The 56,451-nt window shown below is 69.7% G+C and carries 56 protein-coding genes and 2 tRNA genes (1 of these 58 cut by a window edge); 39 read left to right on the top strand and 19 right to left on the bottom strand.

Going from position 1 to position 56,451, the window contains the following annotated elements; translation table 11 throughout:
- The first annotated feature begins 42 nt into the window (after positions 1-42).
- Complete coding sequence (locus HH310_RS03550; RefSeq protein ID WP_169173931.1) at positions 43-633, top strand: hypothetical protein; 591 nt, start codon at positions 43-45, stop codon at positions 631-633.
- A gap of 184 nt (positions 634-817) precedes the next feature.
- Complete coding sequence (locus HH310_RS03555) at positions 818-1,615, top strand: SDR family NAD(P)-dependent oxidoreductase (protein ID WP_169173932.1); 798 nt, start codon at positions 818-820, stop codon at positions 1,613-1,615.
- 45 nt (positions 1,616-1,660) lie between these two features.
- Here HH310_RS03555 and HH310_RS45220 read toward each other — a convergent pair whose 3' ends face one another.
- The 4 genes from HH310_RS45220 to trxA form a co-directional block, all read right to left on the bottom strand.
- Entirely contained in the window at positions 1,661-2,365 is a 705-nt protein-coding gene (locus HH310_RS45220) for a DUF4190 domain-containing protein (protein ID WP_312033808.1), read from the bottom strand.
- 327 nt (positions 2,366-2,692) lie between these two features.
- Positions 2,693-3,100 (bottom strand): CoA-binding protein, encoded by a 408-nt coding sequence (locus HH310_RS03565; protein ID WP_169173933.1) that lies wholly within the window; start codon positions 3,098-3,100, stop codon positions 2,693-2,695.
- Positions 3,101-3,147: 47 nt separating this feature from the next.
- The gene (locus tag HH310_RS03570; RefSeq protein WP_396027487.1) at positions 3,148-5,121 is read right to left on the bottom strand and encodes an intein-containing Rv2578c family radical SAM protein; all 1,974 of its coding nucleotides are present in this window, start codon (positions 5,119-5,121) and stop codon (positions 3,148-3,150) included.
- A gap of 138 nt (positions 5,122-5,259) precedes the next feature.
- Complete coding sequence (gene trxA, locus HH310_RS03575) at positions 5,260-5,622, bottom strand: thioredoxin (protein WP_169173934.1); 363 nt, start codon at positions 5,620-5,622, stop codon at positions 5,260-5,262.
- 434 nt (positions 5,623-6,056) lie between these two features.
- Between trxA and HH310_RS03580 the strand changes: the two genes are divergently transcribed.
- The 7 genes from HH310_RS03580 (at position 6,057) to HH310_RS03610 (ending at position 11,119) form a co-directional block, all read left to right on the top strand.
- Entirely contained in the window at positions 6,057-6,689 is a 633-nt protein-coding gene (locus HH310_RS03580) for an RNA methyltransferase (protein ID WP_169173935.1), read from the top strand.
- A gap of 83 nt (positions 6,690-6,772) precedes the next feature.
- Positions 6,773-7,453, top strand: a complete 681-nt coding sequence (locus HH310_RS03585; RefSeq protein ID WP_312033809.1) for a DUF6758 family protein — start codon at positions 6,773-6,775, stop codon at positions 7,451-7,453.
- Positions 7,440-7,742, top strand: coding sequence for a hypothetical protein (locus HH310_RS03590; RefSeq protein WP_169173830.1), 303 nt, complete (start codon positions 7,440-7,442; stop codon positions 7,740-7,742). Before HH310_RS03585 ends, HH310_RS03590 begins: the two co-directional genes overlap by 14 nt.
- A gap of 9 nt (positions 7,743-7,751) precedes the next feature.
- Positions 7,752-8,582: a PH domain-containing protein gene (locus HH310_RS03595; protein ID WP_169173936.1), complete on the top strand. Its 831-nt coding sequence runs from the start codon at positions 7,752-7,754 to the stop codon at positions 8,580-8,582.
- Positions 8,583-8,667: 85 nt separating this feature from the next.
- The gene (locus tag HH310_RS03600; RefSeq protein ID WP_169173937.1) at positions 8,668-9,522 is read left to right on the top strand and encodes a PHP domain-containing protein; all 855 of its coding nucleotides are present in this window, start codon (positions 8,668-8,670) and stop codon (positions 9,520-9,522) included.
- Between the two features lie 51 nt (positions 9,523-9,573).
- Positions 9,574-10,185, top strand: a complete 612-nt coding sequence (locus HH310_RS03605; RefSeq protein WP_169173938.1) for a MarC family protein — start codon at positions 9,574-9,576, stop codon at positions 10,183-10,185.
- Positions 10,186-10,294: 109 nt separating this feature from the next.
- Entirely contained in the window at positions 10,295-11,119 is an 825-nt protein-coding gene (locus HH310_RS03610; RefSeq protein WP_169174324.1) for a PD-(D/E)XK nuclease family protein, read from the top strand.
- Positions 11,120-11,251: 132 nt separating this feature from the next.
- Here the strand turns inward: HH310_RS03610 and HH310_RS03615 are convergent, their stop codons facing one another.
- Both HH310_RS03615 and HH310_RS03620 read right to left on the bottom strand, forming a co-directional pair.
- The gene (locus tag HH310_RS03615) at positions 11,252-12,103 is read right to left on the bottom strand and encodes an oxygenase MpaB family protein (protein ID WP_169173939.1); all 852 of its coding nucleotides are present in this window, start codon (positions 12,101-12,103) and stop codon (positions 11,252-11,254) included.
- 129 nt (positions 12,104-12,232) lie between these two features.
- The gene (locus HH310_RS03620; RefSeq protein WP_169173940.1) at positions 12,233-12,667 is read right to left on the bottom strand and encodes a Fur family transcriptional regulator; all 435 of its coding nucleotides are present in this window, start codon (positions 12,665-12,667) and stop codon (positions 12,233-12,235) included.
- A gap of 189 nt (positions 12,668-12,856) precedes the next feature.
- On the opposite strand from HH310_RS03620, the gene HH310_RS03625 reads away from it, so the two are divergent.
- Complete coding sequence (locus tag HH310_RS03625) at positions 12,857-13,423, top strand: DUF2231 domain-containing protein (RefSeq protein WP_169173941.1); 567 nt, start codon at positions 12,857-12,859, stop codon at positions 13,421-13,423.
- A gap of 116 nt (positions 13,424-13,539) precedes the next feature.
- Here HH310_RS03625 and HH310_RS03630 read toward each other — a convergent pair whose 3' ends face one another.
- Positions 13,540-13,872: a translation initiation factor 2 gene (locus tag HH310_RS03630; RefSeq protein WP_169173942.1), complete on the bottom strand. Its 333-nt coding sequence runs from the start codon at positions 13,870-13,872 to the stop codon at positions 13,540-13,542.
- 64 nt (positions 13,873-13,936) lie between these two features.
- On the opposite strand from HH310_RS03630, the gene HH310_RS03635 reads away from it, so the two are divergent.
- Complete coding sequence (locus tag HH310_RS03635) at positions 13,937-14,116, top strand: hypothetical protein (protein ID WP_169173943.1); 180 nt, start codon at positions 13,937-13,939, stop codon at positions 14,114-14,116.
- Between the two features lie 66 nt (positions 14,117-14,182).
- Here the strand turns inward: HH310_RS03635 and HH310_RS43540 are convergent, their stop codons facing one another.
- From HH310_RS43540 to HH310_RS03650, 3 genes are all read right to left on the bottom strand, one after another.
- Positions 14,183-14,449 (bottom strand): hypothetical protein, encoded by a 267-nt coding sequence (locus HH310_RS43540; RefSeq protein ID WP_248293661.1) that lies wholly within the window; start codon positions 14,447-14,449, stop codon positions 14,183-14,185.
- Positions 14,450-15,109: 660 nt separating this feature from the next.
- Entirely contained in the window at positions 15,110-15,460 is a 351-nt protein-coding gene (locus HH310_RS03645) for an FmdB family zinc ribbon protein (protein WP_169173945.1), read from the bottom strand.
- A gap of 80 nt (positions 15,461-15,540) precedes the next feature.
- Positions 15,541-16,200 carry a 5-formyltetrahydrofolate cyclo-ligase gene (locus HH310_RS03650; protein ID WP_169173946.1) on the bottom strand — a complete coding sequence of 220 codons (660 nt, stop codon included), beginning with the start codon at positions 16,198-16,200 and terminating at the stop codon, positions 15,541-15,543.
- 209 nt (positions 16,201-16,409) lie between these two features.
- On the opposite strand from HH310_RS03650, the gene HH310_RS03655 reads away from it, so the two are divergent.
- From HH310_RS03655 to HH310_RS03685, 7 genes are all read left to right on the top strand, one after another.
- Positions 16,410-18,254, top strand: coding sequence for a diguanylate cyclase (locus tag HH310_RS03655; RefSeq protein ID WP_248293695.1), 1,845 nt, complete (start codon positions 16,410-16,412; stop codon positions 18,252-18,254).
- Positions 18,255-18,305: 51 nt separating this feature from the next.
- Positions 18,306-19,220 (top strand): UTP--glucose-1-phosphate uridylyltransferase, encoded by a 915-nt coding sequence (locus HH310_RS03660; protein WP_169174325.1) that lies wholly within the window; start codon positions 18,306-18,308, stop codon positions 19,218-19,220.
- Entirely contained in the window at positions 19,217-20,527 is a 1,311-nt protein-coding gene (gene glp / locus HH310_RS03665) for a gephyrin-like molybdotransferase Glp (RefSeq protein ID WP_169173948.1), read from the top strand. The genes HH310_RS03660 and glp overlap by 4 nt, the downstream gene beginning before the upstream one ends.
- Before the next feature lie 3 nt (positions 20,528-20,530).
- Complete coding sequence (locus HH310_RS03670) at positions 20,531-21,160, top strand: GNAT family N-acetyltransferase (RefSeq protein WP_169173949.1); 630 nt, start codon at positions 20,531-20,533, stop codon at positions 21,158-21,160.
- 188 nt (positions 21,161-21,348) lie between these two features.
- Positions 21,349-22,098, top strand: coding sequence for a hypothetical protein (locus HH310_RS03675; RefSeq protein WP_169173950.1), 750 nt, complete (start codon positions 21,349-21,351; stop codon positions 22,096-22,098).
- A 72-nt stretch (positions 22,099-22,170) separates the two neighbouring features.
- Positions 22,171-22,244 (top strand) — tRNA-Ala (locus HH310_RS03680).
- A gap of 526 nt (positions 22,245-22,770) precedes the next feature.
- Positions 22,771-23,928, top strand: a complete 1,158-nt coding sequence (locus HH310_RS03685) for an NAD(P)/FAD-dependent oxidoreductase (RefSeq protein WP_169173951.1) — start codon at positions 22,771-22,773, stop codon at positions 23,926-23,928.
- Between the two features lie 71 nt (positions 23,929-23,999).
- Here HH310_RS03685 and HH310_RS03690 read toward each other — a convergent pair whose 3' ends face one another.
- A complete protein-coding gene (locus HH310_RS03690) occupies positions 24,000-24,332 on the bottom strand; it encodes a nuclear transport factor 2 family protein (RefSeq protein WP_169173952.1) in 333 nt (110 codons plus the stop codon).
- Positions 24,333-24,458: 126 nt separating this feature from the next.
- Between HH310_RS03690 and HH310_RS03695 the strand changes: the two genes are divergently transcribed.
- On the top strand, positions 24,459-25,691 hold the full coding sequence (locus HH310_RS03695; RefSeq protein ID WP_312033810.1) for a GAF domain-containing sensor histidine kinase: 1,233 nt from the start codon (positions 24,459-24,461) through the stop codon (positions 25,689-25,691).
- A gap of 46 nt (positions 25,692-25,737) precedes the next feature.
- On the opposite strand, the gene HH310_RS03700 is transcribed toward HH310_RS03695, so the two are convergent.
- Positions 25,738-28,125 (bottom strand): bifunctional polysaccharide deacetylase/glycosyltransferase family 2 protein, encoded by a 2,388-nt coding sequence (locus HH310_RS03700; protein ID WP_169173954.1) that lies wholly within the window; start codon positions 28,123-28,125, stop codon positions 25,738-25,740.
- 57 nt (positions 28,126-28,182) lie between these two features.
- On the opposite strand from HH310_RS03700, the gene HH310_RS03705 reads away from it, so the two are divergent.
- Both HH310_RS03705 and HH310_RS43075 read left to right on the top strand, forming a co-directional pair.
- Positions 28,183-29,106 carry a hypothetical protein gene (locus HH310_RS03705; protein ID WP_169173955.1) on the top strand — a complete coding sequence of 308 codons (924 nt, stop codon included), beginning with the start codon at positions 28,183-28,185 and terminating at the stop codon, positions 29,104-29,106.
- 718 nt (positions 29,107-29,824) lie between these two features.
- Positions 29,825-30,076 carry a hypothetical protein gene (locus HH310_RS43075; protein WP_211191699.1) on the top strand — a complete coding sequence of 84 codons (252 nt, stop codon included), beginning with the start codon at positions 29,825-29,827 and terminating at the stop codon, positions 30,074-30,076.
- 958 nt (positions 30,077-31,034) lie between these two features.
- Here HH310_RS43075 and HH310_RS03715 read toward each other — a convergent pair.
- Positions 31,035-32,612: a phospholipid carrier-dependent glycosyltransferase gene (locus tag HH310_RS03715; RefSeq protein WP_169173957.1), complete on the bottom strand. Its 1,578-nt coding sequence runs from the start codon at positions 32,610-32,612 to the stop codon at positions 31,035-31,037.
- Between the two features lie 75 nt (positions 32,613-32,687).
- On the opposite strand from HH310_RS03715, the gene rsmI reads away from it, so the two are divergent.
- Positions 32,688-33,572 carry a 16S rRNA (cytidine(1402)-2'-O)-methyltransferase gene (gene rsmI / locus HH310_RS03720; RefSeq protein WP_169173958.1) on the top strand — a complete coding sequence of 295 codons (885 nt, stop codon included), beginning with the start codon at positions 32,688-32,690 and terminating at the stop codon, positions 33,570-33,572.
- Here the strand turns inward: rsmI and HH310_RS03725 are convergent.
- Positions 33,517-34,569, bottom strand: coding sequence for a hypothetical protein (locus HH310_RS03725; protein ID WP_169173959.1), 1,053 nt, complete (start codon positions 34,567-34,569; stop codon positions 33,517-33,519). The genes rsmI and HH310_RS03725 overlap by 56 nt on opposite strands.
- 132 nt (positions 34,570-34,701) lie before the next feature.
- Here HH310_RS03725 and metG point away from each other — a divergent pair, with 132 nt between their 5' ends.
- Positions 34,702-36,498 carry a methionine--tRNA ligase gene (gene metG, locus HH310_RS03730; protein WP_169173960.1) on the top strand — a complete coding sequence of 599 codons (1,797 nt, stop codon included), beginning with the start codon at positions 34,702-34,704 and terminating at the stop codon, positions 36,496-36,498.
- A gap of 3 nt (positions 36,499-36,501) precedes the next feature.
- Here the strand turns inward: metG and HH310_RS03735 are convergent, their stop codons facing one another.
- The gene (locus HH310_RS03735; RefSeq protein WP_169173961.1) at positions 36,502-37,536 is read right to left on the bottom strand and encodes a hypothetical protein; all 1,035 of its coding nucleotides are present in this window, start codon (positions 37,534-37,536) and stop codon (positions 36,502-36,504) included.
- Between the two features lie 69 nt (positions 37,537-37,605).
- Between HH310_RS03735 and HH310_RS03740 the strand changes: the two genes are divergently transcribed.
- The gene (locus HH310_RS03740) at positions 37,606-38,499 is read left to right on the top strand and encodes a TatD family hydrolase (protein WP_169173962.1); all 894 of its coding nucleotides are present in this window, start codon (positions 37,606-37,608) and stop codon (positions 38,497-38,499) included.
- On the opposite strand, the gene HH310_RS03745 is transcribed toward HH310_RS03740, so the two are convergent.
- Entirely contained in the window at positions 38,496-38,918 is a 423-nt protein-coding gene (locus tag HH310_RS03745; RefSeq protein WP_169173963.1) for a hypothetical protein, read from the bottom strand. The two genes, HH310_RS03740 and HH310_RS03745, sit on opposite strands and share 4 nt — an antisense overlap.
- A gap of 47 nt (positions 38,919-38,965) precedes the next feature.
- Here HH310_RS03745 and rsmA point away from each other — a divergent pair, with 47 nt between their 5' ends.
- The 5 genes from rsmA (at position 38,966) to HH310_RS03770 (ending at position 43,711) form a co-directional block, all read left to right on the top strand.
- A complete protein-coding gene (gene rsmA / locus HH310_RS03750) occupies positions 38,966-39,853 on the top strand; it encodes a 16S rRNA (adenine(1518)-N(6)/adenine(1519)-N(6))-dimethyltransferase RsmA (protein WP_169173964.1) in 888 nt (295 codons plus the stop codon).
- Entirely contained in the window at positions 39,850-40,425 is a 576-nt protein-coding gene (locus HH310_RS03755) for a Uma2 family endonuclease (RefSeq protein WP_211191700.1), read from the top strand. The genes rsmA and HH310_RS03755 overlap by 4 nt, the downstream gene beginning before the upstream one ends.
- Positions 40,422-41,369, top strand: coding sequence for a 4-(cytidine 5'-diphospho)-2-C-methyl-D-erythritol kinase (locus HH310_RS43545; RefSeq protein ID WP_169173965.1), 948 nt, complete (start codon positions 40,422-40,424; stop codon positions 41,367-41,369). Before HH310_RS03755 ends, HH310_RS43545 begins: the two co-directional genes overlap by 4 nt.
- An 8-nt stretch (positions 41,370-41,377) precedes the next feature.
- Complete coding sequence (locus HH310_RS03765) at positions 41,378-43,174, top strand: ABC-F family ATP-binding cassette domain-containing protein (protein ID WP_169173966.1); 1,797 nt, start codon at positions 41,378-41,380, stop codon at positions 43,172-43,174.
- A 78-nt stretch (positions 43,175-43,252) separates the two neighbouring features.
- Positions 43,253-43,711 carry a DUF4383 domain-containing protein gene (locus HH310_RS03770; protein WP_169173967.1) on the top strand — a complete coding sequence of 153 codons (459 nt, stop codon included), beginning with the start codon at positions 43,253-43,255 and terminating at the stop codon, positions 43,709-43,711.
- Positions 43,712-43,807: 96 nt separating this feature from the next.
- On the opposite strand, the gene HH310_RS03775 is transcribed toward HH310_RS03770, so the two are convergent.
- Together HH310_RS03775 and HH310_RS03780 are read right to left on the bottom strand one after the other, a co-directional pair.
- A complete protein-coding gene (locus HH310_RS03775) occupies positions 43,808-44,410 on the bottom strand; it encodes a TetR/AcrR family transcriptional regulator (protein WP_211191762.1) in 603 nt (200 codons plus the stop codon).
- A 123-nt stretch (positions 44,411-44,533) separates the two neighbouring features.
- Positions 44,534-45,475, bottom strand: a complete 942-nt coding sequence (locus HH310_RS03780; RefSeq protein ID WP_169173969.1) for an acyl-CoA desaturase — start codon at positions 45,473-45,475, stop codon at positions 44,534-44,536.
- 255 nt (positions 45,476-45,730) lie between these two features.
- On the opposite strand from HH310_RS03780, the gene HH310_RS03785 reads away from it, so the two are divergent.
- The 10 genes from HH310_RS03785 to HH310_RS03830 all read left to right on the top strand — a co-directional run bounded on the left by HH310_RS03785 (position 45,731) and on the right by HH310_RS03830 (position 56,200).
- Positions 45,731-46,510, top strand: coding sequence for a helix-turn-helix domain-containing protein (locus tag HH310_RS03785; protein WP_248293662.1), 780 nt, complete (start codon positions 45,731-45,733; stop codon positions 46,508-46,510).
- Between the two features lie 48 nt (positions 46,511-46,558).
- Positions 46,559-46,629, top strand: a tRNA-Gln gene (locus HH310_RS03790).
- An 82-nt stretch (positions 46,630-46,711) separates the two neighbouring features.
- A complete protein-coding gene (gene glmU / locus HH310_RS03795) occupies positions 46,712-48,169 on the top strand; it encodes a bifunctional UDP-N-acetylglucosamine diphosphorylase/glucosamine-1-phosphate N-acetyltransferase GlmU (protein ID WP_169173970.1) in 1,458 nt (485 codons plus the stop codon).
- Between the two features lie 176 nt (positions 48,170-48,345).
- The gene (locus HH310_RS03800; protein WP_169173971.1) at positions 48,346-49,326 is read left to right on the top strand and encodes a ribose-phosphate diphosphokinase; all 981 of its coding nucleotides are present in this window, start codon (positions 48,346-48,348) and stop codon (positions 49,324-49,326) included.
- Positions 49,327-49,656: 330 nt separating this feature from the next.
- Positions 49,657-50,283, top strand: coding sequence for a 50S ribosomal protein L25/general stress protein Ctc (locus HH310_RS03805; RefSeq protein ID WP_169173972.1), 627 nt, complete (start codon positions 49,657-49,659; stop codon positions 50,281-50,283).
- 89 nt (positions 50,284-50,372) lie between these two features.
- Positions 50,373-50,960 carry an aminoacyl-tRNA hydrolase gene (gene pth, locus HH310_RS03810; RefSeq protein ID WP_169173973.1) on the top strand — a complete coding sequence of 196 codons (588 nt, stop codon included), beginning with the start codon at positions 50,373-50,375 and terminating at the stop codon, positions 50,958-50,960.
- A gap of 126 nt (positions 50,961-51,086) precedes the next feature.
- Entirely contained in the window at positions 51,087-53,045 is a 1,959-nt protein-coding gene (locus HH310_RS03815; protein WP_396027488.1) for a sugar transferase, read from the top strand.
- 19 nt (positions 53,046-53,064) lie between these two features.
- A complete protein-coding gene (locus tag HH310_RS03820; RefSeq protein WP_211191701.1) occupies positions 53,065-53,949 on the top strand; it encodes a 3'(2'),5'-bisphosphate nucleotidase CysQ in 885 nt (294 codons plus the stop codon).
- A gap of 41 nt (positions 53,950-53,990) precedes the next feature.
- Entirely contained in the window at positions 53,991-54,902 is a 912-nt protein-coding gene (cysD, locus tag HH310_RS03825) for a sulfate adenylyltransferase subunit CysD (RefSeq protein WP_169173974.1), read from the top strand.
- Entirely contained in the window at positions 54,902-56,200 is a 1,299-nt protein-coding gene (locus tag HH310_RS03830) for a sulfate adenylyltransferase subunit 1 (RefSeq protein ID WP_169173975.1), read from the top strand. Before cysD ends, HH310_RS03830 begins: the two co-directional genes overlap by 1 nt.
- Here HH310_RS03830 and HH310_RS03835 read toward each other — a convergent pair.
- Positions 56,184-56,451, bottom strand: the 3' end of a protein-coding gene (locus tag HH310_RS03835) for an ATP-binding protein (RefSeq protein ID WP_211191702.1). 584 nt of this gene lie beyond the right edge of the window; only the last 268 of its 852 coding nucleotides appear in the window; the start codon falls outside the window, past its right edge; it ends in the stop codon at positions 56,184-56,186. The two genes, HH310_RS03830 and HH310_RS03835, sit on opposite strands and share 17 nt — an antisense overlap.

Consider the following 56,451-nt stretch of genomic DNA (forward strand, 5'->3'; position numbering starts at 1 on the left):
CCTGGCGTGCCGCGTCCGGCTCCGGTAGAGAGGGGGAATGCGATGCGCCGCGGTCGATTCGGGGCAGTCCTTCTGCTGGCGGTTCTCATGACCGGCGGTTGTGCCGACGAGGAGCCGAACTCGATCGACGAGGCCGGTGTGATCGGCGGCTGGGCCACCGCCGGTTGCGGACTCACCCGCCTTCCCGCGTACGCCTCCGGCATGCCGATCACCCCCGCCAAGCTGAACGCCGTGATGACCGAGATCGAGAAGGCCGGGCGCCGTGACTACGCGGACAGCTATGCCGGGCTTTCGGTCGATCAGGAGCACGTACGCGCGTACGTCTACCGGGTTCCGTCGGTGACCTTCGACGATTTCATCCGCCGGACCGCCGAGGATGTGTGCATTCTGGTCCGAGACGCGGCTAACACGGCCGTCGACCTGTCCTACTGGCATGACCGGGTGCTGGCCGACCTCGCGTACTGGACCCACGAAGGCGTCCGCATCGTCTCGGTCGGGGCCCGGCACGACGGCTCGGCTGTGGACATCGGCACCCGCGACGTGGAACGCGCCCGCCGCGAGCTGTCGGCCCGTTACGGAGCGCGAGCGCCGCTGCACTTCCTCGAGGAGGGCCCGGTCCGCCCCTTGGACTGACTTTCCTGTCCACCCCTACCGAACGCGCTTTACGCCACATACCCCGCAATGTTGCTCTGGGTTGCGGGACACGGCAGGATCGCCGCATGGTCTTCGACGCCCGCGTCGCCGGCGCCAGCCGTCCCGCTTCGTCTTCGGGGGCCTCACCTTTGGAGGCTTCGGAAGTCTCACCTGTGGAGGGGAAATGACCGAGACGGAAACAACGGCGGACGAGGCACCCGTCACACTGCGTCTGGACGGCAAGATCGCGTTGGTGACCGGGGCGGGCAGTCCCGACGGCATCGGCTACGCGACCGCACGCCGCCTGCGTGACCTGGGCGCCCGTGTGGCGATCGTGTCCACTACGCGGCGTATTCACGACCGCGCGGCGGAACTGGGCGTCACCGGCTTCGTGGCCGACCTGACCGACGAGGCCGAGGTGGGCGCCCTGGCCGACGCGATCACCGACCAGCTCGGCGACGTCGAGGTGCTGGTCAACAACGCCGGCCTGGCGAGCCGGGCCTCGCCGGAGGTGTTGCGCCCGGTCTCGCAGCTCACCTACGACGAGTGGAAAGCCGAGATCGACCGCAACCTGAGCACGGCGTTCCTGTGCAGCCGGGCGTTCCAGGGCGGCATGGCCGAGCGGGGCTGGGGCCGCATCGTCAACCTGGCGGCCACCGCGGGCCCGGTGAACGCACTGCCCACCGAGGCGGCGTACGCGGCGGCGAAGGCCGGCGTCGTCGGCCTGACCAGGGCGCTGGCGATGGAACTGGTCGCCGACGGCGTGAACGTCAACTGCGTGGCCCCCGGCACGATCTACACGGCGGCCTCCACGGTCACCGAGATCAAACAAGGCCTGGGTACGCCGATAGGCCGCCCCGGAACCCCCGACGAGGTGGCCGCCGCGATCGCGTTCCTGTGCTCCCCGGCCGCCTCGTACATCACCGGCCAGATGCTGGTGGTCGACGGCGGCAACAGCGTCCGGGAGGCGGAGTTCCGCTGACCGTGCCATCCGGGCCGGCCCGCCGTGGGCCGGCCCGCATGCGTGTCAGAAAGTGCCAGTGGCGCCGTCGGTGAAGGCGACCGCGATGAGCACCCCGTAGCCGACGCAGAGCAGTAGCCCGACCGCGGTGAAGGCGTACCCGATCGCGAGCCCCGCGGTGGCCAGCCCGCCACCTTCTTCGCCGCTGTCCCGGATCTGCCGCTTCGCGAGGTGCCCCATGACAACCCCAGCGACCGGAAACACAAACGCGAACACCAGCGAGAGGATCGCCAGGGTGTTCGTGGGTTTGACGGCCCCGTAGGCGGGAGCCCCATAGGCGGGCGGCACCCCGTAGGGCGGTTGCCCGTACGCCTGATTGGCACCCGTCGCGTAGCCCCCACCGGGGGTGTGCGAGTGGGCCGGCGGCGTGTAGGGGTCGGGCGCCCCGGCTGCCGGCGCGTAGGGGTCGGGCGCCTCGGCTGGCGGCGCGTACGGGCTGGGCGCTCCGGCTGCCGGCGTGTAGGGGCTGGGCGCCCCGGCTGGCGGCGCGTAGGGGCTGGCCGCCCCGCCCGGCGGCGTGGACGCGTCGGGTGTCCCGTATGGCTGCCCGAAGCCCCCTGGCGCTTGTCCCGGTTGCCCGTAATACGCGGTCGGATCCGGCTGTCCGGGCGCGGCCTCGCCGGAGAAGGCCCGCGTCGGATCCATCGGCGGCACGGAGGGCTGCGGTGTCTGCGCAGGCTCCGGCGGACCACCGGGCGGCGGATATGTCATAGAAGCTCCTCCTAGTTCCCCGGAACCGTACTAGTCCCACCGAAACCGGAGCACACGTTATTCGATACCCCCGAAAACAAGAGCCATTTTCCCGTTCAGCCCGCAGCGGTCCGCGGCCGCGTCGTCGCGCCGCCCAGCCGGACGGCGCTCGCCATGCGAAGCCGTCCGCTCCGGCGGGTGGCTGAGGCGGAAGCTGCCAGCTCGGAGATGTTCGCTGTGCCGAGGTGGTTGAGCGGCGTTGGAGGCAGGCCCCGGGCGCGAGGTCGTCTGCGCGGGTTGCTGCGGCGCGTGAGTTGGCTTGGCCCCAGGCGGGCGCGGCGCAAGGGGTCAGCGGAGCTTTGTCAGCGCGGCTGCTGCTCGTTCGACCGCTATGCAGCGGTCCTCTACGTAGTCGATGCCGGCCTCCTCAGCCGAGCGGCGGGCCTCGGTGGAGATGATGCCTGTCTGGAGCCACACGGCCGGGGCCTTGATCTCGATGGCCTGGCGTACGACCTCTAAGGCGTCGTGGGATGGGCGGAAGATGTTGACTAAGTCGATGGGCTCGTCGATGTCGGCCAAGGTGGGGACCGTTTTGAGGCCGAAGATCTCGTCGGTGAAGGGGTTCACGGGGATGATTCGCCAGCCGTGGCGGAGGATCTGGCGGGGGACCGAGTGAGCCGACTTTGACGGGTCACGGGACGCGCCGACGACGGCTATGACGTTGGCATCCGCCAGAATCTGTTGTGCAGTTCTCACTCCATCGACATTAGTCTCGCTCCCGTCTCCGCCGTCAGATCAGTTGGTCACAGCAAGGTCATCTGTTCCGGCTCGGCGCCGGAGTCGGTGTCGGGTGTGGTGTTGTCGCCCAGGTCGTCGACCACCACGCGCTCGGAGAAGGGCCGGCCGCGCAACAGGCCGTGGCGGCGAGCGGCCATCCGGACCCGGGCGGCGATCTCCTGCTGGTAGGTCTGCGGCAGGTACGAACCCTTGCGGTAGAGCTCGCGATACGTCGCCGCCAGTTCCGGGTGTGTGCGGGTGAGCCACGCGGCGTACCACTCGCGGGCGCCAGGGCGCAGGTGCAGCGGGATGGGCGTGACACTCGAGGCGCCGGTGGCCGCGATCGCCGCGACGGTCTCGTCGATCGACTCGTCGGTGTCGGTGAGACCGGGCAGGATCGGTGCCATCAGCACGCTCACGTCAAAACCGGCGTCGGTGAGGCGGCGCACCGCGTCCAGGCGGCGGCGTGGGCTCGGCGTGCCCGACTCGACGGCCCGCCACATCGTCTCGTCGACGAAACCGATCGACATCGCGACGCCGACCCGCGTCACCTCGGCGGCCTGTTTCAGCAGATCGAGGTCGCGCAGGATGAGCGTGCCCTTGGTCAGGATCGAGAACGGGTTGGCGTGATCGCGCAGAGCCGTGATGATCTCCGGCATCAGGCGGTACCGGCCCTCGGCGCGTTGGTACGGGTCGACGTTCGTGCCCATCGCGATCGGCTGGCCGGACCAGCGCGGTGCGGCCAGCTCCTTGCGGACCAGCTCGCCCGCGTTCACCTTGACGACGACCTTGGTGTCGAAGTCGTGGCCGGCGTCGAGGTCGAGATAGGTGTGCGTGTTGCGCGCGAAGCAGTTGTGGCTGACCACGCCGTCGGCGATGAAGTCGCCCGTGCCGGTGGAGATGTCGAACAGCGGCAGCGTGAGGCCGAGATCCTCGATGTCGACGACCGCTAGCTCGCGGCTGCCGCGCACGCCTGCCCCGGAGGCGTCCAGCGGGGCGTCGGTCACGCCGGTGAGGTGGCGGAAGCGCAGCGCGGCCCAAAGGTCGCGGTCGATCTCGACGGTGGCCGGGCCGCCGCGGCGGCCACGCACCGGGCTGCGGCTCGGCAGCCCGAGATGGGTCAGCGCGTCGGTCACCCGGCTGAGGAACAGCTGATCGGTGCTGGCGAACGTGACGGCGAGCCGGTCGGCATGCCCGGCGGCGCCGAACGCACCCGCCAGGAAACCGCGGTACCACGCGGAGGTCGGTATCTCCGGCCATCGCAGCGCCTCGTGCAGCGGGATCTCCTGGAGATACGCGTCGGCGCGTGCCCACGCCGCGCCCTGCGGCGCAGGGTGGTCGGCTCGGGAGGCGTCGCCGCGGACCAGGCCGCAGAGGAAGCCGGCCTGGTAGTCCGGGGACTCCTTGGGCGGCTCGGCGAAGCGGCCGACGCCGAGCATCAGGTCGCCGACGGCCAGCGCGGGCTGGTGGGCCTCGGCGGGGCTGACGTGGCGCCAGCCGCGGTCGGTCAGGAACCGGTGATCGCCGCTGGCGACCAGGCGGGTGCCGTCGGCGAGGGTCACACGGAAGGCGGGCTTGGTGGTGGACCAGTGGTCGAGGACCGTGGTCGGCACATACCGCCGGCAGACGCCGGCGCCCATCGTGCCCATCACGGCGTCGCCGGGGCGCAGCTCGGCGAGCGGCCGGGTGGAGCCGTCGGCCATCAGGATCGGGGTGTCGCCGGCCAGGCAGTAGGCGCAGGCGTGGGAACACCCGCGATAGGGGTTTATGGTCCAGTCGAACGGCACGCGGGAAGCTCCGGGAACCCGGTTGATGAGGCTCTTCGCTCGAATCTCGTAGAACGTCATGCCGGCGAAGCCGGGCGTGTCGAACGTGCGGACCGTGGCACCGGGCAGCGCCAGTGGCAGGGGTGTCGCCCCCGGCGCTGCCCTGTCCAGGAGCGAATCGCCGTCGGTGGGAGCCGACAGGTGAGACCATCGCATGACGGAATTCGAACACATGTTCGATCCCGCTGTCCACTCAACCCGGTGTGTCGGTCCGCACGGCGTGTCGATCAAGGCGGGCACGCGTACCGGAGAAAAGAGAAAGGGCCCGCGGACCGAAACCGGTCCGCGGGCCCCTCGCTATATTTACCGAGCTCAGTGGCTGTGCGCGGCGAGCTGCTTGCGCACCTCGTCCATGTCGAGCTTCTCGACCTGGTCGATCAGGTTCTCGAGAGCCGACTCCGGCAGGGCGCCGGGCTGCGCGAACACGATCACGCCGTCGCGGACCGCCATGAGGGTCGGGATCGAGCGAATGTCGAACTTCGCCGCGAGCTCCTGCTGGTCCTCGGTGTCGACCTTGCCGTACGTGATGGTCGGGTGGTTCTCCGAGGAGCGCTCGAAGGTCGGCGCGAACCGGTGGCAGGGTCCGCACCAGTCGGCCCAGAAGTCCACCAGGACGATTCCGTCCTTGGCGGTGACCTCGTCGAAGTTCTCAGCGGTCAGTGCAACCGTCGCCATGATGTCTCCGTCCCGGGAAATTTGGCTTGCGTGCGTTGTAACCCATCATCCCCACTCGCCATTCCCACCACGTGCGCAGCGACACATCTCGCCATCGTGAAAAATGAAACGCGGTGTTGGTCGGGGGCAACTCATCGTAACGATAACGAAGCAACACGCTTGCGTTCTCGAAGCAACTTGTAACGTCTGCTTTGCCGTGCGTAATCCCGACATCGCACGCCGGGCCGGGACACGTGGCAGCTCATGACCGAGATCGATGCGACGCACGGTAACGAATAACAAAGTTAATTGTGAGTTGAGTCACAACTGAGGAACCTTCACATGCATACGCACGGTGAGGCAGACTTGCCCTTCAACAGAGCGTGGGCGGCGGGTGCCGGGGAGGGCCCCGCCGCTCATTGCGTCTTCACCCGGCTGGGTTAGCGTAACCGCCCATGATTGCCGGTGAGGACGAGTCCGCCGAGGTCGGCGTGGGGCCATGGCAGGGCGAGTGGCCGACCGATTCCCGGTACGACCCGGAATTGCTCGCGCACGGTGATCGACGCAACGTGGTCGACCGTTATCGCTATTGGTCGCGCGAAGCCGTCGTCGCCGATCTGGACACCCGCCGGCACGAGTTCCACGTCGCCATCGAGAACTGGCAGCACGATTTCAACATCGGCACCGTGGTGCGCAACGCCAACGCGTTCCTCGCCGCCGAGGTGCACATCGTCGGGCTGCGGCGCTGGAACCGGCGTGGCGCCATGGTCACCGATCGCTACCAGCACGTCCGCCATCACCCCACGATCGAGGACTTCACCGCCTGGGCCGCCGGGCAGGAGCTCCCGGTGATCGGGATCGACAATTTGCCCGGTTCGCGGCCGATGGAGACGACGACGCTCCCGCGCCGATGCGTTCTCCTTTTCGGCCAGGAGGGGCCCGGGCTTTCCGAGCCGGCGCGGGCCGCCTGCTCCCAGCTCTTCTCGATTGCCCAGTACGGGTCGACGCGCTCGATCAACGCCGGAGTCGCCAGCGGTATCGCGATGCACGCGTGGATCCGGGCGCACGCGGGACCGCCCCCGACCTGAGCGGCACCCCCTCGGGGTGAAATCCTCCGATCGGCCCCGGTTCTGGCGATCCGCTTGACGGGGACCCCCGGTGCCATCACGGTATGTGTGTGGGTGTCACCGTCAGTTGCCCCAGGTGCGGAGCGCAGGTCCGGAAGCCGGATCTGATGCATAGCGGCTGGCGTTGCGACACGTGTGGCGAGGTGCCCCCGTTCCACGTGGCCGAGCACATCAACGCGGAGATCGTCGAGAGTGTGCTGCGGCATGACGTTGCGACCGCCGAGCGGGTGCCCTTCTGGTGCCCGTGGCCACTCCCCGCCGGGTGGATGGTGACCGGTGTCGGCTGGGCGGGTGACGATCGTACGGGCGTACGCGCGACCGCCCTGTCCTGCAGTGGCCCGGAACCGCTCGGCGGCGGCCCGGCCGATGTGATGCTGATCGCCGAGATCCCCGGCGTCGGGCTCGGTACGCGTTTTGCCGGGATTCCGGGCACCGACCCGGGCTATTTGATTGCCGAGGCACTCGCCGACCCCAATGGACACGCGGGTCCACATGCCAAGATCAAGGCAGCTGGGCACCCTACTCCACTGTGGTGCGTCAAGTCCCCAGAGGATCGAAGCGCCTACGTGAGTGAGGCCAAAGGAATGTGGCTCTATGCGGTAGCGTGGCCGGCAAGCGCGGGTTACTTCCTAGCGGAGCACGTGGTCCTGCACGATCTTTGCGAGGGGGTGCCACCCGAGCTTGTGTACGGAGCGCCGTCTCCGTACCTGCATGGACGGGTCTGATTCGAGGGTCCTGACCAGCGGGAACGGTATCGGCTTTTCGGGCACATTGTTCACACCGAGCGACGAAGCTGATACCGTCAGTACTGCCGCGGCGCTGACCGTCACCCGCACTAACAGGAGAAGGCCCGCCATGATCAAGAAGGTTCTGACCTGGCTTGGTATCGCGTTCTTGATCTTTTTCATCGCCTTCAACCCGAACTCGGCGGCATCCGTCTTCGAGTCACTCGGGGGCACGATCGCCGACATTGCCCGAGGCTTCGGCACGTTCTTTACGAACCTCGTCGCTTAGCATCTCCACATGGGGAGTCCGGCTGAGCCACACGAGCCTCGAGGTGAGGGTGCTGGTCGCCCTCAGGACGACGACGACTTCACGTACCACGACCCGGCGTTGGATCCGGACGGTGAGTACGCACGTCGCCGCCCCTATTCGGACGGTCCCGGCTTCTCGCCGGATGCGGGTTATGCCGAGGATGCCGGTTATGCGACCGACCCCGGTGAATACGAAGCTCCGGTGTTCACTCAGGAGGAGCTGCAGGGTCTCGGCCCCGAGGGTGGCGGCGGCGGACCGCGCCGGGTGCTGCCGCTCGAGGACGAGCCGACCACACTGGTCGCACGCTATCTCTTCCCGACCGAGCGATACCGCGGCGAGTGGAAACGCCACTGGATCCACCTCTCCGCTCCACTCGCGATCGGCGCCGGCGCGACGCTCGCTCTCGGCTATCTCGCCGGCTTCCTGACCAGGCAGAACATCGATGGTCTCGTCACCGTCGCGGTGCTCATCTGGCTCGCCGTGATCGGCTGGGTGGCCTGGAAGGTCTTCGACTGGTACTTCGACCGGTTCATCCTGACCAACAAGCGAGTGATGGTCGTCAACGGCATCGTCACCCGTAAGGTCGCGATGATGCCGCTGCTGCGGGTCACCGACATGAAGTACGAGCAGTCCGCGCTCGGGCGCATGCTCAGCTACGGCACGTTCGTGCTCGAATCGGCCGGCCAGGATCAGGCGCTGCGCGAGGTCAAGCATCTGCCCAACCCCAACGAGCTTTATCTACGCGTCGTCGAGGAGATGTACGAGCCGCAGGCCGTCGAGGCGCGACTCGGCAAGGACGGCGAAGGGGACGACGCCTGATCGGCAGCCTTTGATGTCTGCCGTGTGATGAAGGGATCTCGTGGCAACACGGTCGCGGGGTGTATCCGGCCGGTAGCGTTTCCGGGTGGCCCGAATCGACCTGCACTGCCATTCGACCGCCAGCGATGGCACGCTGACCCCCGCGCAGCTGGTGCGGGCGGGCGCGGCGGCGGGTCTGACCGTCATGGCGATCACGGACCACGACACCACCGGCGGGTGGGCGCAGGCCGCCGCGGCACGCCCGGAGGGTCTGCGTCTGGTCCGCGGCGCCGAGCTGTCCTGCCGCTGGTACGGCGCCGCGCAGTACCCGATCGCCCTGCACATGCTCGCCTACCTGTTCGACCCGGACGAGCCGCGGCTGGCCGCCGACCTGGCCGAGCTGCGGTCCGATCGTGAGCAGCGCGGTGAGAAGATCGTCGAAAAGTTGCGCGCCGACGGCGTTCCGATCACCTGGGGCGAGGTGCGCGACTACGCCGCGGGTGGCTCGGTGGGGCGCCCGCACATCGCGCAGGCCCTGATCCGGGCCGGGCTGGTCCGCACCACGAACGAGGCGTTCGCCTCCCGGTGGCTGGGCGCACGCTACTTCGTACCCAAGGCCGATCTTGATGTTTTTGAGGCCGTACGCGCTGTTCGGGCGGCCGGCGGAGTTGCCGTGTTCGCGCATCCGCGGGCCACGGTGCGCGGGCGGGTGGTGCCGGATCAGCTGATCGAGGAGCTCGCCGACGCCGGCCTTTTCGGACTCGAGGCGGGCCACGAGGATCACTCGCCCGCCGAGCAGGCCGACGTGCGCGCCCTGGCGGACCGGCTCGGACTGGTCGTCACCGGATCGTCGGACTTCCATGGGACGCACAAGACGGTCGAGCTGGGTGCCTACACGACGGACCCGGAGGCGTACGAGAAAATTGTGTCGGCGGCCACCGGCGTCACCGTCCTCGGGTGAGACCTGCCGCAGGGTCTGCCCGAAACGGCGGTTCGCCCCTAGCTTGATCCGGTGAATCTCAAGTTCCTGGGCGAAGTCTTCGTGACGTTGTTGGTGATCGTCGACCCGCCGGGCATGGTGCCCGTCTTCCTGGCCATGACCAGCGGGCTGACGCATCGGGATCGGATCAAGGCGGGGACGTCGGCAGTTTTGCTCGCGTTAGCCGTGATCGTCGGGTTCGCGGTGGCGGGCCGGCAGCTGCTGGATTACCTCCACGTGCAACTGCCCGCGCTGCAGGGCGCCGGCGGACTGCTGCTCATCCTGGTCGCGTTGGAGCTGCTCACGGGCAAGAGCGACGGGCTGGACGCGGACATCCAGACGACCAACGTCGCGCTGGTTCCCATCGGTACGCCGTTGCTGGCCGGCCCTGGCGCGATCGTGGCCACGATGCTGTTCGTGCGGCGGGCCGAGGGTCCGGCCGACTACGTGCTGATCGGCGTCGGCATCGTGCTGGTGATGTTCGTGGTGTGGCTGGTGCTGCGCTACTCCGGGCTGATCGTCAAGCTGTTGCGACCGGCCGGAATCGAGGTTCTGACCCGCATCGCCGGGCTGCTGCTGGCCGCGATCGCAGTCCAGTTGATCGCGGATTCGGTGTTCGCGTTCGTGCGCCTCTACGGCGGCTGACCGAATTCTTGTCATACGGTGCTGGCAGGATTACCGCGTGCCTTCCACCCGACCCCGCGGTCTTCCCTCCGCCGGTGCTGCGGTCCCCGAGCAGCTCGGCTTCGACGGCATGCCCGAGCGGCTGTTCGTCTGCACGCCGAGCAGGCTGGGGGCGTTCGCCGACTGCCCACGGCGCTATCGCTACACCTATGTTGATCGTCCGGTGCCGCCCAAGGGCCCGCCGTGGGCGCACAACTCGCTGGGTGCGAGTGTGCACACCGCGCTGAAGAACTGGTATGCGCTGCCGGTCGATCGGCGCGGGCGCGACGCGTTGCCGCAGCTTCTCAAGGCCACGTGGGTTCGCGAGGGCTATCGCGACGTCGACCAGGAGCGTGCGACGTATCGGCACGCGCTCAACTGGCTCGACGCGTACGTGGCCGGTCTTGATCCGGACGACGAGCCGCTCGGGGTGGAGCGGGTGGTGGCGACGAAGACGGCGGTGCTGGCCTTCAACGGGCGAGCCGACCGCATCGACTCGCGCCCCGGCGCGGAGGGGCCCGAGGCGGTGATCGTCGACTACAAGACCGGCCGCAGCGGGCTGGCGGCCGACGACGCGCGCGGGTCGCAGGCGCTGGCGCTCTACGCGTACGCCGCGCAGCGCGTGTTCCGGCGCCCGTGCCATCGGGTGGAGCTGCACCACCTGCCCACCGGGACGGTGGCGGCGCATGAGCACACCGAGGAGTCGCTGGCCCGTCACCTGCGGCGGGCCGAGGACACGGCGCGCGACATCATGGCCGCCGAGCGGGCGGTGGCGGAGGGTGCGGATCCGGACGCGGAGTTCCCGACGAATCCGGGCTCGTTGTGTGGCTGGTGCGACTTCCGGAAGTCGTGCCCGGCGGGGGTGGAGGTGACGGCGAAGGAGCCGTGGTCGGCGGTGGAGCATTTGGGCAGCTGAATCCGGCGAGCAGGGCCAGCGCACCGCGCGGAGGTGAGCAGGCGGGCCGCGAGGCGGTGGGCAGGCGGGGTCGGGCCGAATGTTCGGCCGGGTCAGTTCGCGCTGCGGCCGGGTGCCGGCGGCTGCGGTGGGCTAGCGGCCGACTCGTGCCAGGGCCTCCTGGCGTAGCGCGCTCGCGCGGTAACGGGGCGGGAGGGTGGCCAGGGCCGTGGCGATGAGCAGGCGCAGGCTGCGAGCGGACAGGGCGGCGGTCCAGTCGGTCGTCGGCCAGCCCGGGCCGCCGTACAGGCGGCGGGCCCACGGCGGGAGCAGGCCCATCGCGGTGGCGGCGACGCCGAAGTATGCCCAGCGGGTCGGGCCCAGCGTCAGGCCCAGGCGTAACGCCGGGCTGCCCCAGCTCTCCGGGACCGGGGGGACGGTCAGGAACAGGGCGGTTTCCGCGCTGTCGCGGGTGAGGGCCAGGTCGGGGCGCATCTTCTCGTAGTAGGCGTCGACCTCGGCGGCCGTGGCGGGGACGGTGGCCGGGTCGAGGCCGACCAGTTCGGCGGCGCGGACCTGCTCGGTGTAGTAGGCGTCCACCTCGTCGGGAGTCAGTTTGACGCCGGCGCGGATCCCGGTGGTCAGGAACGACTCGACCTCGGCGACGTGCACCCAGCGCAGCAGGTCGGGTTCGTCGACGCGGAAGCGCTCGCCGGTGCGCGAGTCGACCGCGGACAGCCTCGAATGCAGGCGGCGCAGGCGGCCCGAAGCCCGCTCGACGTCGGACATGGTGCCGTAGACGACCGTCCCCACGTAGTCGGACGTGCGCATCAGGCGACCCCACGGGTCGCTGCGGTAGGCGGAGTTCTGGGCGATCGCGGCGACCGCGCGCGGGTGCAGCGCCTGCAGGTAGAGCGAGCGCAGCCCGCCGAGCAAGAGGATCGGCTCGCTGTGGAGCTTCCAGGTGATGGAATCCGGGCCGAACAAGCCGACGTCGCCACTCATGCTGTCAAGACTGCCACGCCCAGTTGAACTCGTTCAAGTTGTGCGACAGAGCATGGGTGGCAGGGGCCGGAAGCCGGGTGGCGTGCGTTCGCGCGACGGTGAGCAGCCGTAAAACCTAGGGGACTTTTCCTACGCCGTACCGTCTAGGGCTCGTTGGGTTTGGCAGGTGGGGCAGAGGCCCCAGAAGGTCACCTCGGCCTCGTCGACCTCGAAGCCGTGACCGCCGGTCGGGGTGAGGCAGGGGCGTTCGCCGACCACGCAGTCGACGTCGGCGATCTCGCCGCAGCCGCGGCAGACGATGTGGTGGTGATTGTCGCCGACGCGGGCCTCGAAGCGGGCGGGGCTGCCGGCCGGTTCGAGACGGCGGGCCAGTCCGGCGCGGGACAGGGCGCCGAGCACGTCGTAGACCGCCTGGGTGGAGACCGAGTCGAGGCGGGCGCGGGCGCGGCGGGCGATGTCGTCGACCTCGAGGTGGCCGCCCTCGGTGAGGACGTCCAGCACGGCGAGGCGCGGCCGGGTGACCCGGAGGCCGTGCGCGCGCAGCAGGTCTTCGCCGGTGGACATCCGTCCATGACAGCACGCTTTTGTGGAAACCCCAACTTCGTGTTTGCGAAGTCGGTCTTATCCGGCAGGATTTCATCAAGATCGGTTGAAGGCTGAACCGGATCGGCAGGCGGGGCGTACACGAACGTGGGGCGATTGTGGCGTAGGACACCCCTATGCTGTCGATTCGTCCCACAACGAGGAGGCGTCGTGTTCGACCAGATAAACGGCCTGCCTGTGCACGTTCTCGTGCTGCACGCGGCCGTCATCTTTGTGCCACTGCTCGCACTGGGCGCACTCGTCTACGCGGTCGTGCCGCGCTGGAGATCAAAGATCGGCTGGGCGGTCGCGCTGCTCGCGGTGATCGCGCCGTTATCGACGCTGGTGGCGAAGCTTTCCGGGACCAAGCTTTACAACCGGCTGATCGACCAGGGCCTCAGCGGCCGCGGCAAGGAGATCCTCGACGACCACATGAGCTTCGGGACGACGACCTGGTGGCTGTCGCTTGCCCTGGGGCTGGTCACGCTCGTGATGGTCGGCCTGACGGTCCGCAGCCGCACGCCGGACCGGACGATGGTGAACGCCGGGGCCGGCGCCGGCGGGTCCGGGGGTGCGACGCTCGCTCGCGAGTCGGCGGCCGAGACGCGGACCGCCGGGGTGCCGCGGATCGTGGAGATCGTGCTGGCCATCGCGATGGTGGTGCTGGCGGCGTTGGCGGGTTATTACGTGTTCCGGACGGGGGATGCGGGGGCCACCGCCGTTTGGGGCCAGTACTGAGGTTTGCTCCTGGTTGGGGGACGTTTCCGGGACGCGCCCGGCTTTGTCCTGTTGGGGATGGGCCGGGCGCGTTGCTGTGCCGGATTCGCCGGTGTCGGTTTAGGGCCGCTGGCGGGTTAGAAGAGCACCCGGCCGCAGAGCAGGCAAATGAGGATCAATGCGATCGCGCCCGCCACGAGACCGACGCCGTACGTGACGGTGCGCGCGGAACCCTCGGCGTCGTCCAAGGCGGTGGCGTCCTGGGCCGGCATCGACCGCGCCGGGGGTGGCGTCGAGATGGTCGGCGGACGCCATTGCGGCGACGGTGGGGCCGGGCGCGGCGGGCCCTGGTAGCGCGGTGCCGGGTCGGGCTCCTCGGCGGGCTGGTGTGCCGGGCCGGGGGTGGCGGCGCCGGGGTCGGGCCGTTGCCAGTACGCGTCGTCGTCCGGAACGCCGGTGGGGGAGCTCACGTTCACCGACGGTACAGCCGGAGGGGGAAGACTTCCGAAACGGCGCGGGCCTACCCTCTTAGTCGTGAGCATCCTGGATGAGCCCGATCGCGATCACGACGCTGAGCGTGAGGTCGACTTCGACTCGGAAGAGGCGCCTGTCCTGCCCGAGCAGACCCGTGATGACACTGCGCGTGGGTGGGGAGAGCGCGGCTACGAGAACGATGACCGACTCCTGGAGGACCGGCCGCCGCACTGGGGTTGAGACGGCGCTCCCGGTGGCCGTCGCGCCCGGGTTGATCGGACCGGCCGCGCAATTACCGTCGTGGCGTCAGCCGGGGCGGATCACCACCGCGAAACCCTCGTCGGAACCGGTTACGGCCTGTTGCGCCTCCGCGGGTGTCAAGGCCAGGAGGAGTCCGCCGGTCGTCACGTCGCTGGTGCCGGTGGCGTTCAGGACCAGGGCGGCTGTCGCGACCGTGGTCGGCTGACGGCGGGCGTCGATCCGGAGCAGATCGACCCGGTTGCCGGGGCGGACCAGAGACAAGGCTGTGGGGTCGGCCAGCCGGACCGGGACGCCGACACTGCCCTTTGGCACGGTTGGCGGCCCCGCGCCGGACGGCTGCCCGGCATTTGCCGCGCCGACCGCTCCTGCCGCGCCGACTGCCCCTGCCGTGCCGGGCGGTGGCCCGATGCCGGCGGCTGCCGCCGACGCGGGTGGCGCCGCGGCCGCGGGTGCGAATGGTGAGGGATCGGCCGCGGCGCCTGCCGGTTGAGTGCACTCACTCGGCGGTGACCACGACACCACGGCGGCGGTTGCCAGCAGGACCGCGACCGCTATGAGGCGGACAAGCGTGCCGCGGCCCGGCCGGCGCCAGCGCACCGGGTCCAGGCGCCCGTCGCCGCTGTCGCGGCGGGTGGACCCGCGTGTCTGGGGCTGGGCTGCGGCCCCGCGTGGGGCCGTGCCGGGTCTGCCCATCGTCCTGCCCTTCCGTCCGCCGTGGCGCCGTGGTCCGGGCGCCGGGGAGAAGGTACGGCGGATGGAAGATCGCTCGCTGCGGGCCTGTGGACAGGCCGGCGATGTGGATAACGCCGACCCACACGGCGACTTTGATAAGCAAAATGCGGCTTCCGGCGGGGGCCGCGCGGCTCGAAACCGCGGAGGCCGCGCGGCTGGAAACGCCACCGCGCCAGACCGCAGTCGCGGTCTGGCGCGGTGATAGATCGCCCGATTGGGCCCCGGCGGCCGAAGCCGCCGTCAGGACGCCGCGGCAGCCTTTGCCGTAGTTGAGGAGCTCGACGACGACGTCGACGTAGAAGACGTCGACGTCGTAGCGGAAGAAGACGTCGACGACGATGAGTCGCTCGAGGAAGACGTCGAGGACGTCTCCGCCTTCGTGTCGCTGGTCGCCGGCGCCGTCCCGTTCCCGGCCGAGCGCGAGTCGTTGCGGTAGAAGCCGGAACCCTTGAAGACGATTCCGACCGAGTTGAAGACCTTGCGGAGCTTGCCGCTGCAGTTCGGGCACTCGGTCAGCGCCGGGTCGGAGAACGACTGCACTGCCTCGAGCTGGTGACCGCACTCGGTGCAGGCGTACTGATAGGTGGGCACGGCTCCTCCGGATCATTCAACTGCTGGCACTCGCCACATCCGAGTGCCAATGTTGCGCCATCGGAGGTCATTTCGTCCACTCAGCCGTCTAGTTGAGGCCGAGTAGACACGACAGGCCGGTTAGCCACGACAGGCCGACTAGACACGGCAAGCGAAACGAAGCCACCCGGCGTCACCACCCCGTGCACCGGGCGATCATGCCCCTCGGCCGGCACCGAAGGCACCAACTCACCGTCGTGCAGCAACGCGACGATCAACGAACCCGCACCAACACGGGCGAGAGCGCGGTCGTACGACCCGCCACCCCGCCCCATCCGCATCCCCTGGCGATCGACCGCCAACGCCGGTACCAGGATCACCTCGGCCGACCGCACCGCCGAGACGCCCAGCCGCGGCCCGGGCGGCTCCAGCAGCCCCCGGGGCCCGGCGACCAGGGCACCCGCGTACGCGGCCCAGTCCAGATCACCCGACGGCAGCAGCACCGGCAGCAGCACCCGCGACACGACCCCGGAAAGCACCGACGGCAACGCGGGACCGCCGGGCTCGGCCCCGACCGGCACATAGGCGGCGATCGTCGAGGGGCGCTCCCGGCGTACGAGGGCAAGAATTTGATCTTGAAGGGCCGCGGCGAAGGAGGCGCGCGCCGAGGGCGACAATGATCGGCGCTGCGTGAGTAACCGACCGCGCAGCGCGATCTTGGCGGCCCGAGATTTTTCCGCATCACCGGTTAAATCGGACATGCAACACCCCCTTTCGAAAAGCGGCAAACGGCACACACTATGTCAGCATCGCTCCAGAGGGGCCATGACGACGGCCACCGAAGGTCACCGAAGACGGCCCCCACCCGGGAGGATGCGTGACGTTGCGCGGCCGGCTCACCACCGCGTTCCTGGTGGTCGTGCTCGGCCCGGTTCTGCTCGGGTCCATCTTTGTCGCCCTCACGGTCGCCATGGTGACCCGTGATCGGGTCACCGAGCGTCTCGATCATGCGGCCACGACGGTACGGACCGGGGTCGGCGCGATCTGCCGGCAGCTACAGGCCGTGGCCGATGCGATAGCGGTGGTTCCCGGGAGTGATCGGCAGGCGGTCGCCGATCAGATGCGCGCGAGGGGGCTGGCGAGCGACATCCGGATCGGTCCGACGGACGCCGGCTGGCAGGACTGCGCGCATCCGGGCACCGGCGCCGCCGACGCCATCGCCGCGACCGCCACCTCGGGAAACTTGACCGTCACGGCGGCCCGGCAGGTGGACGCGGACTTCCTCGGACGCCTCACCGCGGCCAGCGGCGCGCGGATCACGCGGACCGGCCGGCCCACGCCGGAGAGTCGCGAGCTGAGTGCCGGGCCGGGTCAGCCGTTGCGACTCACGCTCACCGTCCGCAAGGGCGACCCCGCTTTCCTGTACGCCGTGTTGCCCGCCCTCGTTCTCGGTGCCGCGCTCGCGTCGGTCGCCGTGGCCCGCTGGCTGGCGCGCACCACCACCCGTCCGCTGGGCGACCTCGCCTGGGCCGCCGATCGGGTCGCCGGCGGGGAGCTCGACACCCGGGTGCCGATCCAGCGGCCGGACGAACTCGGCCGGGTCGCGGCGACCTTCAACCGGATGACGCGTGAGCTGCAGGCCTACGTGCAGGCGCTGACCGCGAGCCGGGACCAGCTGCGCGGACACCTCGCGATCCTGGGCGAGACCCTGTCCAGCACCCACGACGTGCACCGGATACTGCCGGTGATCCTGCGCACCGCCCAGGCCGCGACCGGCGCCCGAGCGGGAGTCGTGCTGCTCATCGACCCCGCGGGCGACCGGCTCGTCGCGCGCTGCGGCGTCGGCCTGACCGGGGACTGGGACGTCCCAGATGACGAATTAACCGAAAAATCGGTGGTAATCGGCGAGGGCGTCCTGGGCACGGTGGCGGCCACCGGTGAACCGCGTCGTGGACAGGGCCGTGTGGGGGACGCCGAACCACCCTGTCGCACCTACCTGGCGGTCCCGATCAACGCTCCGATCACAGCGGACGAACCCGGCGAACCGAACGCCGGGCCGGTGCCGCTCGGCGTCCTGGCCCTCTACGACCGGGTCGGCGGCGACGCCTTCGACGACGGCGACTTGCATACGCTGCGTACGTTCGCCGGGCAGGCCGGGGTGGCGGTGCACAACGTCCGGGTACACGAGGAGGCGCAGCGCCTGTCGTTGACGGATCCGCTCACCGGGCTCTGGAATTACCGATATCTGCGTGAATCGTTGCGCCGGGAGGTTGAGCGAGCCGGCCGGTTCGGGCGGATGCTAGCGGTGCTGGTGCTTGACCTGGACCACTTCAAGGACGTGAACGACACGTACGGGCACGTGGCAGGCGACGCCGTGCTGGCGGAGTTCGCCCGGCGCATCCGGCTCGGATTGCGCGAGGTCGACTTCGCCTTCCGGCACGGCGGGGAGGAGTTCGTGGTGCTGTTGCCGGAGACGGATGCCTACGGCGGCGCGATCGTGGCCGAACGGCTGGGCGCGGCGATCCGGGATCGTCCGGTGTCGATCGAGGGCGCGCAGATCCCGATCAGCGTGTCGATCGGCGTCGCGGTCTTCCCCGAGCACGGCGACACCGCCCAGCGGGTGCTCCGCGCCGCGGACGAGGCGCTCTACGCGGCGAAGAAGGCCGGACGCGACACCTTCCGCCCGGCCGCCACCAGCGCGAACCGCCCTGTGATCAAGTCGGCGGTTTCCCGGAACGAAATTGACGGAAACTTTGATCGGCAGACGGCCGTGGTGAGCGGGCCACGACCGCCGAGGCGTAGCCGTGGCCGATAGTCTCGCGGGACATCCCGGGCACGATCGATCGAAGGTGCGGTGACCCCTGACATGACCACGAGCGCGCACGCCGACGGCCGCCGGGCCGTCAAGGCCGTGATTCCCGCGGCCGGGCTGGCCACGCGGTTCCTTCCGGCCACCAAGGCGGTCCCGAAAGAGCTTCTTCCGGTCGTCGACCGGCCCGTCCTGCAATACATCGTGGAGGAGGCCGCGGCCGCCGGCATCAAGGACGTCCTGCTGGTCACCGGCCGGGGCAAGACGTCGATGGTCGACCACTTCGACCGGCGCCCCGACGTGGAGGCCCGGCTGGAGGAGAAAGGTGACTACGAGCGTCTCGCCGCGGTCCGGCGCACCAGCGAGCTCGCCGACATCTACACCTGCCGTCAGGGCGAGCCGCTCGGGCTCGGCCACGCGGTCGGCACCGCCGCCTCGCACATCGGGGACGCCCCGTTCGCGGTACTGCTCGGCGACGAGTTCGTCGAGGAGGACAAGCCGCTGCTTCCGGCGATGCTGGAGGTGCAGCGGCGTACCGGGGGAATTGTTCTTGCCTTCATGGAGGTCAAGCCCGAGGAGACGGCACGCTACGGCATCGCGTCGGTGCAGCCGTCCGACCTCGGCGAGGACATCGTCGAGGTGACCGGCCTGGTCGAGAAACCGGCCCCGGAGGAGGCGCCGAGCAACCTGGCGGTGCTGGGCCGCTACATTCTGCCGCCGTCGATCTTCGAGGCGATCGAGAAGACCCGGCCGGGCAGCGGCGGCGAGATCCAGCTGACCGACGCGATGGCCCAGCTGCTGGCCGACGGCACCCCGGTGCACGGCATCATCTACCGCGGTCACCGGTACGACACCGGAATGCCGCTCGGATACCTGCAGGCCGTGGTCGAGCTCGCCGCCAAACGCGACGATCTGGGTCCCGAGTTCATGGCCTGGCTGGCCGACTTCGTCGCCGGTGGTGCGCGAGGATGACCGCGACGGCCGATGCCGAGGCGGCCGCCAACGAGCTGATGCCTCTCGCCGAATACCTGGGCAGCGTGCTGCGCAGGCTACGGCCGCTGCCTCCGCTCGACCTCGACCTCACCCAGGCGCACGGCAACGTGCTGGCGAACGACGTGCTGGCGCCGCATCCGTACCCGGCCTTCGACCAGGCGGCGATCGACGGGTACGCGGCACGCTGGGAAGACTTGGCGTCGGCCGGCCGGATCGGCTCGCATCCCTCGTTCGGCAAGTTCGAGGGCGGGCCCCGGCCGGTCCGGCTCAACGTCGTCGGTGACCTCGGCGCGGCGAGCTGGCGGCCGGTCCGCCTCAACCCGGGCACCTGTTTCTCGGTGGCCGCGGGCGCACCGCTGCCGATCGGCGCCGACGTCGTGGTGCCGGTGCACTGGACCGATCAGGGCATGGCGGCCGTGGAGATCCTGCACGCCCCCAAGCGAGGTTCCGGCGTACGTCGGGCCGGAGACGAACTCGCGGTTGGACAGGTGCTGGCCCCGGCCGGGTCCTATGTGACTCCCGCGATGGTGGCGACCTTCGCCGCGTCCGGAATCGGGCACGTCGTCGTCCGGCCCAGCCCGCGCGTCGTCGTGGTCGCCACCGGGGACGAGTTGGTCGACGTGGGCCGGCCCAGCCAGCCCGGTCAAGTCGTCGACGCGAACTCGCACGCCCTGACCGCCGCCGCGGTGGAGGCGGGTGCACTGGCGTACCGGATCGGCATCTGCGACGACGACCCGGAGGGACTGCGCGGCCTCCTCGAGGACCAGACCCTGCGCGCCGACCTGATCATCACGACCGGCGGCACCGGGACCGGGCCGGGCGACATGCTGCGCCGCGTCCTGTCCCGCCGCGACCCCGGCCGGGGCGTCGTCGAGTTCACCGACGTCGCGCTCTCACCCGGCGCCACCCTCGGGTTCGGCACGGTCAGCGCCGAAGAGGTGCCGGTGGTGTGCCTGCCCGGCGAACCCGGCGCCGCACTGATCGGCTTCGAGGTGCTGGCCCGGCCGGTGATCCAGGTGCTCGCCGGCGCCGAACCGGTGTTCCGCACCAGCGTCAAGGCGCACCTGCTGGAAACCGTCTCCTCGCCGGGCGGCCTGCGCGAATTCCGTCCGGCACACGTCGCCGAGCGGCGCGGCGGAGGTCATACGGTGCAACCACTCGCCGGCGGGCCGTACACTCTCTCCGGCCTGGCCGAGGCGAACGGGTTGCTGGTCCTCGGCGAGCGCGTCACCACGGCGACGGCAGGCTCGACCGTGGACGTCTTACTGCTGGACCGGAGGCGATGAACGATGTGGGGCTCGACGCCCGGATGGCCCGCCGTCCTGGCCGAGGGTTCAGTCCTGCTCCGGCCGTACAAGAGAGGTGACGCGCGGGCCTGGTCCGAGGTGCGGATCAGCAACCGCGAATGGCTCGCCCCCTGGGAATCGGCGCCGCCCGGCCCCTGGTCCGAGATGAACTCGACCCGCGCCTACGCGTACGTCTATCAGGACATGAGGCGAGCCGCGCGACGCGGCGACAGCATGCCGTTCGCCGTCTGCCTCCGCGAGGACGGCCAGGAACGGCTCGTCGGACACATCAACCTCGGCAACATCGTGCGGCGAGCGTTCAGTTCCGCGTACGCCGGTTACTGGGTCGACCATCGCGTCGCCGGCCGTGGCGTGATCCCGACGGCGCTGGCCCTCGCCGTGGACCACGCCTTCGGAGCGGGCGGCCTGCATCGCATCGAGGTCAACATCCGCCCGGAGAATCGCGCCAGCCGCCGAGTGGTGGAGAAGCTCGGGTTTCGGGAAGAGGCGTATCACCAGCGCTATATGCACATTGACGGCAGTTGGCGCGATCATCTTGGGTACGCGTTGACCAGCGAGGAGGTCGCGGCCGAAGGTGGGCTGCTGGCCCGGTGGCGCCGCGTCCGCGCGTGATGCTTCTACTCGCTGCGCCGCGTCCGGGCGTGACTCACGATCATCGGTGCGTGACGCGCCCCGGCGCGGCGCGACGATTTCCGCAGCTCGCGCCCGTAGCCTCGGGGAGATTGGGTCTTGCGGTCCGCGGCCGACAGCGTGTAAGGCGTTTTGTGGCGGACCGCCCGTAGCTGACGGGAGGGGTGAGGGTGCCGACCTCGGTGCTCCTCGCCGTCCTCGCCGCGGCCGGGCTGCTCGCACTCGCACCGGCACTCGTACGCCGGTACGACGCCACCGAGCGGCTCGCCGCGGAGCGGGCGTCGTCGACGGCGCGGGTGCTGCTGCGCCGCCGCCGTCGCCGAACCGTGCCCGGACGCCGTCCGATCAACCCCGGACGCACCGTCACGGTTACGCTCCCCGCCCCTTCGGGTGACGGGGGTGGCCCCGCCCGTCCCCAGCGACGCCTTCGCCTGGTCACCGGCAAGCGACAGGTACGCCGCCCGCCACCCCGGCGGCGCCACACCCCGGCCGTGATCCGCCGGCGCCGGGTGTTCGCGGCGCTGGTGTTGCTCAACGTGATCGAGCTGGTCGGGGTGGTGGCGGTCGGGCCAGGATTCTGGATCGGGTTCGCGGTTACCGTGTCGCTGCTGGGGGTTGACCTGGTGCATCTGCGCAACCGGGCGTTGGCCGACCGGCGGCGGCGTCGCATCGAGGCCCGGGAGGCCGCGTGGCTGGCGGCGCGGCAGGCCGAGGTGCGGCGCGAGCAGGCCCGGCGGGCGGCAGCGCGGCGGGAGGCGCAGCGGCGGCTGGCGGCCCAGAAGGAGGCCGTGCGGCGGGCGGCGATGGGGCTGGACCGGGATCCGTCCGATCTGCCTGCTCAGGGGTCGGTGTATTACCGCCGGGCCGGTGGGTTGCGGGGGCGGGCGTACGAGGCCGGGGGGCGGCACAACACGGCGTGAACCCCGGTTCGCGGCGACGGCGCCGGACCTGTTAGCCTTGCTGCGGTTCGCCGGACGATGTCCGAGAGCCAAGGGGCTGTGGCGCAGACTGGTAGCGCACCTCGTTCGCATCGAGGGGGTCAGGGGTTCAAATCCCCTCAGCTCCACCCAAAAACCAGCAGGCAGAAGCGAGTTTCCGGGCCCCCGGAGGCTCGCTTTTCTGTTGGTTGGCCGTGGGATGACGCGTCATAAAGAGGTAAATACACGCTTCGGCAAGGTCGAAGACATCCGAGACCATCCACCCACTCATGACGCGGCATTCCAGGTACTTCGAGGCGTGAGGCCGTCGCGAACGCGCTTATTCATCGGGATTGCACGCGGCGGGGCGCGGTCTACGTTTAGTGGAACGAGGATCACGGGGGTTCAAATCCCCTCAGCTCCACGAGACTAGGGCTGGATAGTGTCCGCGGAAAGCGCGGACCTGCCAGCCTCGTTGGGCCGCATGCGCGATCTTACGTGTCCGTGAAGGATGTCATGCGCGTGAACGAGTCTGCGGGTCGGCCGTTGTGCGTGATCGTGAGTAACGCGATTGTCATCGGCGGCAGTGTGGCTGGGCTTCTAGCGGCGCGTGCGTTAAGTACCTCTTTTCAGCGGGTCACTGTGCTGGAACGAGACGAGCTTCCGGAACGTCCCGTGGCGAGGCGCGGGGTTCCGCAGGGCCGGCACGTGCACGCGTTGACCGCGCGCGGCGGGATCGGTCTGGAGAAGTTGTTCCCCGGCTTCCTCGACGAGCTGACCGCGGCCGGGGTGCCCCACGGCGACGCACAGAACGATGAGGAGTGGTATCTCGACGGGCACAAGATGGCGCGGGCGTCGGCCGGATTGCCGGTGTATTTCATGACCCGGCCGGTGATCGAGCACGTCATCCGGCAACGAGTGCGCGCCCTGCCGAACGTCACCTTCGTGTCCGGTGCCGACGTGACCGGCCTGATCGCGCAGGATGGGCGGATCACCGGCGTACGGGCTGGTGAGGTGTTGCCCGCAGACCTCGTGGTGGACGCCACCGGCCGGGGATCGCGCGCGCCGCATTGGCTCGGCGAGCTCGGTTACCCGGTCCCGGACGAGACCACGCTCCGCACCGACACGGTCTATGTGACGCGGCTCTTCAAGGGTCGGCTGGACGGCCTGATGGCGGCGCTCGCTGCGTCCTATCCAGGGCACCACCGGGCCGGCACGGCCATCCGCCAGGAGAACGATCAGATCGCGGTCATGCTGGTCGGCCTGCTCGGCGAGGAACCCCCGACGGACGATGAGGGCATGCTCGCGTACGCCTCGACGCTGCCGGCGCCGCAGATCGCCGAGGTGCTCCGCACCGCCGAACCCCTGGGCGACGCGGCGAAGATGCGCTACCCGGCGAGTTCCCGCAAGCACTTCGAGAAACTCGACCGCCACCTCGAGGGTTTGATCGTCGTCGGCGATGCGCTGTGCAGCCTGAATCCGATCTACGGGCAGGGGCAGACGATGGCGGTACTGGAGGCCGAGCTGCTGGAGTCCGTTGTGGAGGCTGGTCCCGAGCGGCTGACAGAACGCTTCTATCGTGCGAACGCCGACGTGCTGGACGACGCGTGGCGGCTTGTCGCGGGCGGCGATCTGCGCTTCCCCGAAGTCGAGGGGGAGCGCAGCCCACGAGATGTCGAAGCGGGCAAGTATCTGACGCGATACCGTGCCGCCGCAGCGGTCGACCCCGTGCTCGGTGGCGCCTTCCTGCGCGTCTCGAACATGGTGGCACCGATCGCCTCGCTGTTCGCCCCGGAGATGCAGGAGCGGGTCCGCGCGGCCGATCGGCAGTGAACCACGGCGTTGGCGGGGCCCGGGCTTCTGCGTTTGAAGGAGCGCCCCTCCGGAGAGGGGCGCGCGGTGCGTCAGCCGATCTCGAGGCGGGAGATCAGGTTGTTGCGGAGCGTGATCTGCATCGTGCCGGTGCCGTTGAAGCGGTTGCTCGTCGCCTTGATGGTCAGGGCGTAGCTTTCCGGGCCCGGTCCCGTCGCCTCGCAGCTGATCAGCTCGAACTGCATGTGCACGCCGATGTTGTCGGTGCGGTTCCACGACGCGACGCCCTCGTGGCCGTTGAACTCGCGGCCCCAGTCGCGGACGTAGGCGTTGTCGGTGAAGACGGCGACGAAACCCTCGTTGTCGCCCGCGTTCGTCGCATCGATGAACGTTTGGATCGGTGCCGGGATGGACTGGTCGGTCATGCTGCCGAGCGTAACCAGGGAGATCGGCGGAAGCCTGGCCCCCCGAGGGCCAGCGACGCGCACCACTTTCGGCGATTAGCGGGAATTGCTCCTTTCGAGTGATATCCCGGAGACATGGAAGCTGCCGTGCCCGACAACGAAACCGACCGGCTCGCCGCGCTGTACGGCCTCGACATCCTGGACAGCGCCCCCGAGCAGGACTTCGACGACATCGTGGCGCTCGCGTCGAACGTGTGCGGGACGCCGATGTCGTTGGTGACCCTGGTCGACACCGACCGGCAATGGTTCAAGGCGCGGGTCGGCACCGACCTCACCGAGACGACGCGCGAGCTGTCCTTCTGCGCGCACGCGATTCTGGGGCGGGACCTGCTCGTCGTGCCCGATACGACCAAGGACGCCCGTTTCTCGGACAATCCGCTCGTCGACAGCACCGACGGGATCCGGTTCTACGCCGGGGCGCCGCTGGTCACCACCGACGGGTTCGCGCTCGGCACGCTCTGCGTGGTGGACAACCAGCCGCGCTCGCTCGACATCGAGCAGCTGCAGGCGTTGCGGGCGCTGTCCCGGCAGGTCACGGCCCAGATGGAGTTGCGCCGGCACGCCACCGCGCTGGCCAACACCACGGCCCGGCTGCAGGAGCTGGAGCGGCGCAAGGACGACCTGGCTTCGCTCATCGGCGGCGACCTGCGCGCACCGTTGAAGCTGGTCACCGCGTACCTGGAAAAGCTTGGCACGACCGGCTATCAGGACGCCGAGATGGCCGATCTCGTCGGTCGCGCGGCGGCCGGGCACATCCGCGGCTTCCTCGACCTGATGCACCATCTGACCAGCATGGCGGAGGCGGGCTTCGGCACCGAGCAGCTGCACATGCGCCAGATCGACCTGACCCGGATCACCCAGCGCGCGGTCGAGGCGGTGCGGCCGATCGCGGCGAGCAAGCAGATCTGGATTCTCAACCAGGCGGGCGGTCCGGCGCTGCCGATCATTGCCGATCCCGTACGCCTCGAGCAGGTCATCACGCATCTGCTGTTCGCGGCCGTGAAGTACACCCCGCCCGGTGGCCGCATGCGCGTCGGAACCGAGGTCGAGTCGGGCCCGACCGTACGGGTGGATGACATGGATCTTCCGGACGGGATGCGGCCCGAGCTGTTCCCGCACCTGTATTACGGCGCGATCGCGAACCCGGTGGACGTGCCCGGCCCGGATCGGGGGCTCGCGGTGGCGAAGAAGATCCTGGACGCGCACCACGCCACGGTGGCGCTCTCCGACCGGCCCGGGGATGGGACGTCGGTGCACGTGACGTTCCCGTTCGCCGCGCCCGACCCGTCGGAGCTGCTGCCTGATCTGGTGGCGGTCTGAGACCAGGCCGGCCCGCCCGGCTGCAGTTCGGGCGGACCGGCCGAGCTCACCCGGTGTAGACCGGGCCGGTGCCGCCACCCGGGGGCGAGCCGGCTGACGGAAGATCCTCGGGTCCGAGGTCGTCGGGCCCGATGCCGGTCGGGGACTGCGCGGGCACCGGCGGGGCGACGGCACGCCCGGCCGCGGGATGCTCCGGTTCGGCGTGCCCGCGCGTCGACGGCCACGTGTCCACTTCGGGCGCGACCCGGCCGATCGGCTCCACGTCGCTGGTCCGCGGCACCAGACCAGCTCGGTGCAGCTTGTGCCAGCGCAGCCGGCCGCCGGTCATCGCGGTGGTCGCCGACTGGATCATCACGAGGTACATGAGCTGCCGGTACGCGAACTGCTGCAATGGCATGCGCCACAGCGGCCGCAGCGACTCCCGGTCGAAGCGGAACGCCACGAACGCGGTGAACAGTTGCAGCGCCAGCATCCCGGACCAGGCCACCAGGGTCTCGCGCAACTCCCAGAAGACCAGCCCGTACACGAGCATGATGTCGCAGACCGGCGCGAGCATCGGCAACGCGACCCCGAACAGCGCCAGGAACGGCAGCCCCACCCGCCCGAACCGGCCGGACGGGCCCGAGTCGAACAGCGCGTGACGATGCTTCCACATCGCCTGCATCGTTCCGTAACTCCACCGGTATCGCTGCCGGTACAGCTGCTCCAATGTGGTCGGTGCCTCGGTCCAGGCGCGCGCCCGCTCCTCGTACACGATCTTCCAACCGGCCCGGCACAACGCCATCGTGACGTCGGTGTCCTCCGCGAGCGTCTCGTCGCTGATCCCGCCGACCTGGGTGAGGGCCGCGCGGCGGAACGCCCCGATCGCGCCCGGCACGGTCGGCATGCAACCGAGAACCTCGTACAGGCGTCGGTCCAAATTGAACCCGATCACGTACTCGATGTGCTGCCAGGCGGCGACCATCCGCTGCCGGTTGCCGACCTTCACGTTGCCCGCGACGGCGCCCACCAACGGATCGGCGAACGCCTGCACCAGGTTCCGGATCGAGTCCTTCTCGAAGATCGTGTCACCGTCGACCGTCACGATCAGGTCGTGGCGAGCCAGCGCGATCCCGGTGTTCAGCGCGTTGGCCTTACCGCCGTTGGGGACGCGCACGACGCGTACGTTGGGCAACCGCAAGCGTTCCACCAGGCTGGCCGTGCCGTCGGTGGAGCCGTCGTCGACCACCACCACCTCGATGTCCGGGTAGTCGCCGCAGGCCAGCGACCGCACCGCGGCCTCGATGCCCTCCTTCTCGTTGTAGGCGGGCACGATCACCGACACCGGTGCGACCACCGGCGGACCCCAGCTCCAGGTCTTCTTGCGGCGCTGCCGGGCGTGCCGGGTGGCGAGCAACAACAAGATTCCGGTACGCCCGATGGTCAGCAACCCGACGACGAGAAACAGGCCGGCTATCGACCAGACGAGCCCGTCGGCGAGGCGTACGGTCCAGATCACCGCCGACCCGCGCCACATGTCGCTCCGCGCCGCCGGCGGGTTCACCGGCAGCGCGGGCACGGCACTCTTGCTCAGCGCGATGCTCCCGTTCAGGCCCTCGGTGACCGTGGTGAAGCGGTAGCCGCGGGCCTTCATCATCGGGATGAACCGTTCCAGCGCCGCGATGGTCTGCGAGCGTTCACCGCCGGCGTCGTGGAACAGGATGATCGCCGAGTTGTCACCGGTCGGGGTCGCGTTGCGGATGATCTGGTCGACGCCCGGCCGTTGCCAGTCCTCGCTGTCCAGGTCGTTGACGACGACGAGGTAGCCCTGCCGGCCCGCGTCCTTGACGATCTTCCAGTTGGTGTCGTCAATCGCCAGGGTCTTCGACGAGTACGGGAAGCGGGCCAGGTTGGTGTGCACGCCGGCGGCCCGGGCGATGACGACCTGCGTCTGGGAGAGCTCGAGCGTGCGGCGCCACGGGGCGATGCGCTGCAGGTTCGGGTGGGTGAACGTGTGCAGGCCGAGTTCGCTGCCCTCGGCGGTGATCCGCTTGGTGAGCGCCGGGTGCCGGGCGACCTCGGAGCCGATCACGAAGAAGGTGCCGTGCGCGTCGTGCTTCTTCAGCAGGTCGAGAATCTGCGGCGTCCAGGTCGGGTCCGGCCCGTCGTCGAACGTCAGCGCGATGGTCTTGGGCGGCATGCTGGTGGTGCTTTCCTGGCCGCCCGTGGTGTTGACGATCGGGCCGCCGTGCAGCACCGCGGCGGGGACGTGCGCCTGGTCACCGACCTCGGTCTCGGCGTGATCACCGGTGAATTCCGCATTGATGTACGCCTGAACGACCAGAACGCCTACGAAGAGCACCAGGAGCAGGACTCCGAGCATGACCCGTGGGCGCGGGAGGAGCCGGCGGCGGACTTTGCCGCGGGGGCGGCCGCGCGGGGGTGGGGCCGTCACGGCCGCGCCTTGGAGGGGCCGCTGCCTGGGTTGGCCGAGTTGGTGGTTCCGCCGGTTGTGTCGCCTTTGTTGGTGGTGGTGGTGCTGCCGCCGCTGCTGCTGATCCCTGAGCTGGCGCCCGAGCTGCCGCCGCTGCCGCTGGTTGCCGAGCCGCTGCCCGTGCCGCCGGTTGCCGAGCCGCCGCCCGTGCCGCCGGTTGCCGAGCCGCTGCCCGTGCCGCCTGAACCCGAGCTGGCTCCCGAACCGCTCCCGCTGCTGCTGGTACCTGAGCTCCCGCCACTGCCGCTGGTCCCGGAGCCGCTTCCCGAACCGCTGCCGCTGCCGCTGGTTCCTGAGCCGCCGCCGGTGCCGCCCGTGCCGCCGGTGCCGCTTGCCGGGGGCGCCGGCGGCACGGGGTTCGGCACCGGTGCCGAACTCTCACCCCCACCGTCACCCGGCGTGGTGGGGTCGGTCGTCGGCGGCGTGCTGGTCGACTCCGTCGGGCGGGTCGTGCTCGGCTTCGGTGACGGGGTCTTCGACGGGCTCTTGCTCGCCTTGGGCGCCGGCCGCGAGGTGATCTTGGTGGACTCCAGCCGCGGCGCGAGCGCCCGGGGCACCGGCGGCTTCGTGCCGCGCCGTGGCAGGCCCTCGGTCACCAGCAGCGCCTTGGTGTGGCTGGTGGGCGTGGGCGTCGGTACCGGGGTGGGCAGCGGCTGCGGCGGATGCTTCGGCTCCTTCGGCGGCTCGGCGAGGCCCGGCAGCGGCAGCACGGCGCTGGAGCGGACCGGTCCGCCGGCCAGGCTGACGCTGATCAGGCCGCCGTACATCATCACCAGGACGCCGAACGCGTACGCGAGCCGCCGCAGCAACCGGCTCCGCCGGCCCGTGCTGTCCACGAAGACCGGCGCCGGCGCCGAGACCGAGATCACCTCGGTGTCGGGGATGTCGGCCTCGATGAATTGCGGGCTTCTGTGCTGCTGCGCGTTCACGCGGCGAGCTTAAAAAACATCTGCGTCAACATTCGGCGGTATCCCTCCGAGGGATGACGGATGATCGCGCCCAGGAATCAGCCGAAATGATGATGCTCAACGTTTGACCAGATGGGGGCATGTATGTGCCGCACCGCAAGAGATCGCCCTGAGCTGCGAGTAAGTCGCGCTCGAAAGGAGGTTACGCCAATTCGCCATACTGTTTCCTGTCGCATTTCCGACCAGCCACAGGCGACAAAGACGAGCGTAATTCACGGACCGCAATGCGCGGTAAGCCGAGAGTACACCATTATGTCCGAATTGGCGAGCAGGCTTGATCGAAATTTGAAACTTCGGTCGGCTACCCGTTGTGTGCACCCATCCTGGGTAGTTAAGCTCTGTCTTGCGCGCCCCTATCGCCCGCTTCCCCCGTGGCAGGCGATCGGGGCGCGCTCTATTTGCGTCTTCGGGTGGCCGGCGTCGCTCCTGCCAATGGGCCGGACGCTTTACGATTTCCGCTTTTCCGCGGCACCACTCACAGCATCTTCTCAGCCCTAGCGTGTGCCGCATTAGACCGCCAAACACGTCGATCCCGTACGCCATAACCAGCACGGTCAGCCCCGCCGCTAAGTCCTTTGTGGCCATTCGCCAATCCGCCCCACCGCCCGCGTTGCGAAAAGCGCAAAAACCGAACCCGGCGCTGTAAGAATCCGCAAAGCCCGGGTAAGCCCTTACCTGTGCGCTCGACCCCAATGTTCGTGACGCGGGTGGGCGGCCGCTCCGGCCTTGACGACGGCGGTCACCGCCTTGCGGCCGCCGTCGCTGAACGCCAGCAGGCGTACCGGCCGGATCTGGGGCTGATCGCGGCGCCTGATCGGCGGAGGGTTGCCGTTGGCGCCGGCAAAGGGCGGATCGAACTGGTCGCGCACGGCGGCAAGCAGCGCCCGGCGGACGTCTCAGTATCCGGCATGGGCTGCTTACCTGATGGACTCTTGTCCGAATAGGACGGACGTTTTGTACTAATCTGTACCTGTTTGCTACGGCGGTGATCCGCCCATTTTCGAGACCTTGGAGAGTTACGCCCACATTCGAGCCACAACTCTCCAAGGTCTCGAAAACGCCCTCCGACGCGGCCTAGGCCGGCCAACAATGCGGTCAAAAGTGATGAAACAGGCGCTCAATCTGGCTCGCCCCGGCGTGGCAGGCGGTGCCGGCGCGGCATGAAGTCGAACGAACGTTCGCTTTTTCTGCCTCGCCATGGCATGAGCAGGCGGTGCGGGCGGGGCGCGAAGTACGGCGAACGAACATTCGTTTTCGAGGCTGGGTGGCTGAGGCGGGAGGCGGGAGGCGGGAGGCGGGAGGCGGCGCAGGCTATGGGGGCGCGGCGCGAGGTATGGCGAACGAACGCTCGTTTTCCGCGGCTGGGCGGCTGGGGCGCGGCAGGAGGTGCGGGCGGTGCGGGCGGCGCAGGCGTGGCGCAGGCGTGGCGCGAGGTATGGCGAACGAACGCTCGTTTTCCGCGGCTGGGCGGCTGGGGCGCGGCAGGCGGTGCAGGCGGCGCGGGCGGTGCAGGCGCGGCGCGAGGTATGGCGAACGAACATTCGTTTCCGCGGCTAGGCGGCTAAGCGCTAGGCGGCCGGGAGGGGCGGGAGGCGGCGCAGGCGGGGCAGGCGGGGCTGCGGGAGGTGATGCGTGCGCGAGGCGGCGCAGGCGGGGCAGGCGGGGCTGCGGGAGGTGATGCGTGCGCGAGGGGGCACAGGCGGGGCTGCGGGAGGTGATGCGTGCGCGAGGGGGCGCAGGCGGGGCTGCGGGAAGTAATGCGTGCGCGAGGCAACGCAGGCCGGGCTGCGAGAGGCAATATGTCGCCGGACGCGGCCGGGCCGCCGCGGCAGCCCGGCCGCCCAAGGCGTCCGTGCTGAGGGGCGAGCAAGGCCAGCCCCGGGGGCCTCCGATGCGGCCGGGTCAGATCCAGCGGCCGCCCAGCCACATGCGCGCTGCCCACGCGTTGTACGGGATCAGCTTTCCGACGAAAATCGGGTAGAAGTAGACGAAACACGCGGCCACCAGCACCACGTACGTCGTGGCGATGATGATGCCGACCAGCTGGCGGTCTGTTCGTTTGGCGCCGGGGGCGATGCCCTCGGCCGGGGTCATGATGGCGCCCAGCACGTAGACCACGGCGAGGATCAGGAACGGCAGCGCGGGCAGCACGTAGAACGAGAACATCGTGCGGCCGTCCTTGAGCGCGTAGTAGAACCACGGCAGGAAGCCCGCCGCCACGCCGGTCAGGATCGCGTACGCGCGCCAGTCGCGCCGGGCGACGGCGAACCACAGCAGGGCGGCCAGCGCCGGGATGAACGACCACCACAGCACCGGCGTGCCGAGCAGCAGCACCTCCCGGGCGCAACTGGGCGAGCCGCAGTTCCCGGTGTTGCCCCAGTAGAAGGACACCGGGCGGCCGAGCAGCAGCCACTGCCACGGCCACGACTGGTAGGGATGGCGTTCGGTCAGGCCGCTGTGGAAGTCGTATGCCTGCTGGTGGTAGTGCCACAGGTTGAGCAGCGCGCCCAGGATCGGTGGCTCGCTCAGTCCGTTGTCCGCGCGGTAGTGCCGGAAGTATCCGTCGTTGGTGACGAACCACCCGGTCCAGGTGGCCAGGTAGAAGATCATCGCGAGCGCCACCGAGGTGATGGACCAGCCGATGTCGCCGAACACGCCGGCCAGGAACGGGCCGCGAATGCCGGCGGATCGGCGTGCCTGCACCCGCCACACCAGCACCAGCGCGCCGAAGAACGGCAGGAAGAACAGCGCGCTCCACTTGACCCCGCAGGCGAGCCCGAACAACACCCCGCCCGCCAGCAGCCACCAGGGGATGATGCGCGGGACCGTGGGCGTACGGCTGGGGTCGTAGCCGTTCTCCAGGGCGCGCAGCAGGTTTCTTCGGTAGTGGTCGCGGTCGATGACCAGCGCGGCGAACGACGCCAGCACGAATGTGCCGAGGAAGATGTCGAGCAGCGACGTGCGGGAGAGCACGAGCTGGAAGCCGTCCAGCGACATCAGCAGGCCGGCCATCCCGGCCAGCAGCACCGAGTGGAACAGCCGGTACGCGACCCGGATCAGGATGATGATCATCAGGATGCCGGCGACCGCGGCGGGCACGCGCCAGCCCGTCTCGGTGTTGCCCCAGACCAGCTCGCCGAGGCTGATCAGCCATTTGCCGAGCGGCGGGTGGACGACGTACGCGGGGCCGTTGGTCTTCTCGTCCCACTCGACGCCGTGGGTCAGCATGTCCCAGGCGTCGGTGGGGTAGTACACCTCGTCGAAGATGTGGCCCTTCGGCGAGCTGATGCCGACCAGGCGCAGCACCGCGGCGATGCCGCCGACACTGAACGTGACGAGCCACGAGTACGGGTTGAGCCAGTTGTCGAGCGTGCTGAGCCGGCGCCGGACGATCTCCGGGACGCCGGGCGGACCCGCGGGCTGCGGTTCCGCGGGCGGTTCGGGGATGCGCTCTGCCTCAGCTGTCGCCGCCGTAGTCACCCCGCGATCGTAGGACCTGCCGCCGTGAAGGTGTGTCCGACGTCGGCCTATCTCGGCGTGTGGTGAACTTTCCCGATGGATTCCAACGGCCGTGTGGTGCTCGTCGGGGCGCCGCTGGGCAATGTCGGGGACGCGTCGGCACGGCTTCGTGAGGTGCTCGGATCGGCCGACGTGGTGGCGGCCGAGGACACCCGCCGGCTGGCCCGCCTCGCCCGCGATCTCGGCATCACGGTCACCGGCCGGGTCGTCTCCTATTTCGAGGGCAACGACGAACGCCGTACGCCGGAACTGGTCGCCGCCCTGGCCGAGGGCGCCGTGGTCGCCGTGGTGACCGACGGGGGCATGCCGAGCGTCTCCGACCCGGGCTACCGGCTGGTCCGGGCGGCCCTGGACGCGGGCTACCCGGTCACCGCCGCGCCCGGCCCCAGCGCCGTCACCACCGCCCTGGCCCTGTCCGGCCTGCCCAGTGACCGTTTCGTGTTCGAGGGGTTCCTGCCGCGGACCGGCTCGCATCGGCGCTCACGCCTGCGCGAACTGGCCGCCGAGCCGCGCACGCTGGTGTTCTTCGAGGCCCCGCACCGGATCGCCGGCACGCTCGGCGACATGGCCGACACGTTCGGCGCGGACCGCGCAGCCGCGGTGTGCCGGGAACTGACGAAGACGTACGAGGAAATCCGCCGGGACACCTTGGGTGAGCTGACCGCCTGGGCCGCCGCGAACGAGCCCCGCGGCGAGATCACGCTGGTGGTGGGCGGTGCGCCGGCCCGGCCGCTGGAACGTCCGGCGGACGAGGAGCTGGGCGCGGCCGTCGCCGGGCGGGAGGCCGGCGGGATGTCGCGGCGGGACGCGATCGAGGCCGTCGCCGACGAGTTCGGGCTGCGCAAACGCGAGGTGTACGAGATCGCTAATAGGCAGCGATCAGGAAGCCGGCCAGCAGCGCGACCGGGCCGGCCAGGCTGAGCAGCACGGCCGCGCGGCGGGCCTTGGCGGTCTCCAGGCGACGGGCCCCGGTCACCCCGGCCACGGCGTAGCCGCAGAGCAGGACCAGCACGAAGCCCAGCAGCCAGCGAAGGTGCATCAGCGGTCCGGTGCCGCCCACGTAGACCTGGCGGCTGTCCGGGCTGACCATCCGGGCCGGCGCGGTCTCGCCCGGTGCGCGTTGCGCGGGCGGTACGCCGAGCAGCGTGATCCGGCTGACCGTGAACCGCCCGTCGCGGGTGGTGAACTGGCCGATGCAGCGCTGCGTGACGCCGGTGCCTACGCATTCGGTGACGGTGGCGGTGCCGGTGTCGCCGTGCCCGGTGGCGAGCCAGAACGGTTCCGCGCTGACCCAGCCGAAGAACGCCGCGACCAGGGCGAGCGCGACGAGCGAGACGTGCGCGGAGAGCCGGATGCCGGGTGCCGGGCGGTGGCCTCGATGGGTCCGGATGGCGGCGTGCGAGCCTCCCCCGGCCGGTGGTTGTGCGGGCTGGTCCAGCCAGAACGGCGAGTTCTCGAGTTTCGCGGTGAGCGGGTCGTTGAGCGGGCCGTTGAGGGGGCCGAGGACCGGGGCGCGTTCCAGGGGCACGGTGGGCCGGGTCCGCGGGGCCGGCTCGGGCAGGATCATCACGTCCGGTTCGTCCGGGGGTGCGGTCGTCGAGGCGTACCCGGCCGGGGGTTTGAGCGGGTCGTAGCGATGCGGGTCGGCCTGGTCGTGGTCGCGTTCCACGATCGGTGGCGGGTTCAGCTCGGTGCTCACGTCGCGGGTGCCGGCGGCGTGCGCGGCGGCCGCCGCACCCGTCCGGGGCGGCGCGGTGGGCGGATTGAGCGTGCCGGTGCCGCCCGCCGAAGCGCGCTTGGCGTCGGCGGCGGCGCGTTCGGTCTCACCACGCCACCAGCGCGCGTCGGGATCGCCGAACGACCACGGGTCACCCTCGCTGCGCGGGGATTCCCCAGGTTGCGGCGTGTCTCCGATCACCTTTCCATTGGACACCGCAACCAGTCACCGATCACGTCATTTATCGGGTGTGTCGTAATAAATGGGGATCTCGCGTAGGGCAGAACGAATCCGTTCGCGGCCCGGTATTCAGCATCATTACGCTTAGGCCTCATGAGTCACGTTCTCGCCGCGGTCGCCTGGCCCTACGCCAACGGCCCGCGCCACATCGGTCATGTGTCCGGCTTCGGGGTGCCTTCCGACGTTTTCAGCCGGTACATGCGGATGGCCGGTCACGACGTGCTCATGGTCTCCGGCACGGATGAGCACGGCACCCCGATCCAGGTGCAGGCCGACGCCGACGGGGTGACCCCGCGCGAGCTGGCCGACCGGTACAACAGGGTGATCGTCGAGGACCTCAACGGGCTCGGTCTGACCTACGACCTTTTCACCCGTACGACGACGCGCAACCACTACGCGGTGGTGCAGGAGCTGTTCACGGTGCTGCACCGCAACGGCTACATCGTCGCGCGCACGACGCTGGGCGCGATCTCGCCGTCGACCGGGCGCACCCTGCCGGACCGATACATCGAGGGCACCTGTCCGATCTGCGGGTACCAGAGCGCCCGCGGCGACCAGTGCGACAACTGCGGCAATCAGCTCGACCCGGAGCAGCTGATCAACCCGCGGTCCAAGATCAACGGGGAGACCCCGGAGTTCGTCGAGACCGAGCATTTCTTCCTGGACCTGCCGGCCTTCGCCCAGGCGATCGGGCACTGGCTGGACCAGCGCGAGAACTGGCGGCCCAACGTGCTCAAGTTCTCCCGCAACCTGCTCGACGACCTGCAGCCCCGGGCGATCACCCGCGACCTGGAGTGGGGCGTGCCGATCCCGCTGGACGGCTGGCGCGACCGTGCCGACAAGCGCATCTACGTGTGGTTCGACGCGGTCATCGGCTACCTGTCCGCGTCGATCGAGTGGGCCCGCCGCACCGGCGACCCGGAGGCCTGGCGCAAGTGGTGGTCGGCCGACGGCCTGGGCAAGGACGCCGCCGGGTACTACTTCATGGGCAAGGACAACATCGTCTTCCACTCGGTGATCTGGCCGGCCCTGCTGCTCGGTTACTCGGGCGAGGGTGACAAGGGTGGCGAGGCGGGCGAGTTCGGCCGGCTGAACCTGCCGACCGAGGTGGTCTCCAGCGAATACCTGACGATGGAGGGCAAGAAGTTCTCCTCGTCGCGCCGGGTGGTCATCTACGTGCGCGACTTCCTGGAGCGCTACGACGCCGACTCGCTGCGGTATTTCATCGCGGCCGCCGGCCCCGAGTCCACCGACACCGACTTCACCTGGTCGGAGTTCGTCCGGCGCAACAACGACGAGCTGGTCGCGGGCTGGGGCAACCTGGTCAACCGGTCGATCTCGCTGGCGGCGAAGAACTTCGGCGCGATCCCGGCGGCCGGTGCGCTGACCGCCGAGGACGAGGCGCTGCTCGCGACCGCCAAGGCCGGGTTCACCACGGTCGGCGACCTGATCGCGAAGCACCGGCAGAAGGCCGCGATCGGCGAGGCGATGCGGGTGGTCGCCGAGGCGAACAAATACCTGTCCGACCAGGCGCCGTGGAAGCTCAAGTCCGACGAGGACAAGCCGCGGCAGGCCACCGTCCTGCACGTCGCGCTGCAGGTGGTCAGCGACGCGAACACGCTGCTGACGCCGTTCCTGCCGCACTCCGCGCAGAAGGTGTTCGAGCTGCTCGGCGGCGTCGGCGTGCACGCGCCGATGCCGCACATCGAACAGGTCGACGACCTGGACGGCGGCCCGGCCTACCCGGTGATCACCGGCGACTACACGGTGGGTGCGCGCTGGGAGTCGGTGCCGCTGGTCGCGGGCACGCCGCTGGCCGCGCCGAAGCCGGTGTTCCGCAAGCTGGAGCCGTCGGTGGTCGACGAGGAACTGGCCCGCCTGGCGGGCTGAGGCTCATAACGTGTACGGGATGTCGGCGATGTGGTGGTCGGCCAGTTCGCCCAGCGGCGCCCACGTCTCGTACACGCCACGTTCGTAGCAGCGCGCCCCGGTGATCGACAACGAGTCGTTGTCGGGGCGCACCAGCCGCAGCCGCGCCCACGTGTCGTCGCGCTGCAGCACCCAGGTCGGCACGCCGCGCCACAGGGCCTGCTCGGCGCGCCGGCTCAGCGTCTCCACCGGGTACCGGGCGGCCCGGGTCAGCGCCCGCACCCGGAACTCCTCCGGCGGGTCGGCGACCGCCTCGTACTCCTTGTCCTTGATCTGCCCGACCAGCTTGGACGAGCCGGGCGTGGTGCACGGCACATACTCACGGTCCGGGCTGACGCCGGGAATGTGGTCGAGCAGGGCCCGCCAGCGCGGCCCGGCCAGACGCAGCCAGCCGTGCTGTTCGGGCTGGTAGGCGAACAGCACGACCTCCTCACCACCCGGCACGTACGCGATGAGCTGAGCGTTCGCCGGCATCGGCAGGTCGGCGAAACCGGCCGTGACGTATTCCGGCACCAGGTCGTCGGTGCTCGGGCTGAACCCGGTGCCGAGCACCATCGGCCCGACCCGGGAATGCGCCGGCAGCACCGCCAGTCCCGGCTGCGCGGGACCGCCCGGCACCTCGTAGTCCAGCGGGTCGACCGCGCGCCAGCGCAGCGCGAACGCGACATCCGTGTCGGTGCTGCCGTCGGTGCGCAGGTCCGCGAGGGCGGCCGGTTCGTGCAGGTGGGCGATGTCGGCGGACCGGTAGCAGAACCCGTACGGCAGCCATCCGCCGAGGAAACCCGAGACCTGGGCGGCGGACAGCACCTTGGTCATCCGGGTGCCGCGGAAGATCGCCGCGGTCTGCCTGATCTGCCGCAGGACGGGGTCGTCGCGGTGCGCCGCGGACTGGCTCCAGCGCTGCACCTGGGTCCAGCCGAGCTCCCGGCGCAACGGCGCCGACAACGGCGGCTCGAGCGGATCAGCGCCGATCACGCTGTCCTCACCGGTCAAAGTCACGCGCCGCAAGCTAAGCGACACCGGTGGACGCCAGGTGAACAAACGGTTGCGTACGGGCGTAAGTGCAGAATGTCTCACATGGCTTCATCACCATCGCAATCCCGCCGGGAAGAAAAGGCACGCCGGCGCGGCGAGTTCCCGTCCGCGCCCGAGCCGCTGGCCGTCCCGGTGTTCGACAGCCACACCCACCTCGACATCACCGTGCAGGAGGCCGGGGTGCCCGGCCCCGGCGATCCGGTGGACGCTCTGATCACCGCCGCCGCGAAGGTCGGCGTGGACCGGATCGTGCAGGTCGGGGTCGACGTGGCGTCGTCGCGGTGGAGCGCCGCACTCGCCGCGCGGCACGAGTCGGTGCTGGCCGCCGTCGCCATCCACCCGAACGACGCGCCCCTTTTGTCCGACCTGGACGAGGGGCTGCGCGTGATCGACGCGCTCGCCGCCGAACCGCGGGTCCGGGGCATCGGCGAAACCGGGCTGGACACGTTCCGCACCGGCGAAGACGGGTTCGCCGCGCAGGAGGAGAGCTTCCGCGCGCACATCGCGATCGCCAAGCGGCACGGCAAGGCACTGATCATCCACGACCGGGACGCGCACGCCGAGGTACTGCGCGTGCTCGACTCCGAGGGCGCCCCGGACACGGTGGTCATGCACTGCTTCTCCGGCGACGCCGGCTTCGCGGCCGAATGCGTGCGCCGCGGCTTCCACCTGAGCTTCGCCGGCACGGTGACCTTCGCCAACGCCGGCAACCTGCGGGAGGCGGCCGCGCTCACCCCGCTCGACCAGATCATGGTGGAGACCGACGCGCCGTACCTGACGCCCGTCCCGCACCGGGGACGGCCCAACGCGTCGTACCTGATCCCGCTGACCGTGCGGGCGCTCGCCGCGACCCGCGGCGATGACCTGGACGACCTGTGCGCCGCGATCTCCGCGAACGGGGAGCGCGTCTTCGGCGGCTGGCGCTAGTCCACCACCCACGCCTTGACGCCGAGGAGCTCGCCGAGCAGGCGGACCTCGTCGGCGAAGCGGCCCGGCGCGGCCCGCAACGGCCCCCGCGAGGCGAACCGCACCGCCCAGCCGTTGCCCTCCGCCACGTTGAACACCCGATGCACCACCTGGCTGCCGCGCGGGTCGGCCTCCACCGAGGTGACCCCCCTGTACCACCACTCGCCCTGCAACGCGACCGATCGGTCCGCCCGGTCGATGGTGACCGTGATCCGGCTGCCGCCGCGCATCAGCACGAACTCGTCCCCGGTGTCGGTCTCGTCGATCTCGCCGTCCTGCGCCAGCGGCGACCGCCCGCCCGGACGCACATCGAGCAGAACGTCGGCCACGGCGTCCGGACCGGCCTCGACCACGGCTCGGAGTTCCAGCAACTCGGTCATGGAGTCGTTTCTACCGGTTCCGGTCGCCGCCCGTAGGCTCTCATCCCATGGCTGACACACTTCTCGGCCCGGCGGAGATCCGGGAGCTGGCCGCCCGGCTCGGCGTGGCACCGACGAAGAAGCTCGGCCAGAACTTCCTGCACGACCCCAACACCATCCGGCGCATCGTCGCGGCGGCGGCGCTGCGCCCCGACGACGTGGCACTCGAGGTCGGCCCGGGACTCGGCTCGCTCACCCTCGGCCTGGTCGGCGCGGTCCGCCACGTGCACGCCGTGGAGATCGACCCCAAGCTCGCCGAGGCCCTGCCCGGCACGGTCACCGCGCCCAACCTGACCGTGCACGCCGCCGACGCGCTGCGGGTCCGCGGCGACGACTTCGACCCGCCGCCCACCATGCTGGTCGCCAACCTGCCCTACAACGTGGCCGTGCCGGTGGTCCTGCACCTGCTCGCGTCGCTGCCCACCCTGCGCGGCGGCCTGGTCATGGTGCAGAAAGAGGTCGCCGACCGGCTCACCGCCGGACCGGGTTCCAAGGTGTACGGGGTCCCGTCGGTGAAGCTGGCCTGGTACGCCGACGCGAAACCGGCCGGCAAGGTGCCCCCGGCGGTCTTCTGGCCGGTCCCCAACGTCGACTCCGGCCTGGTCTCCTTCCTTTCCCGTACGCCTCCACCCGGCGCCGACCGCGCATCGGTGTTCGCGATCGTCGACGCCGCGTTCACCCAGCGCCGCAAGACACTGCGGGCGGCGCTCGCCGGATGGGCCGGCGGCCCGGACCGCGCCGAGAAGGTGCTGGTCGCGGCCGGGGTCGATCCGCGAGCCCGCGGCGAGTCGCTGACCGTGACGCAGTTCGCGTCGATCGCCGCGGCGGCGAAACTGTCCGGGGTCGGCGGTAAGCTCAGCGCGTCCGGCAGACAGCCCGAGGAGGTGGACTCATGACCGCGGAACCGGCAGGTCATGTGCCCTGGTCACCCGACCCCATCAGGCAGCGCCTGGCCGATTATTCCCTCGAGGACGTCCTCAACCTTCCCGACGACGCCCCCCGCGTCGAGCTGCGTGACGGAGTCTTAATCGTGGTTCCCTCCCCGACGATCGGCCACCAGCACGTCGGAAACCTGCTCTGGATGTGGTTCCGGCAGAACGCTCCGGAGGAGCTACAGCCTGGGACGGCTGTCGGCGTTGCCATCGGGCTTCAGGACAGCCTCGAGCCCGATGTCGTGCTGGTGCGCCAGCCGATCGAGCGCACGAACCACTTCTTCCTCCCGCGCCAGGTCGTCCTCGCCGTCGAGGTCGTCTCGCCGGGCACGAAACGCCGTGACCGGCTGGAGAAGCCAGTCGAATATGCGTCGGCCAAGATTCCGCACTTCTGGCGGATCGAGCAGGATCCCGTGCACGTCTTCGCCTACGACCTCGTCGCGGACCACTACGAGCTGGTCGCCGACTCCGACACCGAGCTGGTGCTGAGCGCGCCGTTCGAGATCAAGCTCCCGATTCAGGACATCACTCGGTGACCGAGGCCTGGGGACCGGACGACGACGAGCCGCGCCGGCACCACGGACCCGTGCGGGTGCGCGTCCCCGCGAAGATCAACCTGCACCTCGCGGTCGGGCCGCTGCGCGCCGACGGCTTTCACGAGCTGAACACCGTCTACCACGCGATCAGCCTGTTCGACGAGCTCACCGCCCGCTCCGGCGACACGCTCGCGCTCACCATGGAGGGCGAGGGCGCCGGCACCCTCCCGCTCGACGAGACCAACCTGATCATCCGGGCCGCCCGGGCGCTCGCCGCCCGCTGCCGGGTGCCCGCGCACGCCCGGCTGCACCTGCGCAAGACCATCCCGCTCGCCGGTGGGCTGGCCGGCGGCAGCGCCGACGCGGCCGCCACCCTGCTCGCCTGCGACCTGCTGTGGGGCACCGGCATGAGCCGCGAGGAACTCGCCGAGGTCGGCGCCGGCCTCGGCTCCGACGTGCCGTTCCTGCTGCACGGCGGCACCGCGCTCGGCACCGGGCACGGCGAGACGGTCAGCCCGATCCTGGCCCGGCCCACCACCTGGCACTGGGTGGTCGCGGTCGCCGAGACCGGCCTGAGCACCCCCGAGGTCTACCGCCAGCTCGACACGCTGCGCGAAAGCCCCTGGCCACCCAAACCGCTCGGCGACGCCGACGAGTTGATGGCCGCGCTGCGTCAGCGCGACCCCGAGGTGCTCGGCGCCGCCCTCGGCAACGACCTGCAACCCGCCGCGCTCGCGATGCGCCCCGAGCTCGCCGACGTGCTCAAGGCCGGCCACCAGGCCGGCGCGGTCACCGGCATCGTCTCCGGCTCGGGCCCCACCTGCGTGTTCCTCGCCACCGACGCGGCCCACGCCGCACGCGTCGCCGACGAGATCAACGCCGCCGGTGTGTGCCGCGAGGCAGTCACCGCACGCGGACCCATGCCGGGGGCCCGGGTAACGTAGTCCGCATCGTGGCAAACATCATCAACCTCGACCGGGTCGGCAAGGGATACGGCGCCGCCGGTCAACTCCTCACCGACGTCTCACTCGGCCTCGACGACGACGCGCGGGTCGGCATCGTCGGTCTCAACGGCGCCGGCAAATCTACCCTCCTGCGGCTGCTCGCCAAGACCGAGGAACCCGACTCCGGCCGCGTCACCCACCGCCGCGACCTGCGCGTCGCCACCCTGCCCCAGACGCTCAACCTGGCCGGCGAGGCCACCGTGCGCGACGTCGTGCTCGGCACCGCCTGGCTCGCGCAGGGCATGGGCGCCGAGCACGAATGGGCCGGCGACGCCGGGGTCCGCGCCATCCTCGACGGCCTCGGCATGGGCTACCTCGGGCTGGACAGCCCGGTCGGCCCGATGTCCGGGGGCGAACGCCGCCGCGTCGCGCTCGCCGCGCTGCTGGTCCGCGACAGCGACCTGCTCATCCTCGACGAGCCCACCAACCACCTGGACGTGGCCGGCGTCGACTGGCTCGCCCGGCACCTGGTCGGCCGCCGCGGCGCGCTCACCGTGGTCACCCACGACCGCTGGTTCCTCGACGCGGTCTGCACCGCCACCTGGGAAGTCGTCGACGAACAGGTGTATGCGTACGAGGGCGGCTACGCGGCCTGGACCCTCGCCCGCGCCGAACGGCAGCGCATCGCGGCATCCATCGAGGCCCGCCGGCAGAACCTGCTCCGCAAGGAGATCGCCTGGCTGCGCCGCGGCCCGCCGGCCCGCACCTCCAAGCCGCAGTTCCGGATCGACGCCGCGAACGCGCTCATCGCCGACGTCCCCCCGGTCCGCGACAAGGTCAGCCTGCAACGGCTCGCCGTGACCCGGCTCGGCAAACAGGTGTACGACCTGGAGGACGTCACCCTCAACGCCGGTCCCAAGACCATCCTGTCCGGGATCACCTGGCAGGTCGGGCCCGGCGACCGGCTCGCCATCCTCGGCGCCAACGGGGCCGGCAAGACCACCCTGCTGCGCCTGCTCGCCGGGATCACCACCGCCGACGGCGGCCGGATGGTCACCGGCTCCACCGTGCGCGCCGCGTTCCTCTCCCAGGAACTACGCGAGCTGCCCGGCAGCCTGCGCCTGCTGGAAGCCGTCGAAGAGGTCGCCAAACGCGTCCGGCTCGGCGACCGCGAACTCTCCGCGGCCCAGCTCGCCGAGGTGTTCGGATTCACCGACAAGCGGATCTGGACCCCGGTCAGCGACCTGTCCGGAGGCGAACGACGCCGGCTGCAACTCCTGCGGCTGCTCGCCGGCGAACCCAACGTGCTGCTGCTCGATGAGCCGACCAACGACCTCGACACCGACACGCTGGCCGCCCTCGAAGACCTGCTCGACTCCTGGCCGGGCACCATGATCGTCGCCAGCCACGACCGCTACCTGGTCGAACGCGTCACCGACACCGCGTACGGGATGTTCGGGGACGGCCGGCTCGTGCACCTTCCCGGCGGCGTCGACGAATATCTCGCTCGGACCGCGGGCAACCAAGCTCCCGGCGTACGGGAGACTCGAGCGCAGCAACCGCAGACCGCGACCGGCATGTCCGCGGCCGAGCTGCGGCAAGCTCGCAAAGATCTGACCCGGCTGGAACGGCAACTCGCCAAGCTCGAAGAACGCGTCCTGCGGATCAACGAGCAGCTGGCCAGCCACGGCAGCGACTACGACAAGATCATCGAGCTGGACGCGCAGCTCAAAAGCGTCCAGGAAGAGCGGGCCCAGGTCGAAGAGGCCTGGCTCGAACTCGCCGAACAAGTGCCGGAAAGCTGATCCGGGGGCTGCCTGCGGGGCGCGACCCGGATACGCGAGAATCGGCATTGCACAACACATGACCTTGGAGACGGAACCATGGCGCACAATCCGGTCAACCACCCGCTGCGGCCGCTGTATCGCACGCTCGGCTTCCTCGCCGGCGCCTACCTCGTCGTGTTCGGGATCGTCGGCATCGTCGGCGGCGACCTGGAATTCTCCGGACTGAACAGCGGCACCGTCTTCGGACTGGGCAGCTCCACCCTGTGGTCGATCATCTCGATCATCCTCGGCGCGATCATCGTGGTCGCCGTGGTGATCGGGCGCAACCTCGACGTCGCCGCCGAGAAGTACCTCGGCTGGGGCATCATCGTCGCCGGCGGCTACGAACTGGCCACCAGCCGCACCGACGCCAACGTCTTCGGCTTCACCATCGGCACCGTGATCGTCACGTTCATCGTCGGCCTCGTGCTGATCCTGTCCAGCCTCTACGGCAAGGTCGTGCCGGTCGCCGAGGCCGGAGCGCCGCGGCAGGTGCGCGAGGGCCGCACCGCCTGAGGGTTTCAGCTGGCCAAGCGCTGGGCCTCAACGCGCCTTGCGCTTGAGCCTCAGCGGGCCTTGCGCGTGAGCCTCAGCGGGCCTTGCGCGTGAGCCTCAGCGTGCCTTGCGCGTCAGCAGGGTGGGCTTCGCCTCGAGATGGGACAGGCCGTTCCACGCCAGATTCACCAGGTGGGCGGCCACCATCTCCTTCTTCGGCTTCCGCGCCTCACGCCACCACTGACCCACCAGCGCCACCATCCCGACCAGCGCCTGCGAATACAGCTCCGCGAACTTCGGATCCAGGCCACGGCGCTTGAACTCGCCACCCAGGATGTGCTCCACCTGGTGCGCCACGTCGTTCATCACGCTCGAGAAATTGCCCGCCGGCGACAGCACTGGCGACTCCCGCACCAGCACCTGGAAACCGTGCGGCTCCTCCTCGATGTAATCCAGCAGCGCCAACGCCGCCTGCTCCAGCAACTCGCGCGGATGGCCCGCCGTCAACGCCGCCGCGATCCGGTCCAGTAACGACCGCACCTCGCGATCCACCACCACGGCGTACAAGCCCTCTTTTCCGCCGAAATGCTCGTACACGACGGGCTTCGACACCTTCGCCCGGGACGCGACCTCCTCGACGCTCGTCCCGTCGAAACCGCGCTCGGCGAACAACTGCCGGCCGATCGAGATCAGCTGCTCCCGGCGCTGGGCGGCCGACATCCGCACCCGAGGGGTCGTCGCCGGCCGCGCACGCCGCCCACGCGGTTGCTCGACGCTGTTGTCGCCACTGTCAGTCACCCGGACATCCTGCCAGGTTCACCGCAAGTCGTTGGTTTCGCGCCGTCATGCCAGCTTCTTCGCAGCCAGCCGCTGCCGGTCCGGCCACTTCACCGCGTACACCGCGCCGATCTTCTCGAAGAACCAGATCAGCCGCGCCGAGATGTCGACCTGACCGCGCAGCACACCGTGCCGGGCACAGGTCGGATCCGCGTGGTGCAGGTTATGCCAGCTCTCCCCGAACGAGATGATCGCCAGCGGCCAGAAATTGGCGGCCCGATCGCCGCTGCGCACCGCGAACGGGCGCTCGCCGTACACGTGACACACCGAGTTGATCGACCAGGTGACGTGGTGCAGCAGGCCGATCCGCACGATGCCGGCCCAGAAGAACGCGGTCAGCGCGCCCTGCCACGACCAGGTCACCAGGCCGCCGACCAGCGCCGGACCCAGCGTCGAGAACAGCACGATCGCGGGGAACAGGTTGTCGATCCGCTTCATGTCCCTGTCGGCCAGCAGATCCGGGGCGAAGCGGGCGCGGTTCGACAGCTCGCGGCTGAACATCCAGCCCATGTGCGCGAACCACAGACCCTTCGTCAGCGCCCAGAAACCGCTGCCGAACCGCCACGGGGAGTGCGGGTCGCCCTCCTGGTCGCTGAACGCGTGGTGGCGCCGGTGATCGGCCACCCACTGGATGATGTTGCCCTCGATCGCCAGCGAGCCGGACAGCGCCAGCAGCACGCGTAGCCAGCGCTTCGCCTTGAACGCGCCGTGCGTGAAATAGCGGTGGAAGCCGACCGTGATGCCCAGGCCGGAGAACAGGTAGAAGACCGTGCCGATGACGACGTCGGTCCAGGACAGCCAGCCGCCCCAGGCGACCGGGACGGCGGCCAGCACGGCGAGGAACGGAACGACGACGAAGCCGTACAGGGCGATGAGGATGCCGCGTGTCTGCGGGCCCTCGGTCAGGGGTTTGGGACCGGACTGGGGAGCCTCGACCGTGGTCGTCATGAACACCTCATCGGAGTCGTTCGGGGCCAGGGAAGATCATTTACTTACGCTTACGTCACCGTAACTTACGCCACCGTAGCTCGCATGGCGAGGCGGAAGTCGGCGGTTCGCCAAACGTGAAAACGGGCGTCTTTTCAGGCTTACAACGTGTCGTTCATTCGTCCTAACGTACTTACCAGGCAGGGGAGCTTGGAGGAGGTTGTGGACGAGGACCCGAGGCGGGACGAGGCACGGCGGCTGCGGGTGGATCCGGGGTTGTCGCTGACCGAGCTGATGAAGCATTTCGGTGTCGGGAGTGCGACTCTGACTGACTGGCTTCGCGGCATCGCGCCGCCGGAATGGACTCGGCGGCCGAACGCCAAGGATGAACTACGCGCGCAAGCGGTGGTGCTACGCGAACAGGGATGGTCGGTCAATGACCTGGCGGGGAAGCTGGGCGTGGCGAAGTCGACCGCGTGGAGCTGGGTCAAGCACATCCCGCTGGATCCCGACTCCGATCGGGCCCGGCAAAAGCAGGAGCACTCGGCGTTGATGAACGCCGAGCGGTGGGAGGCGCACAACGCGGAACGAACCAGAAGGGAACGCGACGAGAGAGCGAAGGCGGTCCGCGAGCTGGGTGAGATCACCGAGCGTGACGTGCTGGTCGGTGGAGCGCTCGTCTACATGTGTGAGGGCGCCAAGGCAAAGCCGTGGCGGAGACTCGATCGGCTGAAATTCATCAACAGCGATCCCCGGCTCCATCGTCTCTTCCTGGCGTTCCTGGCGCTGCACGGCCGCGGGCCGGAGACGTTGCGCTACCGGGTCCATATCCACGAGACGGCCGATGCCGAGGCGGCTGGGGACTGGTGGTCAGAACGGCTTGAGGTGCCGCGTGAGCTGTTCGAGCGGCCGACGATCAAGCGGCACAACCCGGCCACCCGGCGGATGAACACCGGCGCGGACTATCACGGGTGTCTCATCATCGCGGTGCCGAGGTCGCGCGAGCTGTACTGGCGCATAGAGGGAGTGATGGAGGCGCTGGATGCATCGGGATAGTAGATTCTGTGTACCGGCCGCCCCGCGATAGTGTGGCGTCCGAACCATTCGGCCGTGGTGAAATGGCATCACCCCTGGTTTTGGTCCAGGTATTCCGGGTTCGAGTCCTGGCGGCCGAGCATGTCTTGTCATGGGTCAGCTCAGCTGACCCATGCGGCCGCGTTGATGTCGCCGCACGCCTAACTAACTCTTCCGCCACCCATGGAGTACAGCGTGAGCCAGACCTCTCGTACCGTCGTCGTTCTTGCCGCTGGAGAGGGCAAGCGGATGAAGTCCGCCACCCCCAAGGTGCTGCACCCGCTGCTCGGGCGCACGCTCGTCGGCCACGTGCTGGCCGCCGCGACCGCCGCGGGGGCCGACCGGACGATCGTCGTGGTGGGGCACAAGGCCGAGCAGGTCGAGGCGCACCTGGCGGAGATCGCGCCGGAGGCCACGGCGGTGCTGCAGGCGCAGCAGAACGGCACGGGGCACGCGGTGCGGATCGCGCTGGAGGCGGCGCCGGACCTGAGCGGCACGGTGGTGGTGCTCAACGGGGATGTGCCGCTGCTGCGCGCCGAGACGGTGGCGAGCCTGGTCGCGGCGCACGAGTCGCAGGCGCGTGGGGCGACGGTGCTGGCCGCGGAGGTGCCGGATCCGGCGGGGCTGGGCCGGATCGTGCGGGACGCGTCGGGGAATCTGGAGCGGATCGTCGAGGAGCGGGACGCGTCGCCGCGGGAGCGGGCGATCCGGGAGATCAACGCCGGCATCTACGCGTTCGACGCGGCGGCGCTGCGGGAGGCTCTCGGGAAGCTGTCGACGGACAACGACCAGGGCGAAGAGTATTTGACGGACGTTTTCGGGCTGCTCGCTTCGGTGGGCCGCGCGGTGGGTGTGTTCGTGGCGCCGGACGCGGAGGAGACGCTGGGCTGCAACGACCGGGCCGAGCTGGCGAGCTTGCGGGCGCTGCTGCGCGACCGGGTGAATACGGCGTGGATGCGGTCGGGTGTGTCGATCCTGGATCCGGCGACGACGTGGATCGATGTGACGGTGTCGTTGGAGCCGGATGCGGTCGTCGATCAGAATTCGCAGCTGGTGGGCTCGACGTCGGTGGCGGCGGGCGCGGTGGTCGGCCCGGACACGACGCTGATCGACACGTCGGTGGGTGCCGGGGCGACGGTGTTGCGTACGCATTCGATCGGGGCCGAGGTGGGTCCGGCGGCGTCGGTGGGTCCGTTCTCGTTCCTGCGGCCGGGCACGCGGCTGGCGCGGAAGTCGAAGGTGGGCGGTTTCGTCGAGACGAAGAACGCCGAGCTGGGCGAGGGTGCGAAGGTGCCGCACCTGTCGTACGTGGGGGACGCGTCGATCGGCGCGCAGGCGAATATCGGCGCGGGCACGATCTTCGCGAACTACGACGGTGTGCGGAAGAGCCGGACGACGGTGGGTGAGGCCGCGTTCGTCGGGTCGGACACGGTGCTGATCGCTCCGGTGGAGGTGGGTCCGGGGGCGTACGTGGCGGCGGGTTCCGCGATCGCGCAGGAGGTGCCGTCGGGTTCGCTGGGTGTGACCCGGGCGGAGCAGCGCAACGTGGAGGGCTGGACGTCGCGCCGGCGGCCGGGCACGGTGTCGGCGGCGGCGGCCGAGCGGTTCGCCGCCGAGGGTGACGGGGCGGCTGCGGAGTAGCAGTCGCGTAATGGGCCGTGGGCGTGAAAGTCTGGTGATGACGGGCCGCGTGGGTGTCTTCGCGCGTTGAAGCGGGTGAGGCATCCCACCCGGCGGCCTTGAGGTGTGGCGGCGATGTGGCCGCAGGTAATACTTCACGGGACACACCCCCTCGATCCAACGGGAGCAGCGAGCCGATGGGCAGCATCGTCGCGGAGAACCGTAAGAGTCTGATGCTCTTCTCCGGCCGGGGTTTCCCGGAGCTGGCGGAGGAGATCGGTCAGGTGCTCGGCGTGGCTCCGACACCGACGGACTCGTACGAGTTCGCGAACGGCGAGATCTTCGTCCGGTACAAGGATTCGGTTCGTGGCTCGGACGCGTTTGTCGTTCAGTCGGTGACCGAGGGCGTGAATCGGTGGGTCATGGAGACCCTGATCATGGTCGACGCCTTGAAGCGGGGGTCGGCGAAGCGGATCACGGTGGTGTTGCCGTTCTATCCGTATTCGCGGCAGGACAAGAAGCACCGTGGCCGGGAGCCGATTTCGGCCCGGTTGATCGCGGATCTGCTGAAGACGGCCGGGGCGAACCGGATTCTGACCGTCGATCTGCACACGGCGCAGATCCAGGGTTTCTTCGACGGGCCGGTGGATCACCTGTTCGCGATGGACATCCTGGCCGAGCACGTGGAGAAGAAGTTCGCGGGCCGGCCGTTGACGGTGGTGGCCCCGGATTCGGGCCGGGTGCGGGTGGCGGAGCGGTGGACGGACCGGCTGGGTGGCTGTCCGCTGGCGTTCATTCACAAGACGCGTGATCCGTTGAAGCCGAATCAGGTGGTGGCGAACCGGGTGGTCGGCGAGGTCGAGGGCCGGGTGTGCCTGATCGTCGACGACATGATCGATACCGGTGGGACGATCGCGAAGGCGGCGGACATTCTCTTCGATGAGGGCGCCGCGGATGTGATCGTGGCATCGACGCACGCCTTGTTGTCGGATCCGGCGACCGAGCGCTTGAAGAACAGCCGGATCAGCGAGCTGGTGGTGACGAATACGTTGCCGCTGCCGCCGGAGAAGCGCCTCGACAAGATCACGGTGTTGTCGATCGCTCCGCTGCTGGCGCGGGCGATCCGTGAGGTGTTCGACGACGGTTCGGTGACGACTCTGTTCGGCGGTTTGAGCTGATAACCCATCGGCGTGGGTAGCTCCTCTGGTGTGAACTCTTGCGGGAACCGCGATGCGGGACCGGCCCCGATGAGGTATGCGAGCGCGCAGCAGGTAAGCTAGTGCGGTTGCCACGGCGAGGGTGCCCCGCGGTCTGCTGAACTTCGCAGCCGAATGGGGGCACCGTGATCGACGCGGTGCTCCGGGCCTGTGCCCAGCGCGCCTCCTTGCCCGGCAGCGCCGACGACGGCCTTAGCACCGCCGGCGGCTTTTATGAAGCCACAACTGCCCCGCAGCAGCAGCCCGCCGACTTTAGACGCAGCCCGATCGAAGAGTTTCAGGAGTTACCCCGTGTCCGAGGTAAAGATCAGCGCCGAGCCCCGCACCGAGTTCGGCAAGGGTGGTGCCCGCCGCACGCGCCGGGCCGGTTTGGTGCCCGCCGTGCTTTACGGGCACGGCGAGAAGCCGCAGCACATCGCGCTGCCGGCCCGTGAGTTCGCCGCCGCGATCCGGCATGGCGGTCTCAACCAGGTTTTCACGATCGACATCACCGGCAACTCGGGCACGACGCTCGCGTTGCCGAAGGCGATCCAGCGTGACCCGATCAAGGACACGTACGAGCACGTGGACCTTCTGATCGTGAAGCGCGGCGAGAAGGTTCAGGTCGACGTCCCGATCACGCTGACCGGTGAGGCCGCTCGGAACACGCTGGTCGTGCACGAGTCGACCACGCTGGCCGTGGTGGCCGAGGCCATGCACCTGCCGAGTTCGATCGAGGTCTCGATCGAGGGTCTCGAGGCCGGTTCGCAGGTCACCGCCGGTGACGTGCGTCTGCCGCAGGGCTCCGAGCTGGCCGTCGAACCGGACTTCGTGCTCGCGATCATCTCGCAGGCGCAGACCGCGGAGCAGCTTGAGGGCGGCGAGGCGGCCGAGGGCGAGGCGACCGAGGGCGAGGCCGAGGGCGCGTCCGAGGAGTAAGTCACCGCTCGGCGGACTGAGCAGGGATCTTCAGGGAAAGTGCCGGTCGGCACTTTCCCTGTTGCGCATGCGGGGTTGATGGAGGCGCAGTGAGCGACGAGTCGCCGTGGCTGATTGTCGGCCTGGGGAATCCGGGCAAGGAGTACGCCGCTAACCGGCACAACGTGGGTTTCATGGTGGCTGATCTGGTGGCGTCGCGGGTGGGTGCGAGGTTCGGCCGCTCGAAGCGGGCGCATTCGGATGTGGCCGAGGGCCGGCTGGGGTTCGGGGGTCCGAAGCTGGTGCTGGCGAAGCCGCTGACTTACATGAACCTGCTGGGCGCGCCGGTGGCGTCGCTGGCGCAGTTCTTCAAGGTGCCGGTGTCGAACGTGATCGCCGTGCATGATGAGTTGGATGTGCCTTATGGGCAGATCCGGGCTAAACGCGGCGGTGGTGAGGGTGGCCACAACGGGCTGCGTTCCATGTCGAAGTCGTTGGCGAGCAAGGAGTACGCGCGGGTGCGGTTCGGGATCGGGCGACCGCCGGGCCGTCAGGACGCGGCCGACTACGTGTTGTCGGACTTTTCCGCCGCGGAGCGCAAGGAACTGGACTTCTTGATCGACCGGGCGGCCGACGTCGTCGAGGCGATCGTGCTCGAGGGTGTCGAGTGGGCGCAGAACAAATACCACGGCAGTTGATCAGGCGGGGCGGGAACGGATAGATCCTTTGGGCGGTTTTGTCCGTCTCGCGCCCCCGTGACGCTCTCCGCCGTCCGCGCGTTGGTCACGTGTACGCACCGCTTGGGACACGGGGGAGGTTCGCCGATGCAGCAGGACCTGTCCGCTGACGAGAAGTCGGCGATGACCGAGCCGACGGTTCTGTTGCCGGAGATTCGTGCCGCTGCCGCCGATCCGGGCGCGCGTGCGAAGTCGTGGCAGGCGGTCGAGGAGGGGTACGGGCCGGCGAATCATCCGCCGGCCAATCACGGGCCTCGGCCGAGCCGTCCCAAGTCGACCCGTGGGCGGATCCCGGCCCCGGGCGCGCCGATGAGCCCGCCGCCGGCCGGTGCCGGGTCGCTGCGCCCACTGGTCGAGCATCCCCAGGACGCCGGCGTCCGCCGCGTGATCCTCGGCGACCATCCGGTGCGCCCGGGCGTTGATCGGACCGCCGCCCGTCAGGCGAAAAATCCTGATAAAAGGGGCGGCGACGCGGGTGGCAACCACGCGCCGCTTACCGCTGGGAGCGGGGCGCGGGCCGAGTTCGCGCGGAACCTTGCCGTCGAGCGGCACTGGTCGGAGCGGCCGAACCGGTCGGCGGCCGTGGAGCCGGTGGCGCGGCCGCTGGTGCGGGTTCGGGGGCGGGGCAAGCACGCGGCGATGTCGCGGCGGCAGCGGTGGGAGCGGCGGTACGTGCGGGCGCTCGTGCTCGCCGATCTGGTGGCCGGTACGGCTGCGGGGGCGGTGACGTTCGGGCTGCGGTTCGGGGACGACATCACCTCGTACAACCGGGGCTATCTCGTTGTCACGGCGCTTCTTCCGGTGCTGCTGCTGATGGTTTTGGCGGTCTCCCGGGCGTACGAGCGAAGGTTTTTGTTCGTCGGGACGGATGAGTATCAACGGGTCATCCGGGGTGGTGTCGGGCTGATCGCGGGGGCGGCGCTGACCTCGTACGCGCTGGATCTGGATCTGGCGCGCGGCTATGTGCTCGCCGCCGTGCCGACCGCGATCGCGACGGCCGTGGTTTTGCGCTTCGTGCTGCGTAAACGGCTGCATTTCAGCCGGGACCGGGGGGAGAACCTGCGGCGGGTCATCCTGGTCGGGCATGAATTGTCCGTCATCGGGATGACGCGGCAGCTGCGCCGGGAGCGCTACCACGGCCTGGAGGTGGTGGGTGCCTGCCTGCCGCCGGGGCACGACGGCGCCGGCGTGAGCGGATTGACCCTGTACGGGACTTTCGACGACGTGGCGACCGCGGTGGAGCAGGCGGACGCGGACACCGTGGTGGTGCTGAGCTGCCCGGAGCTGGACGGTGCGTTGCTGCGCCGGCTGGCCTGGCGGCTGGAACGCGACGAGGTGGATCTCGTGGTGGCGAGCGCGCTGGTCGACGTGGCGGGGGCGCGGACGACGATCCGGCCGTTCGACGGGCTGCCGATGCTGCACGTGGAACATCCGCGGCTGCACGGCGGGTCACGGCTGGTCAAGGAACTGGTGGACCGGGCGGGCGCGCTGCTGTTGCTGGCCCTGTTCGGCCCGCTGCTGCTCACCGTCGCACTCTGTGTGCGGTGTACCTCACGTGGCCCGGTACTCTTTCGTCAGGTACGGGTCGGGCGGGACGGTCGCCTGTTCCGCATCTTCAAGTTCCGGAGCATGTATGTCGATGCCGAGGCCCGCCTCGCTGAGCTCCGGCACCTGAACGAGCACGACGGGGTGCTCTTCAAGATCCGTGACGACCCGCGGGTGACCCGGGTCGGGCGATATCTGCGCCGGTTCTCGCTGGATGAGCTGCCCCAGCTGCTGAACGTGCTGCTGGGACAGATGTCGCTGGTCGGTCCACGTCCGCCGCTGCAGTCGGAGGTGGCCGTGTACGCCGATGACATGCGGCGCCGGCTGGCCGTCAAGCCGGGCATGACGGGTCTGTGGCAGGTGTCCGGGCGATCGGATCTGCCGTGGGAGGAAGCGGTCCGGCTGGACCTGCGCTATGTGGAGAACTGGTCGCTCAGTTTGGACCTGGTGATCCTGTTGCGCACGATGACCGCAGTGGTGCGGTCGTCGGGTGCGTACTGAACCTCAAGGGAGCAACGTGATGGGCGAGCGGACATCGACGTCGGCACGCATGTTCACCCAGCGTGACACCGAGGCCGGTACCCCGCCGGTGATCGACGCGGCCTTCGCTCGCTGGCTCGCGGACCGGGCCGGGCAGGTGCTGCTGCAGGTCCGTGACTCGATGGGCTACGCCGACGCGCCCGCGCTCAAGGAGGCGGGCGACAAGGCCGCGCATCACCTGCTGCGTACCGAGCTGGCCCGGTGGCGGCCCGCGGACGCGGTCCTCTCCGAGGAGGACGACCAGGCGCGGGTGGCCTGGCAGGACGGGGAGCAGGCGGCCCGCCCGGAACGGCTCGGCGCGTCCCGGGTGTGGATCGTCGACCCGCTGGACGGCACCCGCGAGTTCGCCGAGGAGGGCCGCACCGACTGGGCCGTGCACGTGGCGCTCTGGACGGCCGACGGGTCGAGCCCGGCGAACCTGGCCGCGGGGGCCGTGGCGATGCCGGCTCAGCACCGCACCCTCGCCACGGATCACGCACCGGCGTACCCACCGCTGCCGTTGGAGTTCGCCACCGGCGGGCCGATCCGGATCGCGGCGAGCCGTACCCGGCCGCCGGCCTTCGTCGAGTCGCTGGCCGAGCAGACCGGGGCGAAGCTGGTGCCGATGGGCTCCGCGGGCGTGAAGATCGCCGCGGTGATCAACGGCGAGGCGGACGCCTACGTGCACGCCGGTGGCCAGTACGAATGGGATTCGGCGGCGCCGGTGGCTGTGGCGTTGGCCACCGGACTGCACGCTAGCCGAATCGATGGATCTGCGTTGAAATACAACGAGGCCGACCCTAAGTTGCCGGACCTGGTGGTGTGCCGTAAGGATCTCGCTCCTCGGTTGCTCGCAGCGCTGCAGCGTCACCTTCCGGCAAACTGAGGTTCAGTGGCCGTATCCCCCGAAAGGTCTGGAAACCAGCGATGAGCCAGACAAAGCCATACCGCGTCTCGCACCTGGATGCTCTCGAAGCCGAGAGCATTTTCGTGATGCGCGAGGTCATGGCCGAGTTCGAGCGACCCGTCCTGCTCTTCTCCGGCGGCAAGGACTCGATCGTCATGCTCCGGCTCGCCGAGAAGGCGTTCGCCCCGGCGCGCATACCCTTCCCGGTGATGCACGTCGACACCGGGCACAACTTCGCCGAGGTCCTCGACTTCCGCGACTCCCGGGTCGCCGCCATGGGGCTGAACCTGGTGGTCGCCAGCGTGCAGGAGGCCATCGACACCGGGCTGGTGCGTGAGCTGCCGGACGGCACGCGCAACCGGATCCAGACGCCGGTGCTGCTCAACGCCGTGGAGAAGTACCGTTTCGACGCCCTCTTCGGCGGTGCCCGCCGCGACGAGGAGAAGGCGCGCGCCAAGGAGCGCATGTTCAGCTTCCGCGACGAGTTCGGTCAGTGGGATCCGAAGAACCAGCGGCCCGAGCTGTGGGCGCTGTACAACGGGCGGCATCACCCGGGCGAGTCGATCCGGGTGTTCCCGCTGTCCAACTGGACCGAGCTCGACGTCTGGCATTACATCGCCCGCGAGCAGATCCCGCTGCCGGACATCTACTACGCGCACGACCGTGAGGTGGTCGAGCGCGACGGCATGTTCTACGCGGTGAACGAGTTCATCCGGCTGCGCGAGGGCGAGACCTCGCAGGTGCGCCGGGTGCGTTACCGCACGGTGGGGGACGCGTCGCAGACCGCGGCGGTGCTGTCCGACGCCGACACGGTGGAGAAGGTCATCGACGAGGTCGCCGCCACCCGGATCACCGAGCGCGGCGCGACCCGCGGCGACGACAAGGTCAGCGAGGCCGCGATGGAAGACCGCAAGCGAGAGGGTTACTTCTGATGAGTCAAGCCGTCCTGGAGACCGAGACGGCGCCCTCGGCGCACATGGACCTGCTGCGGTTCGCCACCGCCGGCAGCGTCGACGACGGCAAGTCCACCCTGATCGGGCGGCTGCTGTTCGACACGAAGACGATCTTCGCGGACCAGCTCGAGGCGGTCGAGGCGGTCAGTGCCGCCCGCGGCGACGAGTACACCAACCTGGCGCTGCTCACCGACGGCCTGCGGGCGGAACGCGAACAGGGCATCACGATCGACGTGGCGTACCGCTACTTCGCGACGCCGCGGCGCAAGTTCATCATCGCCGACACCCCGGGGCACATTCAGTACACCCGGAACATGGTCACCGGGGCGTCCACCGCCGACCTCGCGCTGATCCTGGTGGACGCGCGTAAGGGCCTGGTCGAGCAGTCGCGCCGGCACGCGTTTTTGACGTCGCTGCTCCGGGTGCCGCACCTGGTTCTGTGCGTGAACAAGATGGACCTGGTGGACTGGGACAAATCGGTCTACGACAAGATCGCCGACGAGTTCACCTCGTTCGCGGCCAAGCTCGACGTGCCGGACCTGACGATCATCCCGATCTCCGCGCTCAACGGCGACAACGTCGCCTCCCGCTCGGAGAACTCGCCCTGGTACGAAGGTCCGTCGCTGCTGCACCACCTGGAGCACGTGCACATCGCCAGCGATCGCAACCTGGTCGACGTACGCTTCCCCGTCCAGTACGTGATCCGTCCGCAGTCGACGACGGTCACCGACTACCGCGGGTATGCGGGTCAGGTCGCGTCCGGCGTGCTCAAGCCGGGCGACGAGGTGATGGTGCTGCCGTCGGGGCTGACCTCGACGATCGCCGGCATCGACACCGCGGACGGTCCGGTCGACGAGGCGTTCCCGCCGATGTCGGTCACCGTGCGGCTCACCGACGAGATCGACATCTCCCGCGGCGACCTGATCTGCCGGCCGCACAACGCGCCGGCGGTCGCCCAGGACGTCGAGGCGATGATCTGCTGGATGGACGAGTCGGCACCGCTGCGCGTCGGCGGGAAATACACCATCAAGCACACCACCCGTACGGCTCGGACCGTCGTGCGCGGGCTGCAGTACCGGCTGGACGTGAACACGCTGCACCGCGACGAGGACGCGGGCGAGTTGCGGCTCAACGAGATCGGCCGGGTGACGCTGCGCACGACGGTGCCGTTGCTGGCCGACGAGTACCGCCGCAACCGCACCACGGGCGGCTTCATCCTGATCGACGAGGGCACGAACCGTACGGTCGCGGCCGGGATGATCATCGAGGCGCGCTAGCCCGGCGGTGCAGCGGGTCGTCGTTGCGCGGCGGCAGGCGGTGCGGCCGGAGGATTTCGTCACGCGGTTGCAGTGCTGCCCACACGATCTTCCCGGATCGGGTGGGCAGCGTGCCCCACGCGGCCGCGATCGTGGTCACCGTCTGCAGGCCGAGACCGCGTTCATCCAGCGGCAGGCCCCGCCGCGGCCGGGTCAGCGGGACCAGCCGCGGTGGCGTGCTCAACTCGTCGGCGACGGTCAGGTGCAACCCG

The organism is Actinoplanes sp. TBRC 11911 (genome assembly GCF_012933445.1).
Taxonomy (GTDB): domain Bacteria; phylum Actinomycetota; class Actinomycetes; order Mycobacteriales; family Micromonosporaceae; genus Actinoplanes.

Coding starts and splice junctions, on each gene's coding strand:
- cysD (WP_169173974.1), top strand. CDS start 53,991: ATGAGCCAGACAAAGCCATACCGCGTCTCGCACCTGGATGCTCTCGAA.
- HH310_RS43075 (WP_211191699.1), top strand. CDS start 29,825: ATGTTCGTGACGCGGGTGGGCGGCCGCTCCGGCCTTGACGACGGCGGT.
- HH310_RS03620 (WP_169173940.1), bottom strand. CDS start 12,667: ATGTCCACCGGCGAAGACCTGCTGCGCGCGCACGGCCTCCGGGTCACC.
- HH310_RS03755 (WP_211191700.1), top strand. CDS start 39,850: ATGACCGCGGAACCGGCAGGTCATGTGCCCTGGTCACCCGACCCCATC.
- HH310_RS03830 (WP_169173975.1), top strand. CDS start 54,902: ATGAGTCAAGCCGTCCTGGAGACCGAGACGGCGCCCTCGGCGCACATG.
- HH310_RS03655 (WP_248293695.1), top strand. CDS start 16,410: ATGGTGACCCGTGATCGGGTCACCGAGCGTCTCGATCATGCGGCCACG.
- rsmA (WP_169173964.1), top strand. CDS start 38,966: ATGGCTGACACACTTCTCGGCCCGGCGGAGATCCGGGAGCTGGCCGCC.
- glmU (WP_169173970.1), top strand. CDS start 46,712: ATGGAGTACAGCGTGAGCCAGACCTCTCGTACCGTCGTCGTTCTTGCC.
- HH310_RS03820 (WP_211191701.1), top strand. CDS start 53,065: ATGGGCGAGCGGACATCGACGTCGGCACGCATGTTCACCCAGCGTGAC.
- HH310_RS03690 (WP_169173952.1), bottom strand. CDS start 24,332: ATGACCGACCAGTCCATCCCGGCACCGATCCAAACGTTCATCGATGCG.
- HH310_RS03740 (WP_169173962.1), top strand. CDS start 37,606: ATGTCTCACATGGCTTCATCACCATCGCAATCCCGCCGGGAAGAAAAG.
- trxA (WP_169173934.1), bottom strand. CDS start 5,622: ATGGCGACGGTTGCACTGACCGCTGAGAACTTCGACGAGGTCACCGCC.
- HH310_RS03770 (WP_169173967.1), top strand. CDS start 43,253: ATGGCGCACAATCCGGTCAACCACCCGCTGCGGCCGCTGTATCGCACG.
- HH310_RS03570 (WP_396027487.1), bottom strand. CDS start 5,121: ATGTGTTCGAATTCCGTCATGCGATGGTCTCACCTGTCGGCTCCCACC.
- HH310_RS03815 (WP_396027488.1), top strand. CDS start 51,087: ATGCAGCAGGACCTGTCCGCTGACGAGAAGTCGGCGATGACCGAGCCG.
- HH310_RS03555 (WP_169173932.1), top strand. CDS start 818: ATGACCGAGACGGAAACAACGGCGGACGAGGCACCCGTCACACTGCGT.
- HH310_RS03550 (WP_169173931.1), top strand. CDS start 43: ATGCGCCGCGGTCGATTCGGGGCAGTCCTTCTGCTGGCGGTTCTCATG.
- HH310_RS03590 (WP_169173830.1), top strand. CDS start 7,440: ATGGACGGGTCTGATTCGAGGGTCCTGACCAGCGGGAACGGTATCGGC.
- HH310_RS03595 (WP_169173936.1), top strand. CDS start 7,752: ATGGGGAGTCCGGCTGAGCCACACGAGCCTCGAGGTGAGGGTGCTGGT.
- HH310_RS03610 (WP_169174324.1), top strand. CDS start 10,295: ATGCCCGAGCGGCTGTTCGTCTGCACGCCGAGCAGGCTGGGGGCGTTC.
- HH310_RS45220 (WP_312033808.1), bottom strand. CDS start 2,365: ATGACATATCCGCCGCCCGGTGGTCCGCCGGAGCCTGCGCAGACACCG.
- HH310_RS03585 (WP_312033809.1), top strand. CDS start 6,773: ATGTGTGTGGGTGTCACCGTCAGTTGCCCCAGGTGCGGAGCGCAGGTC.
- HH310_RS03745 (WP_169173963.1), bottom strand. CDS start 38,918: ATGACCGAGTTGCTGGAACTCCGAGCCGTGGTCGAGGCCGGTCCGGAC.
- HH310_RS03670 (WP_169173949.1), top strand. CDS start 20,531: ATGTGGGGCTCGACGCCCGGATGGCCCGCCGTCCTGGCCGAGGGTTCA.
- HH310_RS03580 (WP_169173935.1), top strand. CDS start 6,057: ATGATTGCCGGTGAGGACGAGTCCGCCGAGGTCGGCGTGGGGCCATGG.
- HH310_RS03800 (WP_169173971.1), top strand. CDS start 48,346: ATGGGCAGCATCGTCGCGGAGAACCGTAAGAGTCTGATGCTCTTCTCC.
- glp (WP_169173948.1), top strand. CDS start 19,217: ATGACCGCGACGGCCGATGCCGAGGCGGCCGCCAACGAGCTGATGCCT.
- metG (WP_169173960.1), top strand. CDS start 34,702: ATGAGTCACGTTCTCGCCGCGGTCGCCTGGCCCTACGCCAACGGCCCG.
- HH310_RS03615 (WP_169173939.1), bottom strand. CDS start 12,103: ATGAGTGGCGACGTCGGCTTGTTCGGCCCGGATTCCATCACCTGGAAG.
- HH310_RS03775 (WP_211191762.1), bottom strand. CDS start 44,410: ATGTCGGCCGCCCAGCGCCGGGAGCAGCTGATCTCGATCGGCCGGCAG.
- rsmI (WP_169173958.1), top strand. CDS start 32,688: ATGGATTCCAACGGCCGTGTGGTGCTCGTCGGGGCGCCGCTGGGCAAT.
- HH310_RS03660 (WP_169174325.1), top strand. CDS start 18,306: ATGACCACGAGCGCGCACGCCGACGGCCGCCGGGCCGTCAAGGCCGTG.
- HH310_RS03650 (WP_169173946.1), bottom strand. CDS start 16,200: ATGTCCGATTTAACCGGTGATGCGGAAAAATCTCGGGCCGCCAAGATC.
- HH310_RS03780 (WP_169173969.1), bottom strand. CDS start 45,475: ATGACGACCACGGTCGAGGCTCCCCAGTCCGGTCCCAAACCCCTGACC.